The organism is Sphingomonas plantiphila, assembly GCF_046000505.1.
Taxonomy (GTDB): Bacteria; Pseudomonadota; Alphaproteobacteria; order Sphingomonadales; family Sphingomonadaceae; genus Sphingomonas; species Sphingomonas plantiphila.
Genome location: NZ_JBELQC010000001.1, coordinates 1,541,696 through 1,596,384 on the forward strand (window position 1 = coordinate 1,541,696; position 54,689 = coordinate 1,596,384).

Here is a 54,689-nt window from a genome sequence, read left to right on the forward strand (position 1 = left end):
GCGAACAGGACGGGGGCGCAGTCGGCGGTGAGGATGCCGAGCAGGATGCCGGGGCGGTCGGTGACGAGCGCGTCGGCGTGGGGGCGGTCATCCTCGTCCCAGTCGTTGCCGACGATGACCGCGTCGGGGGAGTGGACCTGGTGCAGCGTGGCAAAGCGGCTGCCCGGGGCGATCGCGGCGATCACGCGGCGCTGATTTTCCTGCAGCTCCGGCGTGGGGGGCAGGCCGCGGCGGCCCATGTCGAGGCTGGCGGTGGGGCCCGTGACGACGCCGCCGGTGCGGCCGAGAAAGCCGTGCGCGACGCCGTCGAGCGCGGTGGCGCGGAGGATCGTCAGGTCGCTCACAGCGCGAGCCGCATCACGAGGTCGCGGTCGATCTGGCGGCCGACGGGGAAGGCATAGTCGCCGACATGGACGAAGCCGTATTTGCCGTAAAAGGCGATCGCGCGGTGGTTCTCCTCGAACACCGTGAGCAGCAGCGCGGGGGCGCCGCGGCTGCGGGCGTGGGCGATGCTCCAGTCCATCAGCGCCTGCGCCGCGCCGCGTCCGTGCCAGTCGCTGGCGATATAGAGTTGCGACAGCTGTGCGTCGGTCGGGTGCGCCTGTTCGAGCGTCGGGGTCACCATCTTGGCATAGCCCACGATCGCGTCCCCGGCGCGTGCGACCTGCCACACGATCGCGGGGTTGGCGAGATCGCGGGTGAGGCGACCATCCGCGCCGAAATTCTCGTCGATGAAGGCGTCGAGGTCTTCGGGCTTGTAGAAGCGCGCGAAGGTGTCGCGCCAGCTCGCCTCCGCCATCGCGTCGAGCGCGGCGGCATCGGCGGGGGTGGGGGTGTCGAGGCGGATGTCGGTGGTGACCGCCATCACGCGAAGCCCGCCGGGATCGGCCAGCCGGGCGCGGTGAGCGCTACGACCTTGAACAGCTCGCCCATCGCCTCTTGGCCGACCAGCCGGTCGCGGGCGGTGGCGATCTCGCCGGCGCGATCGGGGGCGGTGCGCGACAGCGCTTCGGCGCGCGGGTCGATGCCGAGTTCGCGCAGCCATGCGCCCTGCGGGACCGGGCCATAGGCCTGCAGCCCCTCGACCCGGGCCGCCTCGATCAGCGTGCCGAAATCGACATGCGCGGTGAGGTCGGCCTCGCCCGGATCTTCGAACGGATTGACATAGGCATGGCCGCGCACCGCCTGGAGCGTGTCGCCGATCGCGGGGCCGGCATAGCCGTAATCGATGACGATCGCGGCGCCGCCCTGTTCGAGCAGGCGCGCGGCGAGCCCGCGCAGGATCGCGACGCTGGGCGGCGAGGTTTCGAGGATCGAACCGTCGGGCGCGTCGCGGAAATCGGGCGGGATGATCGGGTCGAAGATGGTGTTGCCGATCACCGGGATGAACAACGTGTCCTGACAGGCGACCAGCCGCTCGCGCCACCCCTGCGGCGTCTTGACCAGCTGGCGGATCGGGAGCGCGTCGAAGAATTCGTTGGCGACGACCAGCAGCGGCTTGTCGTCGGGCAGGCCGACTAGATCGAGCGAATATTCGGCATGCGGCACCGCCTTGGCCTGCTCGGCGCGCAGCGCGGGGCTGTTCTCGACGAAATGGACCGGCGGGGTGAGGCCCGCGCCGCGCATCGCACGCAGCGCATCGGCGGCGAGCGTGCCGCGGCCCGGGCCAAGCTCGACATAATGGACGTCGGGGCGCCCGGCGCGGTCCCACAGGTCGGCGAGCGCGAGGCCGACCAGCTCGCCGAACATCTGGCTGATTTCCGGCGCGGTGGTAAAGTCGCCGCGCGCGCCGAGCGGATCGCGGGTCGCGTAGTAATGCGTGTTGGCCGCGCCCATGAACTGGGAGAGCGGGATCGGGCCGGCGAGCGTGATCGCGCGAGCGATCCGTTCGGGCAGCGGGCCTTCGGAGTTCGGCACGTCGGTCATCGCGGTCCCCCTAACCGTTCGCGCCGCGCTTGTCGAAGCCCTGCACCCCCGGCGAGCGCGCGCATATCGACCGGCTCAGGGCAGGCGGCCGTCAGGCGATGCTGGGGCCGCCCGCTATCGGCTCGACCCGCTCGCGGCGCTTCTTGGCGGTGGCGATGAGGTAGAGGCCGCCGAGGATCATCGGGATTGTCAGCAACTGGCCCATATGGAAGCCCGGCGTCGCGAAGAAGGTGCCGTCGAACTGCACGTCATATTCGCGGAAGAATTCGACGAAATAGCGCGACAGGCCGTAGCCGAGGATGAAGGTGCCGACGAGCTTGCCCGGCTGGTAGCGGGCGTCGGTCTTCCAGAACATGAACCACAGCACCGCGAACAGCAGCAGCCCTTCGAGCCCCGCTTCGTACAGCTGGCTGGGGTGACGCGGCACGGCCATGCCGGTGCGTTCGAACACGATGCCCCAGGGAACGTCGGTGGGGCGGCCCCACAATTCGCCGTTCACGAAATTGGCGAGGCGCCCGAAGAACAGCCCGAACGGGACGGCGCAGGCGACATAATCGTGGACGCGCAGCCAGGACAGACCGTTGCGGCGGCATAGCCACAGGATCGCGAGCGTGACGCCGATCACCCCGCCATGGAAGGACATGCCGCCTTCCCACAATTGCAGCAGCTTGATCGGTTCGAGGAACAGCTGCGGCTGGTAGAAGATCGCATAGCCGAGCCGCCCGCCGAGGATGATGCCGAGCGTCGCGTAGAACACCATATCGTCGGCATGGCGGCGGGCCATCGGCGCGCCGGGCTGGTCGAGCAGCTTGAGCAGGTACCACCAGCCGATGAGGATGCCGCCGATATAGGCGAGCGAATACCATTTGAGCTGGAAGAAGCCGAGGTCGAGCGCGACCGGATCGAGGCCGAGGTCCTTGAAGTGGATATAGGATGCGGCTTGCGCGGCGGCGGTCAGGATCACGGTTGGGCCTCCCCGGGGGTTCGGCGCTGTCCTATCCGCATATGACGCCGGGGCCAAGGGGTGGGATGGGGGCGGGGGTGCGCGGCCCAATGGATGCCTGGCGATGTGTGGTGGACGGATGGCTGTCAAGCGCGCCAATCCCGACCACTTCGGGTCGGCTCAACCACCCTAAAAGCTGCCGTTCGTGCTCAACGGCGGTTCTCGTCATTAGCTGTCATCAGGTCCCGAAAACGATCGATGTGCGAGATTGCGGTCAACCGCTTGCGCTGGGCAGGGCCGGGTTTATGGTGTATTGCATGAACAGCACACATCCCCCGCACGGATTGGCACTCGATCTTTCCGCCACTGGATTGCTGGCCGGTGCCGTGGTGCATCTTGCCGCGTGGTTGGGCGGTCCGCGATGGATGGCGGCATTAGGGGCTCCACCGTCGATCGTTGCTTCCGCTGCCGTTGGAAGCTGGCCCGCGCTGCTCGGCACGCTCGCGATCGCGGCATTGCTCGTCGGCATGGCACTGTCGTGCTTCCTGGTGGCTCGGCGGAGGACCAGATTGAGTTTCGTCCGGGGTGCACTGGGAATTTTTGCAGTCATCCTCCTGGGGCGGGGATTGTTGGTCGTGCCGTTCATCTTTGCCGGTCAGCGAGAATGGCGCACGCCGGCCGGTAAGATCATCGTCACCGGCGATTGGTTCGCAACAGGATCGCTCGTCGTTCTCGTGATCGGGGCGCTGATCTGTCTCGGGCTTTGTCAGACTCGATCGGAACGGTGATCGGTAGCGCAGCCTCGGCGAGATCCTCCGCGTGCGCCGGCGGGATCAGCAGCGCCGCCGCCGTATAGAATCCGGCAATGCATCTGAACGTCGACATCGCCGTTTGGACAGGGGGACGGTCGGGTCGTTCGACCGCCATGGGCGCCTCTGCGGGGCGTGCCCCGTCAAGCCGGGGAGAAGGAAATGCGGATGCGTTGGGCAGTGTTGATCATGTCGATTGCGGCGTCAGCAGGGTCGGACCCGGCCATCGCCGGGCCCGCGCGCGGTGGCGCAACGGCGGTAGTGGTCCAGGCCTCTTCAGACTGCACGCGCGACACCAATGTCGACAGCTGCTGGCGGGCCGGGGTCCAGGCCGAGAAGCGCGGCGATGCCGTGGCGGCGCTTGCCGCATATGAAGCGTCCTGCGCGGCAGGCTTCCAGATGGGCGGCTGCTACGAAGCGGGCAAACTTTATTTCCTGAACGCGACGCTGCGCGACTATGGCAGGTCGAAGGAGCGGATGGTGCGGGTGTGCCAGTCCGATGATGTCGGCATTGCCCCCTATGCCTGCAAATATCTGGGCATCATCTATCAGAAGGGGCTGTCGGTGAAACCGCAGCCCGCACAGGCGTTCAGCTATCTTGCGCGGTCGTGCTTTCCGTACGGCGAGCCGTTTATCGATGGCGGCGGCTGCGAACTGCTCGGCAATCATGTTCCCGATGCGGCTGCGATGGAAGTTGACGATGATGTCTGGCACCCGGACTATATCGCCTATCTCGCGTTCGCGATGGGATGCAGCGACGACATGGCAGCGCAGTGCAACCAGGCAACGGCGCTATATCGACGCGCGGTAGCGGAGTCGGCTGGCTGGCTGGCGCGCTGCGCAGAAGATGCGGGGGCGGTGGCTCTGGGGGGATGCGAAGACATGGTCCGTTCGGCATCCGTCGACGATCATGAAGCGCGCCAGGCGTTTCGCCGGGCCATGGTACGGGCCTTTCGGCGTGCGACCGATTACGCCGGATGAGTGGAAGGCGCCCGCGATGAATTGCGGCATTCGGCGTAAGGTCGCGGCGCTTCCCGGTTCGTCCGGCAGCGCTATGCCGATCGGCGGCGCGCATTGAGTGTGGCGTGCTCCGCGAGGCGCCGCTAGAGCCGTGGCGATGGAGCGCAAGGGTTTGAGAGGGATCGACCGGCGGACGCTGCTGATCGGCGGCGGGGCGGCGGTCGGGCTGGTCGTCGCCTGGGCGGTGTGGCCGCGCACCTATCTGCCCAACCTGCCGCTCGCCGAGGGCGAGACCGGGTTCGGCGCCTGGCTCAAGATCGCGCCCGACGGGCAGGTGACCGTCGCGGTGCCGCAATGCGAATATGGGCAGGGCGTGTTCACGACGCTGCCGCAGGTCGTGGCCGACGAATTGGGTGCGGACTGGCGCCGCGTCGGGGTCGAGGCGGCGCCGCTCAGCCCGCTTTATGCCAATCCGCTGGCGGCGGGGGAATTGTTTCCGGGCGTGCTGCCCGAACGGCTGCGTGCGACGCATGCGGTGCGCAATGCGCTGGTGTTGACCGGTGCCTCCACATCGATGCGCAATTTCGAGGCGCCGTTGCGCGAAGCGGGCGCGGCGGCGCGGGCGATGCTATGCCAGGCGGCGGCGGCACGCTGGGGCGTCGACTGGCGCGCGTGCGGCACCGCCGACGGGTTCGTCGTCAACGGCAAGCAGCGGCTGGGGTTCGGCGAACTGGCGGCGGAGGCGGCGGACTATGATGTCCCGGCCGATCTGCCGCTGCGCGAGGGCGATGGCGAGCGGCTGCTGGGCGAACCGGCGCCGCGGCTCGATGCGCCGGGCAAGGTCAATGGCAGCGCCAGCTTCGCCGCCGACATCCGCCTGCCCGACATGGTGTTCGCGGCGATCCGGCAGGGGCCGGTGGGAACGGTGAAGCTCGCCGCGCTCGACGAGGCGGCGGCGCAGAGCGTTCCGGGCATGCTGCACATCGTGAAGAACGAGCGCTGGGTCGCGGCGGTGGCCAACAACAGCTGGGCGGCGCAGCGCGCGCTCGACGCGATGAAGCCGAAGTTCGAGGTCGCGACCAAGGTCGACAGCGCGTCGATCCAGGCCGCGCTCGACGCGGCGCTCGACGGCGAAGGCGCGCGGATCGACGCGGAGGGCGCGCTGTCGCCGGTGTTCAAGGGCGCGCGCGTGGTCACCGCCGAGTATCGCGTCGGCGTGGCGCTGCACGCGGCGATCGAACCGATGACCGCGACCGCCGCGTGGGAGGACGGGCGCATCCGCATCTGGATGCCGACCCAGGCGCCGGGGCTGGCGCGCAGCGCGGTGGCGCAGGCGCTGGGCATGGATGCGGGCAGCATCCTGATCCACCCGGTATTCGCAGGCGGATCGTTCGGGCAGAATCTGGAGCATCAGGTCGCCGAGCAGGCGGCGCTGATCGCGCGCGAATTGCGCAAGCCGGTGCAGCTGACCTGGTCGCGCGGCGAGACGTGCCTGCACGACCGCTATCGCCCACCCGCTGCGGCGCGGATGACCGCGCGGCTGGGCGCGAACGGCGCGGTCGCGGGCTGGCTGGCGAAGATCGCGGCGCCGTCGAGCGGGCATGATCTGGCGCGACGGCTGATGGGCGGGGACAGCGCGGTCGACGCCGGGCTTGCGGTCGGCGGTGCGGGCGATCCGGCGGCGGTGGACGGGGCGCGACCGCCCTATCGCATTCCCAATTTCGCGGTGGACCATCATCCTGCCGATATCGGCCTGCCGACGGGCTATTGGCGGTCGGGCGCGCACAGCTACACCAGCTTCTTCACCGAGAGCTTCATCGACGAGCTGGCGCATGTCGCGGAGATCGAGGCGCACAGCTTTCGCATCGCAATGCTGGGCGGGGTGCCGCGGCTGGCACGGTGCCTGTCGACGGTCGCGTCGCTGGGCGGCTGGCAGGGCGGGCTGGCGGGGAGCGGGCAGGGGCTGGCCTGCCATGCGTTTCGCGGATCGTATATCGCGGTGATGGCCGAGGCGTCGGTGGGTGGTGACCAGAAGATCAAGGTCGAGCGGCTGGTCGCGGCGGTGGATTGCGGGCGGGTGGTCAACCCCGACGTGGTGCAGCAGCAGATCGAGGGCGGACTGATCTTCGGGATGGCGGGGGCGCTGGGCGTGACGACCGGCTTCACCGGCAATATGGCCGAGGCGCGCAGCTTTGCCGATCTCGATCTGCCGCGGCTGTCCGATACGCCCGAGATCATGATCGAGCTGATCGCGAGCGAGGCCGATGCGGGCGGGGTGAGCGAACTGGCGGTGCCGCCGGTCGCGCCCGCCATCGCCAATGCCATCCATGCGGCAACTGGCGTGCGGTTGCGGCAGCTCCCGTTGATTCCCGGAGGCGAATGATGCTGCCGCAAGCTCATCCTGCGATCCCGCCGCGCCGGGTGGGCGTGCTGCTGGTCAATCTCGGTACGCCCGATGCGCCCGATGCGGGGGCGGTCCGGCGCTATCTGGGCGAGTTCCTGTCCGACCGGCGCGTGGTCGAGATTCCCGCATTGTTGTGGCAGCCGATCTTGCGCGGCATCATTCTGCGGACGCGCCCGGCCAAGTCGGCGCATGCCTATCAACAGGTCTGGACCGATGACGGGTCGCCGCTCGCCGCGATCACCAAGCGGCAGGCGGTGGCGGTGCAGGCGGCGTGGCCCGGTGTCACGGTCGACTGGGCGATGCGCTACGGCAATCCGTCGATCCCGACGAAGCTCAAGGCGATGAAGGATGCGGGGTGCGAGCGCATCCTGATTGCGCCGCTCTACCCGCAATATTGCGCGGCGACGACCGCGACGGTGGTCGACAAGGCGTTCGAGGCGCTGGCGGCAATGCGCTGGCAGCCGGCGATCCGCACGCTGCCGCCCTATCATGACGACCCGCGCTATATCGCCGCGCTGGCGGAGTCGGTGCGCGCACAGCTGGCCGCGCTGGATTTCGCGCCGGACGCGGTGCTGGCGAGCTTTCACGGCATGCCGCAGCGGACGCTGGAATTGGGCGATCCCTATCATTGCCATTGCCGCAAGACCGCGCGACTGTTGGGCGAGGCACTGGGGATGGAGCTGATCGTGACGTTCCAGTCGCGCTTCGGGCGGGCGAAGTGGCTGGAGCCGGCGACCGACGCGGTGCTGGAAGGGCTGCCGGGCAAGGGCGTGAAGAAGATCGCCATCGTCGCGCCGGGCTTTTCGGCCGACTGCCTCGAGACGCTGGAGGAGCTGGCGATCCGCGGGCGGGAGAGTTTCGAGGCGGCGGGGGGCGAGCACTTCGCCTATCTGCCGTGCCTCAACGACAGCGCGCCGGGCATCGCGATGTTGCGCAGCATTGTCGCATCGGAACTTGCGGGCTGGGCGGACGTCTCCTAGCGTCGGGCAAACGTTCATCAGGAGAGGTTCATGGCACGGGTAGCGATCGTAACCGGCGGCACGCGCGGAATCGGCGAGGCGATCAGCGTGGCTCTGCGGGACTTGGGGATGACCGTTGCGGCCAATTATGCGGGCAACGATCAGCGCGCCGCCGAATTCACCGAGCGCACCGGGATCAAGGCGTTCAAATGGGACGTCGCCGATTATGACGCATGCCAGGCGGGTATCGCGCAGGTCGAGGCGGAACTGGGCCCGGTCGATGTGCTGGTCAACAATGCCGGCATCACGCGCGACGGCACGATCCTGAAGATGACCTATCAGATGTGGAAGGAGGTCATGGACACCAACCTTGGCGGGTGTTTCAATATGGCCAAGGGCGTGTTCCCCGGCATGCGCGAGCGCAAATGGGGGCGCATCGTCAATATCGGATCGATCAACGGGCAGGCCGGGCAGTACGGCCAGGTCAACTATGCCGCGGCGAAGAGCGGCATCCACGGCTTCACCAAGGCGCTGGCCCAGGAAGGCGCGCGCGCCGGCGTGACGGTTAACGCGATCGCACCGGGCTATATCGACACCGACATGGTGGCGGCGGTTCCGGCCGAAGTGCTGGAGAAGATCGTCGCCAAGATCCCGGTCGGCCGGCTGGGCCAAGCCAACGAGATCGCACGCGGCGTGGCGTTCCTGTGCTCCGAAGAGGGTGGATTCGTCACCGGGTCGACGCTGTCGATCAATGGCGGGCAGCATATGTACTGACGGGTCGAGGCGCGTCGCCCCGGCGCAAGCCGGGGGACGGCGCCGGTGCGCATCGCGCACGACCCGACACGGACGGCGGGGCCGCGCAGCGGAACCCGTCCGACGTCAAGCACGGGTTTTGCCCGTGCCGACCCAGTCAGAACCCCGACTTTGGCGAACGAAGGGTGCTCTGCACCGGAGTCGGTTGCCTCGCTCCCCCTCCCCGTGCCGGGGAGGAATTTGCGGGCCGGCCCCTTAGCGAGCCGGCCCTGGTAATTCAGAACCGCAGACCGATGCCCGCCACGACCTGCTGGCGTTCCACATCGGCTTCATAGTTCGAATAGCGATACTCGACCTTGGCGAAGACCGTGTCGGTCAGCTTCTGCTCGACGCCTGCGCCGACGCGGATGCCGTCGCCGTTGCTGTTGCCCGCGACCGACTTGATGCGCGCGTTGGTGTAGCCGACCTTTCCGTAGATCAGCGTCTTGCCGGTGACGACGCCGACGCGGCCGCCGATATAGAGGTCGCGGCCGGTTTCGGCGAGCGTGGCGCCGCCTGCCTTGAGCTTTGCGGTCGAATCGGCGACCTCGCCCTCGATCCCGAAGACGACGCTGCCCTTCTGGAGGTCGTAGCCGAGGCCGATGCCGTAGATCACGCCATCGGGATTGCGCACGCCCGGGGTGTTGAGGTCGACCACGTCATAGCCGGTGATGACGCTGGCCTTCGCGCCGCTGAAATCGGCGGGTTCCTGTGCGAGCGCTGGCGTGGCGGCGGCGGTTAGGGCGGCGGCGAGCGCCAGAGCGATCTTCTTCATGTCGTACACGTCCTTGATACCGTTGCTGTCGCGGCACGATGCCGCGGTTAGGCGGTATTGCGGCGCGGACGGGCGCTGCGCCACTGACGGAACCTGATGCGCGCGACGCGGCGCGACGACATGCGAAAAGGGCCGGTCCCCCCTTCGCGGGAACCGGCCCTTCATCGTCATCCGATCAACGGATCAGCGGCGGCGGTCGCAGTAGCGCGGCTGGCCCGAACGGTCGATCTCGCGACCGGCGAAGGCGCCCACTGCGCCACCGAGGATCGTGCCGATCGCGCGGTCGCCACGTCCGGCGACGCTGTTGCCGAGCAGGCCGCCGGCGATCGCGCCGACGATGGTACCCGCACTCGAATCGCAGCGCTGATCGGTCCGGCCGCGGTAGCGGCGATCCTGGCCGCGATAGCGGCGGGCGTCACGGTAGCGGCGGTCGTCGCGATACCCGCGATCATAGCCACGGTCGTAGCCGCGACCGTCGCGATATTCGTAGCGGCTCTGCGCCGCAGCTTCGGTGGCGGGGATCAGTGCGGTGCCGGTCATCGCGAGTGCGGCGCCGATCAGGGAAAGCTTCTTGAACATGTCGTGTCTCCTTGTTCCTCGGTCGATGCCGGTCCTGCCGACTTCGTTGAACAAGGGTTTCGCATGTCTGGCTTGAGTGGTTGCTGAATGCGCTCGTTATCAGCGGTTCAGCGATGCCTGGACGGAAGAAGGGGGTGCCGACGCGGTCGCAACGTTCGAGGGGGAAGCGCCCGGTCCCGATACGCAACGCGGGATGCTGGGCGGAACGCGCGACGCGCGTCGGCATGTCGGGCGAGCCGACGGCATGCGCCGCGCGACCCGTTGCCTGTCATCTAGATGAACGGGGGCGAACGCTGGCTGAACGCGGCTGTTATCGCAGGTTCAGCTATGCGGCGCGAATGCGGCGGCTATGAAGGGGTCAATGCGTATTTTGCTGTCGGTCCTGTTGCTGTTGCTGTTCCTGCCCGACTGGTCCGGCGACACTCGGCTGCCCCTGCTGTCGCGCATGGCGGAAATCCGGGCCGAGCGCGTCGCGCTCGACTGGCGCGATCCGGCGCGGGTGAAGCTGGGCGGACTGATCTATCTGGGCGGGGTGGCGCTGACGGGGCCGGACACGACGTTCGGCGGCTTTTCCGCGATGCTGATCGAGGGCGAGCGGTTCACGCTGTTGAGCGATGGCGGCAACATCGTCCGCTTTCGCATGGGCGCGGACTGGACGCCGCGCGCGGTGCAGTTCGCCGAACTCCCCGACGGTCCGGGACGCGGGTGGCACAAGCGCGAGCGCGACAGCGAATCGCTGACGCGCGATCCCGCGACCGGCCAGCTGTGGGTGGGGTTCGAATGGGCGAACGCGATCTGGCGCTTCTCCCCCGGGTTCGAGCGGGGCGAGGCCCATTCGTCGCCGCCGGCAATGGCCGGGTGGCCCGAAAATGGTGGACCCGAGGCGATGGTACGGCTGCGCGACGGGAGCTTTCTGGTGCTGGCAGAGGATGCGCAGGCACGCGCGAAGCGCACGATGCAGGGCTTGCGCTTCGCTGGCGATCCGACCCGTGCGCCGCGCCCGAGCTTTGCATTCAGCTATCGCCCGCCGATCGGGTTCAAGCCGACCGATATGGCCGAACTGCCCGATGGCCGCATCGCCATCCTCAACCGGCGCTTCGCGTTAAAGACGGTGTTCACCGCGAGCCTGACCCTCGTCGATCCCGACGCGATTCGCCGGGGTGCGATCGTCCAGGGGCGCGAGATCGCCCGATTCGCCGCGCCGGTGGTCCACGACAATTTCGAGGCGCTGGCGGTGACGCGCGAAGGGGACGAGACGATCCTGTGGATCGCGTCCGACGACAATCAATGGATGGTGCAGCGTTCGCTGCTGCTCAAGTTCCGCCTCGACCTGTGACGGTGACGGTGGCGGTGGCGAACGTCATCAAACGACGAACGGCCCGCGTCCCATAAGGGAGCGGGCCGGTCGAATCGGCAACCCGCAAGGGGTTCAGGCCGCGGCGGTCGCTTTCTTGGCGATCTCGCGCTTCAGGCGGCGGGCGCGCAGCGACAGCTTGTCGTCGCCGGTCTTGAGCAGCCAGTTGTCGAGGCCGCCATTATGCTCGACCGAGCGCAGGCCGTGCGTCGACACGCGCAGGCGGATCGAGCGCTCGAGCGCTTCCGACATCAGCGTCACATTCTGCAGGTTGGGCAGAAAGGTCCGCTTGGTCTTGTTATTGGCGTGGGAAACATTGTGTCCCACCTGCCGGCCCTTGCCGGTCAGCTCGCAAATGCGCGACATGGTTCGATCCTAGGTTTCTGGCCTGTCCGGCAACGCCGGGAAAGAGCGGCCCGATAACGGGACAGGTGGCTGCAGTCAACCTGCAAGCGCGTGATTGCCCCGGTTGGTGCAACCCCTATGGTGAATCGCGCGTTATTTCGCAAACGATTCGAAATAGGGAGATCGGGCCGATGCGTGGATTGTTAGCGATTCTGGGCCTTGCGGCCGTCGTGATCGTCATCTTGATGTCGCTGGGAATGCTCAGCATCAACATGAATTCGGGTTCGCTCCCGACCGTCAAGTTCGAGGGCGGCAAGGCGCCGACGGTCGCCGCCGATGTCGGCGAAGTGGGCATGGGTACCACCAACAAGACGATCCAGGTGCCGACCATCACCATGGAAAACAAGACGATTCAGGTGCCGACGGTCGAAGTGCAGAAGGCGCAGCCGACGCCGGCACCGGTCGCCCAATAAGCAAAGAACGACCTCCTCGCCCCGCCGCAACTGGCGGGGCGAAAGGCGTTCGGGCATAGCGGGGCGATGTTTCCGCTCCCCGAACCCATGCGCGCCGCGCTCGACGCCGCGCGTGCCGCCGCCGAGACCGCCGAGGTGCCGGTCGGCGCGGTCGTCATGCAGGGCGAGCGCGTGGTGGCGGTGGCCGCCAATGCGCCGCGTAAGCTCAACGATCCCACCGCGCATGCCGAGATGCTGGCGATTCGCGCCGCAGCACACGCGCTGGGCCGCGACCGGCTGGAGGATTGCGATCTGTGGGTGACGCTGGAGCCGTGCGCGATGTGCGCCGGCGCAATCGCCCATGCCCGAATCGCGCGGCTTTATTATGGGGCAGCGGACCCGAAGGGCGGTGCGGTCGAGCATGGGTCGCGATTTTTCACCCAGCCGACGTGTCATCATCGACCGGAGGTCTATTCGGGAATCGGCGAAGGCGAGGCGGGGGCGTTGCTGCGGGAGTTCTTCGCCGCGCGGCGGTGAGCGCTGGCGAGCGCCGGGTGACCCGGTTCTCTCGCCAGCGGCAACCGCCCGAATTCGCGAGCCTTCGAAGTGTGTCTGCGCGCTTGCCGCGCGCAGCCCCGATGCTCGCAAACTCGGCCCGTTCGATCAGCGCATGTCGCTGTCGCGGATGGGTACGATCTTGATTTCGACGCGACGGTTCTGGGCGCGGCCCTCGACCGTGTCGTTCGATGCGATCGGCTGGGTCTCGCCATAGCCGAGCGTTTCGAGGCGGGCCGACTCGACGCCGCGCGAGACGAGATAGTCGGCGACCGCACGCGCACGGCGTTCCGACAGTGCCTGGTTGTAGGCGTCGCTGCCGGTCGAATCGGTGTGACCATACACGTCGACATAGGTCTGGTTGTAGCGATCGAGCACGTCGGCGACCTTGTTCAGCGTCGGCTGGAACTGCGGCTGCACGGTCGAGCTGTCGGTCGCGAAGGTGATCCCCGACGGCATCGACAGGATCAGGTCGTCGCCGCGGCGAATCACTTCGACATCGGTGCCGGCGGTGCGCTCGCGAATCTCACGCTCCTGCCGGTCCATGTACGCGCCGATGCCCGCGCCTGCGAGCGCGCCGATCCCGGCGCCGACGATCTTTTCGGTGCGATCGCGACGGCCGCCGACGATGTCGCCGAGCAGATATCCGCCGAGCGCGCCGCCGACCGCACCGATGCCGGCCTTCGAAATCCGCTGTTCGCCGGTCACCGGATCGGTGACGCAGGCGCTGGTCAGCGCGAGTGCGGCGATGGCGGGGACGAGGGGCCAGTTGGCTGGAATACGCATCAATTACCTCCTTGAATTCGTGCACCCCCAAACGGACGTTGGTCCGTTCTTGTTCCGGTTGCGCATCAAAGCTGTTTGAATCTTGCGTTGTGAAACTGGGATGAATGCGATTATGGGAGGCGCAGGCCAATGGACCCGCTTCCCCCTTTTCCCTGGATCGACGTCGCGATCATCCTTGCGCTGGTTGCGCTCAATGGCGTGTTCGCCATGTCCGAGCTCGCGATCGTGTCCGCGCGCAAGGCGCGGCTGGAGGCGATGGTGCGCGCGGGCAAGCGCGGCGCGCAGACCGCGATCGACCTGGCCGCCGATCCGGGCAAGTTCCTGTCGACCGTGCAGATCGGGATCACGCTGATCGGCATCATCAACGGTGCCTATTCGGGGGCGAGCCTCGGCACACCGATGGGCGCACGGATCGCGGCGCTGGGTGTCGAGGGCGAGCTGGCGCAGACGATCGGGTTCGCGATCGTGATTGCGCTGACCACCTATGCCTCGCTGATCCTGGGCGAACTGGTGCCCAAGCAGTTTGCGCTCCGCTCGCCCGAACCGTTCGCGGTGATCATCGCGCCGATGATGAAGTGGCTGGCCTGGATCACGGCGCCGATCGTCTGGGTACTCGACAAGAGCAGCGCGCTCGTCTTCCGCCTGCTCGGCCTCAAGCGCGAATCCGAGAATCGCGTCACCGCCGAGGAACTGCACATGATCGTCGCCGAAGCGACGCATTCGGGTGTGATCGAGGAGCATGAACGCTCGATCATCTCGGGCGTGGTGCGGCTTGCCGACCGGCCGGTGCGCGAGGTGATGACGCCGCGCACCGATGTCGACTGGATCGACGTCAATCTGGACGAAGCGGCGATTCGCGCGGCGCTTGCCGCGACCCCGCACACGCGCCTGCCGGTGGCGGACGGATCGGTCGATGCGGTGATCGGCGTGGTGCAGGCGCGCGACGTGGTGACCGCCCTGATCGAAGGGCGGCCGATCGATCTGCGTGCGCTGATGCAGACTGCGCCGGTGCTACCCGATCAGGTCGATGCGATGGACGCGCTGGGCGCGCTGCGCCGCGCCGCGGTGCCGATGGGCTTCGTCCATGACGAATATGGGCATTTCGAGGGGATTGTGACCCCCGCCAATTTGCTCGCGGCGATCGCGGGCGAGTTCCTGTCCGACACCGATCCCGGGGACAATCCCGCGATCACGGTGCGCGAGGACGGGTCGCTGCTGGTATCGGGCCAGCTCGCCGCGGATTCGCTGGCGGAGCGGATCGGGATCGATCTGCCCGAGGATCGCGATTATGCGACCGTCGCCGGGCTGGCGCTCGCGGTGCTCAAGCGGCTGCCGCAAGAAGGCGAGAGCTTCGTCGAACAGGGCTGGACGTTCGAAGTGGTGGATATGGACGGCCACAAGATCGACAAGCTGCTGGTGACCGAGACCGCCGAGCCGGCGTGACCTAACGGTCGATGTCCTCTTCCCGCGCCGTGGTGGCGTCGGCCTCATGCTCTTCCTGCGCTTCCTTCCAGCGGCGATGCAGGTGGCGCCCCCACCACAGGATCGCGACGGCGCCCGCTGCGCACAGAATAATCACGAGGAAATGGGTAACGGTCACCCATTCAAACATCGCGGCCATTCCGGCCGGGGGTACATAGGGCTTGTCGCTGTCCATATCGGCCTCCCCCGCTCACACGCGCACTGTCTCAAATGCGCGGGAGCGGGGAAAGGTTCGCCGAAGCTCAATTCCCGTCGGCAGCGCGCACCTGCTGGACCGCCGCAAGCTGGGCGAGCTTGAGGAATTCGTTGCGCCAATAGCCCTGCGGGTTGCCAGCCAAGCCGCGGATATCGGCGAAGCCGTAGCTGCCGAGATATTTGTCGCCGCGCAGTTTCTGTCCGAACGCGGCGACCGCGACCGCGAAGGCCATGTCGCCCGAGGGTGCGGGCGCAGTGCGCAGCAGCGTTGCGGGAACGGGCTTTTCGATCAGGCGTGAGGTGGTTTCGCCCGGCAGCTTGTAGCGCAGCTTGACGAAGGCGAGCTCGCTGCCCCTTGCCGCATGCGCCGGGGGCTGATTGCCGGCATAGCGGCGGTCGGGCAGCCAGCCCTTGCCGCCCGCGGGGACGACTTCGTAGATCGCGGTGACCTGATGCCCGGCGCCGATATCGCCGGCATCGACCGCGTCGTTGTCGAAATCCTCCTCTGCCAGTGCGCGGTTCTCGTAGCCGATCAGGCGATACTGGCTGATCTGAGACGGGTTGAACTCGACCTGCACCTTCACGTCCCTGGCGATGGTGAAGAGCGACGCCGACAGCTCGTCGTCGAGCACCTTCTGCGCCTCCATCGCGCTGTCGATATAGGCATAGTTGCCGTTGCCGAGATCGGCGATGCGCTCCATCAGCGCCTCGTTGTAATTGCCCTGGCCGAAGCCGAGCGTGGTGAGGGTGACGCCGCTGTCGCGATATTTCTTGACCATCGCCTCGAGCGCCTTGTTGTCGCTGACGCCGACGTTGAAGTCGCCGTCGGTGGCGACGAAGATGCGGTTGATCCCGCCCTTGATGAAGTTCGCGCTGGCGATGTCATAGGCGAGCTGGATGCCCTGCGCGCCCGCGGTCGAGCCGCCAGCTTCGAGACAGTCGAGCGCGGCGCGGATATAGTTGGGGCTGGAGGTGGGGTCGAGGACGACGCCCGCAGCGCCCGCATAGGCGACGATCGAGACGCGGTCCTTCGCCGTCAGCTTGTCGGCAAGCAGGGTCAGCGCCTGTTTGACCAGCGGCAGCTTGTCCGCGCTGCTCATCGATCCCGAGACATCGACGAGGAAGACGAGGTTGGCGGCCGGGCGTCCCTGCGCGGTCACGTCATAGCCGCGCAGCCCGATGCGGACGAGGCGGGTGTCGGGGTTCCACGGGGTCTTCGCGACGTCGGTCGTGACGCTGAACGGGGCCGCGCGGCTGGCGGGCAGGGGGTAGTCGTAACGGAAATAGTTGATCATCTCCTCGGTCCGCACCGCTTCGGCCGGAGGGGTCTGGCCCTTCTGGAGGAAACGGCGGACGTTGGAATAGGCGCCGGTGTCGACATCGACCGAGAAGGTCGAGACGGGTGCCTGCGCGACCGACTTGATCGCGGCGACCTCCTTGCCTTCATAGCGTTCGCGGTTGCCCGGCGTGCCATAGGGAGCTGCCTGTCCGACGATGCCGGGCGCCATGCGCTTGGCGGCGAAATCGGCGGGCGACCCCGGTGCGGGTGGCGCGGACATGACCGGCGGCGGCGGAGCCATCGGGAGGGGCGGTGGCGGTGGGGGCGGCGGCGCATAGGCGCGGCCGCGCGCCCCGCCGCTCGGGCGGATGCTGGTCAACGCGCGCGGGCGATAGCTGCTGCCGATCTTGCACCGCACGGGTGAATCATTGTCGGCGATTACCGGCGCGGGGCGCGGCTTTTGCGGCGCGATGACCGGCGGCGGTGCGGCGGCGCCGAGCAGCAGCGAGAGCGAGACGAGAGCGGCGGTGCGCTTCATGGGACTTCCCCTTTGGTCGCGAATGACGCGACCGGGGGTGCTCCGCGCGGGATGAGCAGTGGATGAACAGGATATGGTGTTACATCGGATTGACTGAAGCTGTCAGAATTGCGGGCGCGGGTGCGAGGTCACGGATGGTCTACGACCGCTATCGCCGGCCGACCGGAACGTCCAATTATGGGTGGAAAGCGGACGTCAGCGCCAAACGGCGCGACCTTTGCCGTATCCGGGATGACGATGCTCAAACTCGTCCATGAACATCAACCGGGCTTCGGCTAATCGCTGGCAAGCTTCTGCCGAATAGCCATCGTCCCCTGCCTCTGCGAGCAGATCGTGCAGTCCCAACATGAACTGCTGATAGCGTTCGGCTGGGTCTTTGATGCGGCCATAGTCATCGACCTCGCGACCCCAATCGTCCAACTTGGCCAATGTGTTCACCCTTGCGCTATCCCGGCTTCAAGATGCCGGTCATGCGGCGCGTCCGCAATGGGGTCGGAAGACGACAGACCGCTTTTATGGGTCTGCTGCCTACTCTCCTCCAGCACGGGGTAGGTCTACTTTCACTGCGTGCGTCGGCATCGGGACGAGGAGCAGCAGCAGGCCGCTCATCAGTCCGAGCGTTCCCCAGACAAAGTTGCGTTGGCGGAAGTCGACCACGCTTCGGGCGATGCAGTAGATGCACGCGCCGATCGCTGCGAGGCTCCACCATAGCGCCGCGGTCATTCGCCGCGCTCGCGTGCCACTTCGCGCCAGCCGATGTCGCGGCGGGAAAAGCCGGTGGGAAAGTCGATCGCGTCGACCGCGCGATAGGCAGCCGCCTGGGCCTGCGTCACGCTGGCGCCGGTGGCGGTGACGGCGAGGACGCGGCCGCCGGCGGCGACGAGGCGGTCGCCATCGCGCTTCGTGCCCGCCTGGAAGATCTTGGCGCCGGTTGCCTCAGCGGCAGCGATCCCGGCGATCGCGCCGCCGGTTTCGGGGGTGCCGGGATAGCCCGCCGCCGCCATCACCACGGTGAGTGCGGTGCCGTCGGCGAAGCGTGGCTCGGGTCGGTCGGCGAGCTGCCCTGCCTCGGTCGCCAGCATCAGGTCGAGCAAATCGTCCTCGAGCCGCATCATCAGCACCTGGCACTCCGGATCGCCGAAGCGGGCGTTGTACTCGATCAGCTTGGGGCCGGTGCGGGTGAGCATCAGCCCTGCGTAGAGCACGCCCGAATAGGGGGTTCCGGCTTTGGCCATGCCGAGAATCGTCGGCTTGATGATCGTCTCGATCGCTTCGGCTTCCAGCGCGGGGGTGAGCACCGGGGCGGGGCTGTAGGCGCCCATGCCGCCGGTATTGGGGCCGACATCGCCGTCGCCGACGCGCTTGTGATCCTGCGCCGAGCCGATCGGGAGATAGTGGGTGCCGTCGGTGAGGACGAACAGGCTTGCCTCCTCGCCCTCCAGAAACTCCTCGATTACCGCTTCGCCGCCGGGCTTTTCGAAGATCGCGGCGATTGCGGACTGAGCCTCGTCTTCGGTCATTGCGACGGTGACGCCCTTGCCCGCGGCGAGACCATCGGCCTTGATCACCACCGGGCGCCCGAAGTCGCGGGCGAGCGCGGCTTGCGCGGTTTCGAGGTCGGCGACGCGGACATAGCCGGCGGTGGGGATATTCTCGCGCGCGCACAGGTCCTTGGTGAAGCCTTTCGACCCTTCGAGCTGGGCGGCGGCTCGGCTGGGACCGAACACGGGAAGGCCGGCGGCGCGCAGGCTGTCGCTGAGCCCGTCGACCAGCGGCGCTTCGGGACCGATGACGACGAAGCCGATCGCGTGGGCGCGGCAGAAGTCGATCACTGCGGCGTGATCGGTGAGCGGTACGTCGTGGCACTGCGCATGATCGGCGATTCCGGGGTTGCCGGGGATCGCATGCAGGCTATCCAGCCGGGGCGATTGCGCGAGCTTCCAGGCGAGCGCATGTTCGCGGCCCCCCGACCCAAGCAACAGGACATTCATGGCGGATCCCTTCGACGATATCGACACGCCGCGGCTCGTAGCCGAGGGGCGGGAAGGGGACAATGACGCGCCGCTGTCGGTCGGCGAATTGTCGCTCAAGCTGAAGCGGATGGTCGAGGGCGAGTTCGGCCATGTGCGGCTGCGCGGCGAGATTTCGGGGTACAAGCGCGCGGCGTCGGGGCATGTCTATCTCGCGCTCAAGGATGCCGATGCGGTGATCGATGGGGTGATGTGGCGCGGCGCGGCCGACCGGTTGCCGTTCCGCCCGCAGGACGGGGTCGAGGTCGTCGCGACCGGCAAGCTGACCACCTATCCCGGCCGGTCGAAATACCAGATCGTGATCGACCGGATGGAGCTGGCCGGCGAAGGCGCGCTGATGGCGCTGTTCGAGAAACTGAAGGCGCAGCTGGCGGGCGAGGGGCTGTTCGACGTGGCGCGGAAGAAGCCGCTGCCGTTCGCGCCGAAGGTAATCGGTGTCGTTACTTCGCCGACCGGCGCGGTGATCCGCGACATCCTGCACCGGCTGGAGGATCGCTTTCCGACGCATGTGGTGGTGTGGCCGGTCAAGGTGCAGGGCGCGGGCGCGGCCGAGGAGGTCGCGGCGGCGGTGCGCGGGTTCGACGCAATGCCTGCCCATGGCCCGGTGCCACGCCCCGACTTGGTGATCGTCGCGCGCGGCGGCGGCTCGATCGAGGATCTGTGGGCGTTCAACGAAGAGGTCGCGGTGCGCGCGGTCGCCGCCTGTTCGATCCCGATCATCTCGGCGGTGGGGCACGAGACCGATACCAGCCTGTGCGATTTCGCCGCGGACATGCGCGCGCCGACGCCGACTGCGGCGGCGGAGATCGCCGTGCCGGTGCGCGCCGAACTGGCCAACGGCATCGCCAGCATGGGGCTGCGCGCCGAGCGGTGCGCGCGACGCTATCACGAGCGTGCGGGCGAGCGGTTGCAGGCGCTGGTGCGCGTGCTGCCAAGGCGCGATGCGCTGCTCGGGCCGCAGCGGCAAAAGGCCGACGATCTGGGCGCGCGGCTCGATCGCGGGCTGGAGCTGCGGGTGACACTGGCGCGTGGCGTGCTCGACCGCGCGGGCGGGGCGCTGCGCCCGGCGGTGCTGGAGCGTAAGCTCGACGCGTTGCGCCATCGGCTCGACGGCGCGGGCAAGCTGCTCGATGCGGTCAATCCCGACAATCTGCTGCAGCGCGGCTATGTCCGCGTCGGTGCCAAGGCAAGCGGCAAGGTGATCGCGAGCGCGGCCGATGCGCGCGCGGCGGGCGCGCTGACGCTCCATTTCCGCGACGGTTCGGTCGACGCACGGGTTGAGCGCGGCGGTGCCAAACCCTATGCTGGCGACACGCCCGAACAGCCCGATCTGTTCTGACCCAAGCGAAGAGTGAGCCTTGCCATGCTGATGTCCTCCAACACCGCCCGTCCGGCGCGGCTCCATTTCATGGCCAATGGCTTTCGCGTGCTGACCCCCGGCGATCACGTCGTATGCGGGGTGAGCGGCGCGCAGATCCCGCTCGATGCGCTGCGCTACTGGAGCGTCGCCAAGCAGGAGGCCTATGCCTCCGCGGAGATCGCGACACAGGCGATGGCGACGACGTGAGGAAGATCGGGGGGGCGATCGCCGCGGGGGTTGCGCTGGTCCTGACGGGGGCGTTTGCGATAACGCCCGCACCGCTGAGCCAGGCGCGGGCGGCGTCGAATCGCAACGATTTCAGTTTTTCCGGACCGATGATCCAAGGCGGAACGGTGCTGGGTACCGTCCCCGCACTGACCAGCGGACTGACGCTCGACGGACGCGCGGTTCCGGTCGCGCCGGACGGGCGGTTCCTGATCGCGTTCGACCGCGACGCGGGCGCGCAGGCCGAGCTGGTCGCGACGCGTGTCGACGGCAGCGCGGTGCGCAGGACGCTGTCGATCCAGCCGCGTGCGTGGCGGATCGAGCGGCTCGACCGCCTGCCGCGCATCTCGCAGCCGAGCGCGGAGTATCAGCGCCGACGCCCGGGCGAGGTCGCGCAGATCAATGCGGCGCGGGCGAAGTCGCACGATATTCATGGCTGGCGGCAGGAGTTCATGTGGCCAGTCACCGGGCGCATCTCCGGCCTGTTCGGATCGCAGCGCATCTACAAGGGCGAGCCGGGGTCGTACCATTCGGGCGTCGATGTGGCGCGGCCATCGGGAACGCCGGTGATCGCGCCGGCGGACGGGGTGGTGATCCTGGCCGCGCAATCGCCCTTCACGCTGGAGGGCAAGCTGTTGATGCTGGATCACGGGATGCAGCTGAACAGCGCGTTCCTGCATTTGTCACGGATCGATGTGCAGGTCGGTGACGTCGTGCGGCGGGGGCAGACGATCGGCGCGGTCGGTGCGACCGGGCGCGCGACCGGGCCGCACCTGCACTGGGGCATGAAATGGGGCAGCGCACGGATCGACCCGCTGCTGATCGCCGGGACGATGCCGGTGACGGCGGACTGAGGCGGTACCGCTGAACGCAATCCTCCCCCGCCAGGGGGAGGTGTCAGCGGAGCTGACGGAGGGGGCGGAAGCACGCCGGCGGGAAGCTCGACGGCACAGCCGTCCGCCCCCTCCGTCGCCTTCGGCGCCACCTCCCCCTGGCGGGGGAGGATTAGCGTCCACCACCCATCAAGCCGGTGTCAGCACCAGCCCGCCATCGCCTTCGCTGACCTTCACCGTCGCGCCGTCACGGACGTCGCCGCGCAGGATGGCGTCGGCGAGCGGGTCCTGCAGGTAGCGCTGCACCGCGCGCTTGAGCGGGCGGGCGCCATAGACCGGGTCGTAGCCGACGCGGCCCAGCCAGTCGCGCGCCCCGGGCGTGAGGTCGAGCGTGATCTTGCGATCCTTGAGCAGCTTGCCCAGCCGAGCGACCTGGATGTCGACGATCGGCGCCATCTCGCTCTGGCCGAGGCGGTGGAACAGCACGATCTCGTCGAGCCGGTTTAGGAATTCGGGGCGGAAATGACCGCGCACGATCTCCATCACCTGCGGCTCGACGCTCGCGACATCCTGGCCCTCGTCGAGCTGGGTCAGGAATTGGCTGCCGAGGTTCGATGTCAGCACGATGATCGTGTTGGTGAAGTCGACGGTGCGACCCTGCCCATCGGTCAGGCGCCCGTCGTCGAGCACCTGGAGCAGGATGTTGAAGACGTCGCCATGCGCCTTCTCGACCTCGTCGAACAGCACGACCTGATAGGGGCGACGCCGGACGGCTTCGGTGAGCACGCCGCCTTCCTCATAGCCGACATAGCCGGGAGGGGCGCCGATCAGGCGGGCGACGCTGTGCTTCTCCATGAACTCGCTCATGTCGATGCGCACCATCGCCGTGCTGTCGTCGAACAGGAATTCGGCGAGCGCCTTGGTCAACTCGGTCTTGCCGACGCCGGTCGGGCCGAGGAACAGGAACGAGCCGAGCGGACGGTTCGGATCCTGTAGGCCCGCACGACTGCGGCGGACAGCGGTCGAGACCGCCTTCACCGCGGTGGCCTGACCGATCACGCGCTTGCCGAGCTGCTCCTCCATCGCGAGCAGCTTCTCGCGCTCGCCTTCGAGCATGCGATCGACGGGGATGCCGGTCCAGCGGCTGACGACGCCGGCAATGTCGTCGGCGGTCACTTCCTCGCGCAGCATCGCGCTGCCGGTGGTGGCCTGCGCCTCCTCCAGCTGCTTGGTCAGCGACGGGATCGTGCCGTAGTTGAGCTCGGCCATCTTGGCGAGGTCGCCGGCGCGCTGCGCCTGTTCGAGTTCGAGGCGCGCGGCGTCGAGCGCTTCCTTGATCTTGGCTTCGCCCGCGATCTTGTCCTTTTCCGCCTGCCAGCGGCCGGTCAGTTCGCTCGACTGCTGTTCGAGATTGGCGAGCTCGGCCTCGAGCGTGGCGAGCCGGTCCTTCGACGCCTGGTCGCTTTCCTTGCGCAGCGCCTCACGCTCGATCTGGAGTTGCATGATGCGGCGGTCGAGATTTTCGATCTCCTCGGGCTTGCTCTCCACTTCCATGCGGATGCGGGAGGCAGCCTCGTCCATCAGGTCGATCGCCTTGTCCGGCAGGAAACGGTCGGAGATGTAGCGGTTGCTGAGCGTCGCCGCCGACACGATCGCGCCGTCGGTGATGCGCACGCCATGGTGAAGCTCGTACTTCTCCTTGAGCCCGCGCAGGATCGAGATCGTATCCTCGACCGTCGGCTCGCCGATGAAGACCGGCTGGAAGCGCCGCTGGAGCGCGGGGTCCTTCTCGACATATTTGCGATATTCGTCGAGCGTGGTCGCGCCGATGCAGTGCAGTTCGCCGCGCGCCAGTGCGGGCTTGAGCAGGTTGCCGGCGTCCATTGCGCCTTCGGATTTGCCCGCGCCGATCAGCGTGTGCATCTCGTCGATGAACAGGATGATGTCGCCCTCGGCGCCCTTCACCTCGTCGAGCACGCCCTTGAGCCGCTCCTCGAACTCGCCGCGATACTTCGCGCCCGCGATCAGGCTGCCCATGTCGAGCGCCATCAGCTTGCGGTCCTTGAGCGTGTCGGGGACGTCGCCATTGGCGATGCGCAGCGCGAGGCCCTCGGCGATCGCGGTCTTGCCGACGCCCGGATCGCCGATCAGCACGGGATTGTTCTTGGTGCGGCGGGCGAGGATCTGGATGGTGCGACGGATTTCCTCGTCGCGGCCGATCACGGGGTCGAGCTTTCCGTCCTCGGCCGCCTGGGTCAGGTCACGGGCGAATTTCTTGAGCGCGTCGTAGCGGTCCTCGGCGCCCGCCGTGTCGGCGGTGCGGCCGCCGCGCAGCTGATCGATCGCGGCGTTGAGCGCTTCGGGCTTGAGCCCGGCGGCGGCGAGTGCGCGACCGGCATGGGTCGTCGAGGCGAGCGTCAGCGCGAGCAACAGGCGTTCGACGGTGACATAGCTGTCGCCCGCCTTGGCGGCGATCTGCTCGGCCTGGTCGAGCACGCGGACGGAGTCGTTGTCGAGGCCCGGCGCCTGCTGCGCGCCGCTGCCGGTCACCGCCGGGACGCGCGACAGCGCGGCATCGATCTCGGCGGTCGCGCGGCGCGCGTCACCGCCCGCAGCCTGGATCAGGCCCGCAGCCATGCCTTGCTCATCCTCGAGCAGCGCCTTGAGCAGGTGTTCGGGGCTGATCCGTTGATGGTTCATGCGGATCGCGACGGTCTGTGCCGACTGCAGGAAACCCTTGGCGCGATCGGTGAATTTTTCGAGGTTCATAAGCGTCCCTGTTGCCTTTCATCCGCAAAGTAGTGTTGCAGTTTTGCAACACAAGGGCCGAGCGCTCCAAAACTCGCCTGGCGCGATGCTGAGCCCTGGGCGACGGCTGGGCAAGCCATGCGCGCGGCGCGGGGTTGCGCCCCCTCGACGGACCGGTATGTTGTTGCGATCGATACAGATCACTCCGGGAATTTCCGTACCATGAAAGCAGCATTTGCCAGCCTGACCGCGCTCGCGGTCGTGCTCAGCGCGCCAGCCTATGCCCAGCAGGCCGAGGCTCCGAACGTCGCGGCGGTCCCCGTCGCCGATCTCGTGAAGCGCGTGGACATTCCCTATGAGGAGTTCCGGCTGGAAAACGGACTGCGCGTCGTCGTCCATACCGACCGCAAGGCGCCGATCGTCGGTGTGGCAGTGTGGTACAATGTCGGATCGAAGCACGAGCCCAAGGGCAAGACCGGCTTTGCGCATCTGTTCGAGCATCTGATGTTCAACGGATCGGAGAATTCGCCGGGCGAGTTCTTCGAGCCGCTCAAGGAAGTCGGTGCGACGGACTATAACGGCACGACCAATTCGGACCGCACCAACTATTTCCAGACGGTGCCGCGCGCTGCGCTTGACCGCGCGCTGTTCCTCGAGAGCGATCGCATGGGCTATCTGCTCGGCGCGGTGACGCAGGCGAAGCTCGACGAGCAGCGCGGCGTTGTGCAGAACGAGAAGCGCCAGGGCGACAACCAGCCCTATGGCCTGCTGCGTTACAAGATCACCGAAGGCCTGTTCCCCGAAGGTCACCCGTATCGCCACTCGACCATCGGATCGATGGCCGATCTCGACGCCGCCAGCCTGGACGACGTGAAGGACTGGTTCCGTCAATATTACGGGCCGAACAATGCGGTGCTGGTGCTGGCGGGCGATATCGACGCCAAGACTGCGCGCCCGCTGGTCGAGAAATATTTCGGGGGGATCAAGCGCGGCGCGACGATCACCGACCCGGCGCTGACCGTCCCGACGCTCGCCGCGGCGAAGAGCGAAGTGATGAAAGATCGCGTGGCGGTCACGCGGCTCTATCGCATGTGGGCGGTGCCGGGGATGCGCGATGCGGACTCGACCGTGCTTGACGCGTCGATCGGCGTGCTCGGCGGACTCGCCAGCTCGCGGCTCGACAACATGCTGGTCAAGGACGAGAAGCTGGCGGTGAGCGTCGGCGCGTACAACCAGAGCCTGGCGCAGGCGGGCATGGTGCTGATCACCGCCGATGTGCGTCCCGGCGTGGATGCGGCGAAGGTGGGCGCGCGGCTCGACGCGATCATTGCCGATTATCTCAAGAACGGCCCAACCGCCGAGGAGCTGGAGCGCTACAAGACGCGCACCGCATCGTCGCGCATCCGCGGCCTTGAGTCGGTCGGCGGGTTCGGGGGCAAGGCGGTGACCCTCGCGTCCGGCGCGATCTACATGGATGATCCAGGCTATTACAAGAAGGAGCTGGCGACGCTCGCCGCGGTGACGCCGGAACAGGCGCGTGCGGTGACCGCCAAGTGGCTGTCGCGCCCCGCCTATTCGCTGACGATCGAGCCGGGTGCGCGCGAAGCCTATGCCGAAGCGGCGACCACGCCGAAGGAAAAGGTCAAGGAAGCGCCCGAGGTGGTGAAGGGGACGCGCGGTGCGCTGCCGGGCGTCGCCGAGGTCAAGGATATCGACTTCCCGACTGTGAACCGCGCCAAGCTGTCGAACGGGATCGAGCTGGTCTATGCGCAGCGCGACGCCGTGCCGGTGACCCAGGCGGTGATCACGTTCGATGCGGGTACCGCGTCGGATGTGCCTGACGCGCTTGGCACCGAGGGCATGACGCTGTCGCTGCTCGAAGAGGGCACGAAGAGCCGCAATTCGATCCAGATCGCCGAGGCGCAGGAGCGGCTGGGCGCGGGGATCAATGTCGGGAGCAGCGCGGATCGCGCTTATATCTCGATGTACACGCCGAGCCCCAATCTGGCCGGATCGCTCGAGCTTGCAGCAGACATTGCGCGCAACCCGAGCTTCCCTGCGGCCGAGCTCGAGCGGGTGCGCGGGCAGATGCTGGCGACGATCGCGCAGGTGAAGTCGAACCCGGCGGGCCTTGCCCAGATGGCGATGCCGCCGCTGCTGTACGGGAAGGATTCGCCGTACGCGAAGACTGCCGCGATCGGCGGCGATCCCGAGGCGGTCAAGACGATGACCCGCGACGATCTGGTCGGCTATTACAATGCGTGGATCCGTCCGGAGAAGGCGAAGATCTTCGTCGTGTCCGACCGACCGCTGGCCGAGGTCAAGGCGGCGTTCGAGGCGAAGTTCGGCGACTGGAAGGGCGTCGGCACGCCGGGAAGCAAGGTGTTCGCCGCCAAGCCGCAACAGGCCGCGCCGAAGATCCTGCTGATCGACCGGCCGGATTCGCCGCAGTCGCTGATCTACGCGGCGCAGATGACGCCGGTCGATCCGTTCGCCGATCCGGTCCCGCTCGGCACCGCGACCGAGGTGCTGGGTGGCGACTTCCTGTCGCGCATCAACATGAACCTGCGCGAGGACAAGAGCTGGTCCTATGGCGTGCGTGGCGGGGTCAACCGCTATGAACACGCCGTCCCGTTCCTGATCCAGGCGCCGGTCCAGGCGGACAAGACCGGCCCGGCAATCGCCGAGATCCAGCGCGAGCTGAACGAGTATCTGGGCGACAAGGGCATCACCAAGGCCGAGTTCGACCGATCGGTCATCAGCGCGATTCGCAAGATGGCGGGCCAGTATGAGACGGCGGGCGCGGTGCTGGGCGCGATGCAGTCGAACGACTTCATGCGCCGTCCCGACGACTATCAGGACGGGCTGGCGAAAAAATATCGCGCGCTGACCCAGGCGCAGGTTGACGCTGCGGCACGCGCGGCTCTCGACCCCAAGCGGCTGGTCTGGGTGGTCGTCGGCGACGCGGCGAAGGTGCGCGGCCAGCTTGACAGCCTCGGCCTGCCTGTCGAGGTGGTGAAGCCCGAAGCCGTCGGCACCGCCGCCGGCGGCAACTGAACCGACACCCGTTTACAGGAGAGACGATCATGGCAAATGTCGATGGCACCTGGGATACCGTCACCCACTCGCCGATGGGCGACCAGAAGGCGACGCTAACCGTCGCCAGCTCGGGCGACAGCTTCACCGGCACCTATGCCGGCGCGATGGGGTCGACCGAGATCAAGGACGGCAAGGTCGATGGCGACACGCTGAAATGGTCGCTCGACATCACCGTGCCGATGCCGATGACGCTGACCTGCGAAGCCACGGTCGATGGCGACGCGATCAAGGGCACCGTGACCGCGGGCGCATTCGGCAGCTTCCCGATGGAAGGCTCGCGCGCCTGATCGCTGCGATCGTGCATTGAAAGGCCCGCTTCCCGCGAGGGAGGCGGGCTTTTTCGTGTCCGCCCGGGACCTCAGACCGTTCCGCGCGTTGAGGGGGAAATCCAATCAACAGGTGAACCCATGCTCAAAGCCGCTTTTTTCTTCGCAATCCTGGCCCTGGTGCTGGGCGTACTCGGCTTTGGCGGCGCGGCGGGCGCGGCCTGGGGGATCGCCAAGATCCTGTTCTTCATCGTGCTCGCGATTGCGGTGATCCTGTTCGTGCTGGGCTTCACCGTCTACAAGAAGGTGACCTGAACGTTCAGCGCCGCAAGCGCGTGACATGCCCCATCTTGCGGCCCGGGCGCGCGTCGTTCTTGCCGTAGAGGTGGAGATGCGCGCCGGGTTGAGCGAGCAGATCGTGCCAAGCGTCGACTTCATCGCCGATCAGATTTTGCATTTCCACCGACGCGCCGGTCAGTTCGACCGGGCCTAGGGGGAGGCCGAGCACAGCGCGAACATGGTTTTCGAACTGCGAGGTCTCGGCACCCTCGATCGTCCAATGGCCGCTATTGTGGACGCGCGGCGCCATCTCGTTGAAGACCGGCCCGTCGGCTGTGGCGAAGAACTCGCAGGTCAGCACGCCGACATGGCCCAACTTGTCTGCCATCGCGATGGCATAGGCGGTGGCCTTCTCCGCTTGAGCAAGGATTGCCTCTCGGGCAGGCACTGTCGACGTAGCAAGGATGCCATTACGATGGAGGTTCTCGGGCACATCCCAGGCGACGCTGGATCCATCGACGCCACGACAAACGATAACTGAAAATTCGGCAAAGAACCGAACATGCCCTTCGAGAATCGCCGGAAACCCGCTCTCAAGAGTGGGACTGCCGATTTCCTCCCAAGCCTTGGCGGAGTCTGCTGGGTCGGAGATGCGGGCTTGCCCCTTCCCGTCATAACCGAACAGCGTAGTTTTCAAGATCGCGGGAGTTCCGATTTCGTCTAACGCCGTTTTCAATGAGGATAAGTTTGACACAGCCCGCCATGGCGCGGTTTGCGCGCCAATCCGGGCGGCCCATTCCTTCTCGTTCACTCGATATCGCGCGATGTCGAGCGACAGGCTGTGGGGGCGTGTAGGGCGGCGCGCTCCCAACTGCGCGATGGCAACAGGTTCTACATTTTCGAACTCGAACGTGATCGCATCGACTTGATCCGCGAATGCGAAAAGCGCGGCCGGGTCGTCGTAATCACCTTGAGTGAAGGCGGCGGAGACGTCGCAGGCCGGGCCGCTTTCAGGGGCGTAGATGTGAACGCGATAGCCGAGCTGTGCCGCAGCCATGGCGAGCATCCGGCCGAGCTGGCCGCTGCCGAGAATGCCGAGGGTGCTGCCGGGCGGGATCGCGGTCATTCGGCTGAGGTCACTCAGGATCGGTGGCGACGCTGTCGGTCTGGCGCGCGCGCCATGCCTTGAGCCGCTCGGTGAGGTTTGCATCGCCGGTCGCGAGGATCGCGGCGGCAAGCAGGCCGGCATTGGTCGCCCCCGCCTTGCCGATCGCCAGCGTGCCGACGGGAATGCCGCCCGGCATCTGCGCGATGGAGAGCAGGCTGTCCATGCCCTTGAGCGCCTTTGATTCGACCGGCACGCCGAGCACCGGAAGGTGCGTCATCGACGCCGCCATGCCGGGGAGATGCGCCGCGCCCCCCGCGCCCGCGACGATCACCTTGAGCCCGCGATCGGCGGCGCCGGTGGCATAATCGTAGAGCCGCTGCGGCGTGCGGTGCGCCGAAACCACCTTGGTCTCGTGCGGGACGCCGAGTGCGTCCAAAATGTCGGCGGCGTGGCGCATCGTCTCCCAATCGGAGGTGCTGCCCATGATGATGCCGACCAGAGGTGCGTCCGCCATTCGCCTGCCCTGAAAGATGCGGGGAAGCGTTCCCCTAAAGAGGTCGCGCTTTGGACGCAACGTGCGGGAAGCGGTCGGCGCGCGATGCGCTATATCGGGGGGCATGAGCAGCATCATTCCCGACGACGAAGCCTGGGCTGCATTCGAGCGCCGCGACCGCGCCTATGACGGGCGGGTGATCGCGGGGGTGCTGACCACCGGCATCTATTGCAAGCCGAGCTGTCCGGCACGGCATCCGCTGCGCGCCAATGTCCGCTTCTTTCCCGATGCGGCGAGCGCGCGGGCGACGGGGCTTCGCGCGTGCCTGCGCTGCAAGCCCGACGAAATCGGGCGCGAGCGGATCGCGGTGGCGAGGGCGGTGGCGTTGCTGGAGGGCGCGGAGGAGGCGCCGGGGCTGGAAGCGCTGGCGGCGCAGGTCGGCTATGCGCCGCACCATTTCCAGCGATTGTTCAAGCGCGCGACGGGGGTGACCCCGGCGGCCTATGCGCGCGGCCTGCGCGCCCGCCGTGCGGCGGCTGCACTCGAGGAGGAGGGAAGCGTTACCGAAGCGATCTATGAGGCCGGCTATTCGGCGCCCAGCCGCTTTTACGAGACCGCCGGCGACCGGCTGGGAATGACGCCCAGCGCGTGGCGAAACGGCGGCGCGGGGGTGACGATCCGCTGGACGGTGGCCGATACGAGCCTGGGACCGTTGCTGATCGCGGCGACCGACAAGGGGCTGTGCCGGGTCGCGTTCGACGAGGACGGGCTGGCGCTCGCCACCCGCTTTCCCCGCGCGGAGATCGCGCCGGGTGGCGCGGCGCTGGCCGATCTGGCTGCGCGGGTGGTGGCGGAGGTCGAGCAACCGGGGCGGCACACCGACCTGCCGCTGGATGTGCGCGGCACGGCGTTTCAGGAGGCGGTGTGGCAGGCGTTGCGCGCGATCCCGCCCGGCGAAACGCTGAGCTATACCCAGCTTGCGATCGCCGCCGGTCGACCGGGCGCGGTGCGTGCGGCGGGGACCGCGTGCGGGGCCAACAGCGTGGCGATCGTCATTCCTTGTCACCGGGCGCAGCGCAGCGACGGCAGCATGGGCGGCTATGCCTATGGCATCGATCGCAAGAAGGTGCTGCGCGCTCGCGAGGGGGTGGAGGAATGAGCTACGTCATCACCGGGCTTGACCCTGCGCGGTTCCGCCATCTCTACGGACGGTCCGATGCCGAGCTTGCCGAGGCGGGCGCGGTGCGGATCGTCGCGGATGGGGACGCGCGGTTGCCCTGCCGCGTGACGCTGAACGACGTGACGCAGGGCGACGCGGTGCTGGCGCTGAATTTCGAGCATCTGCCGGTCGAGACCATCTACCGCTCGCGCCACGCGATCTTCGTGCGCGACGGGGCGCAGGAGCGGGCGCGGTTCGAGGGCCGCGTGCCGGCGCAGCTGGCGTCGCGGCTGCTGTCGGTGCGGTCATTCGATGCCGATGACATGATGATCGATGCGGAGGTGACCGAAGGCATCGGGCTGGAGGCGGAGATCGCGCGCATGTTCGGCGATCCGCGTGCCGCATGGCTGCACGTGCATTTCGCGCGCCGCGGCTGTTTCGCGGCGCGGGTGGACCGGGCCTAGGAAGCCGGCTTGCAGCTGTAGACCAGCCGTTCGTTGAATATCTGTGGTAGGGCGGTGCGGATCGCCTGCTGGCGCGACGTGAGATCGGCGCGGGCGGCGGGGTCGGTGCTGCACGCCTTCACCTTCACCTCGGCGCGGCGTTTGCGCGCTTCCTCCATCTGGCGCGCCGGGAGCAGATAGCGCGTGGTGGAATAGGTGCGCGTCGTCGGCGCATATTCGAGGACCGAGACCGCCTGTTCCTCGTCCGGCACCAGGATGCGCTGCCAGTTCTGCCCGGCTTCGGCATATTGGGTGCGGCCGTTGACGCAGCCGTCGGGGTTGATGTCGATCGCCACGTCCTGCGTGTCCGACACGGTGATGCGCGAGCGGGCGGGATCGATCGTGCAGACCATCTTGCCGAGACCGCCGGGTTGCGCGGCGGGGGGCGGGATCGACACCCGCGCGCCGCCGTCGATCGCGGCGGGGTCGAAGGCCGGGCGCAGGATGAAAGTGACGAACGACGCGGCGATCAAGGCGCCACCGCCCACCGCGGTGTAGATTGCTTCGCGCTTCTGCTCGCGCGTCAGCAGCAATCCGGCGATGCCCAGCGTGAACGCTCCGAAGACGAGCAGCAGCGCGGCCCCGGCCATGTAGTTTTCGCGGGTGACGATATTTTCCGAGCGCGCACGCTGGATCGCATTGTCGCGGTCCGCAGCCGCGATCGCCGCCGCCTCGCGCCTGCGCAGTTCCTCCGCGTCGCGCGCCTGTTCGGCGGCGCTGCGGTCCTGCGCCAGCCGTTCGGCGATGCTGGTGCAGGCGACGCCGTTGGCGGGCATCGGCTGCTTCGCCTCGCGCAGGAAGGCGGCAACTTCCTCGTTCGCGATGGCGAAGCCGAAGCTGGCATCGCCATCGTCGGCGCGGGTCAGCGCGGCGTTGACGCCGAGCACGCGGCCGCACTGGTCGAGCAGCGGCCCGCCCGAATTGCCGCGCGCGATGCCTGCGGTGTGCAGAAGCACCTTGACCCCCTGAAGGTCGCGGCGTCCCGAGAATACCCCCTGCGACCGGATCGGGGTGAGCGGGGTGATGAAATCGGCGGCCGAGCGCGCGGTGGCGAGATCGACATTGCCCGGATAGCCGAGCGCGATCATCGAATCGCCTTCGTTGACCGGGCCCGAATAGAAGGTGAGCGCTGGCAGGCGGATACCGGTGAACTCGATCAGCGCGAGGTCACGATCGCTGTCGATCGCGATCAGCCGTCCCTGAAAGGTCTTGTCGCCTTCCGACGGGACGACGCCGATCACCACGTTGCCGGGATAGCGCTCCGCCGCCTCGACGACATGGGCGTTGGTGAGGACGCGATTCGGCGCGACGGCAAAGCCGCTGCCATGGCCGAAGCCGACGACCTCACCCTCGACCGTCGCGATGGTGACGATGCGCACCACCCCCCGCCCGGCCGCCGAGATATCGTCGGCGCGGGCGGCGAGCGGCCAGACGCACAGCATGGCAAGCAGGGTCAGCCAGCGAACCATGCCGTGCATCGTGTCCCTCAGTTTCCGGCGGTCTTGCCGCCCTTGGCCTCTTCCTGCTTCTTCAGCAGGCGATCGTACATTTCGCGGGGAGTCTCGTTATCGACCTGTCCCAGCATCGCGTAGGTTTCCTTGGCCTTGTCGCGGCGGCGCTTTTCGCCTGGCGAGAGCTCGCTGTCGGGCTTGATCGTATAGGCGAGCGGGCGGATCACGGCGATCGCCTCGGGGATCATGTCGCGATCCTCATAATCCTTCGCGACCTGATAGCGCAGATCGTCGTCGTTCGGCACGAGCTTGAGCGCATAGGCGAGGCCGTTGAGCGCGCCTGCCGGCGGCGGATAGCGGCCTTCGGCAACGAAGCTGTCGTAATAGACCTTGTAGAAGCGCGGCGTATCGGGCGATGCCTTGATCGCGGCGGCGATATCGGCACGCGCGGCTTCCCAGGCATCGGCATCGGTCGACTTGGCGGCGGTCAGCCGCTGGGTCGCGAGCTTGCCCTTGAACATCAGGGCCGTCGGGTCATTGGGCGTGACCGCAATCCAGCGCTCGAGTGCTGCTTGCGCCTCTGCCGCATTGCCGGCGAGATCTTCGGTTTCGGTCAGCACGGCCAGCGCGAACGGATCGTTGGGAAATTTCGCCGCGCCTTCACGTACGCGGCGCACGAAGCTGTCGCTGTCGCTCTTTGCGATGCCGCCGCTCAACCGCTGATCCTCGTCGAGCAGTTCGTTTTCCGCCGGGGTGGTGGCGCGAATCTTGATCTCGCCGGTGGGGATCGGTTTGAACGAAATCTGCTGCGTGCCGATCTTGCCCTGGCGCGAATAATCCTGAAGCTCGCTGTTGAGCGCGTCGAGCGTCGTACCGAATCCGGCCTTGGCCGCGTCGGCATAGGTCTCGCCACGGTTGATCGCCGCGAGATAGGTCTGAAGCTGCTTGTTCCGCTCGCTGTTCACGAAGGAATAATGGGTCAGCAGCCAGCCCTGCGCGTAGAGCGACCCGATCTGGTCGCCGGCATCGGCATAGCTGCGCGCCGTGAGCAGCTTTTCCATCGGCATCCATGGCGAACGCGCGATCTGGGTCAGGCGCGAGGTCTGCGGCAGGCCGAAGCGAACGAGATCGCCCTTGTCACTGGTCTCGATATGGAACCCGCCCCAGAATTCCGCGAACCCCTCCGAATACCATGACGGGTATGCGGCGGGCGAATACTGGAACATGAAATGGTGGGTCAGCTCGTGATAGAAGACGCCATCGGCCTCGAACGCGTCGTCAGCCGCGCTCAGGCGGCGTGCAGAGCGCATCTTCGTGCTGCGGATGCCGCGGCGGGGCGTAACCAGAAACGGGCCGCGCAGCACCGGATTGTAATAGCCGCCGACGCCATAGGCAGGGAACGGCATCGTCGCGACTACCGCCGGAATGTTCGCGACCATGTATACCTTGAGCTTCACCGGCGAAGGCGGCACGTCCTGCTTGCCCTGCACGACCGCCTGGACGAAGGCGAACTTCTCCATATTCTCGGTCGCGGTACGCAGCTCGTCCTCGGACCCTTCGCTGTACACGATGAAGTTCTTCGACTCGGCGCGCTTCCAGTCGGCATGCGCGATTCCCGGCGCGACGAGCATGGTGCATGCCGCCAAGAGCTTGATATTCATTACTAAACCCATCCCCACTAACTGATCGGGCAAGGGTATTGGCTGGGGTCCGGTGAGGCAAGGCCCGGCGCGGGAATTTCCCGATCTAAAGGAAATTATACGGATCGACGTCCACGACCACGCGCACCTTTGCCGGCCAGTCGAGCCCGCCGAGCCAGTCGCGGATCACATCCTGTACGTCGAGCGCGCGGCGCGCATGGACGAGCAGGCGGAAGCGGTGGCGGCCGCGCAGCATGGCGAGCGGCGCGGGGGCGGGGCCGAACACCTGCATCGCCTCGACCTGCGGCGCGCTGCGGCCGATCGTGCGGGCAGTCTCCAGCGCGGCATCCTTGTCCTCGCTCGATACGATGATCGCGGCATAGCGGCCGAAGGGCGGGGCGCCGGCCTCGCGTCGTGCCTCGGTCTCGGCAGCGTAGAAGCCTTCGGCGTCGCCGCTGACGAGCGCGCGCATGACCGGGGCCTTGGGGCTGTGCGTCTGGATCAGCACATGGCCGGGCTTTTCGCCGCGTCCGGCGCGTCCGGCGACCTGGCAGATCTGCTGGAAGCTGCGCTCCGCCGCGCGCAGGTCGCCGCCCTCCAGCCCGAGATCGGCGTCGACCACCCCGACCAGCGTCAAATTGGGAAAATGATAGCCCTTGGTCACCAATTGCGTGCCGACGACGATGTCGATGTCGCCCGCCTCCATCCGGTTGACGAACTCGGCCGCCTTGGCCGGAGACCAGATCGTGTCGCTGGTGACGATCGCGGTCTTCGCATCGGGATACAGCGCGGCCACCTCGTCCGCGATCCGTTCGACACCGGGGCCGCATGCGACGAGACTGTCCTCGCTGTCGCATTCGGGGCAGGCGCGCGGGGTGGGGATGACATGCCCGCAATGGTGGCAGGCGAGGCGGCTGATCAGCCGGTGCTCGACCATCCAGGCGGTGCAATTGGGGCATTGGAAGCGATGCCCGCAGGTGCGGCACAGCGTCAGCGGCGCATAGCCACGCCGGTTGAGGAACAGCAGCACCTGTTCGCCGCGCTCCAGCGTCGCGTCGATCGCATTGACCAGTTTCGGCGCCAGCCAGCGCCCGCGCATCGGCGGCTCGGCGATCAGGTCGATCGCCTCGATCGCGGGCATCTCCGCTGCACCGTAGCGGCCGGGCAGCTTGAGTTCGGTATAGCGGCCGAGCGTCACCTGCTGTCGCGTCTCGATCGCCGGGGTGGCCGATGCCAGCACCACCGGGCATTGCTCGAAATGCCCGCGCATCACCGCCACGTCGCGGGCGTGATAATGGACGCCTTCTTCCTGCTTGAAGCTGGTCTCGTGCGCCTCGTCGACCACGATCAGTCCGAGATTGGGATAGGGCAGGAACAGCGCGGAGCGCGCGCCCACCGTCACCAGCGCCTCGCCGCTGGAGATGGCGCGCCATGCCCGCCGCCGCTGCGACTGGCGCAGGCCGGAATGCCACGCCACCGGCTCGACCCCGAAGCGGGCGTGGAAGCGCTTGAGGAACGGTTCGGTCAGCGCGATTTCGGGGAGCAGGACCAGGCTCTGCCGCCCGGCCCGGATCGCGCTCGCCACTGCCTCGAAATAGACTTCGGTCTTGCCCGAGCCGGTAACCCCGTCGAGCAGGAAGGGCTGGAACGTCCGGCCGTCGACCGCTTCGCACAGCGTCGTCGCGGCGGCGCGCTGATCCTCCGACAGGTCGGGCGGGGCGAAGCCGGGGTCGGGCGCGGGATAGGGGCTGTCGAGGTCGACGGTGACCCCTTCGATCGCGCCGACCTTGACCAGTCCGCGGATCACCCCGTCCGACACGTCCGCGATGGCGGCGAGCTCGCGGATCAGCCCCTGTCGCTCGCCGATCCGCTCGAGCGCCTGTTCGCGCTGCGCGGTCATCCGGTCGGGCACTTCGCCCGTCGCGCGATATTCCACGATGGTCTTGCCCCCTTCGAGCGCCGACGTCGAGCTGAGCGCCATGCGGAGCACCGAGGCGAGGGGGGCGAGATAATAGTCCGCGGTCCATTCGATCAGGCGCCGCAGCGGTGCCGGGATCGGCGGCGCATCCGCAACGCCAAGCAGATTGCGCAAGCGGTTGTCGCCGATCTCCTCGGTCGGCAGTCGCTCCGCCTCCCACACCACGCCGATCAGCTGGCGCGGGCCGAGCGGCGCGACGACGATGCTGCCCGGCTCGACCGTCATGCCGCGCGGCACGCGATAGTCGAGCGGGCCGAGCGCGGAATTGAGGACGATGACGCGGGCGCGGGACATGAGCGCCCCATATCGGCATTCGCGCAGGCGCTGCAAACCCGGTCGCGCGTGCATCCGCGCCCGGCGGGGCGGGGAACAAGCACGGCTGTCGGGCGATTAGGCGAGCATGCTCCTGACGCTGATCGTCGTTGTGGTTGTTTCCGGCGCTCTGCTGGCGGGCGCGGCGTGGGGCATCTTCGGCACCCTCCCCAAATGGGTCGACGGGTTTCTGGTCGCGCTTGCGGGCGGCGCGCTGCTCCTGTCGGTCACATCGGAGCTGATCCAGCCTTCGATCGACAAGGGATCGCTCTTGATCGCCGCAGGCGGCGTGGCTGGGGGAGCGATCCTGTTCGCGGTGGCCGATTATGCGATCGACCAGATGTGGGGTTCCGATTCGGGCGGGGGCCTGCTCGCCGCGATTACGCTCGATGGCGTTCCGGAAAACTTGGCGCTCGGCGTGGCGCTGATCGGAGCCGGACCGATGGAAGTCGCCGCGCTGGCCGGATCGATCCTGCTTTCCAACCTGCCCGAAGCGGCAGGCGGCGCGCGCGACATGATGGGGCAGGGGCATTCGAACGCGAAGGTCTTTGCGCTGTGGGCGGCGACTGCCGCATTGCTGTCGGCCGCGGCGATCCTGGGCAATCTTCTGCTGGAAGGCGCGAGCGAGAAGCATCTTGCCGCGATTCGCTGCGTCGCGGCCGGGGCGGTGATTGCCAGCTTGGCGACCGAGGTGTTCCCGAAGGCGTTCAAGGAAGATCACCACTGGGCGGGAATCGCCACCGCGCTGGGCGCCATTCTAGCCTTCTCGCTGGGCAGTCTGGGCGGGGGGTAGCGTCAAGTGCCGTGCGCGGCTCCGACATGCGGTCGGCTCAAATAGGCTTGGGGAAAGAACTATGCAGACACGTTCTGGTGGATGCCTATGCGGAGATGTTCGGCTGACTGCCGTTGGCGAACCGTATCGCGTCGGTATCTGCCACTGTCTGGACTGCCGCAAGCATCACGGGGCGATCTTCTACGCGGCGGCCATTTTCCGGCAGGATGCCGTGACGATCGCGGGTGAGACGCGCGCATATGCGGGTCGACACTTCTGCCCGAGATGTGGCTCGTCGGTCTACGCGCGGTTCGAGGACGAGATCGAGGTGCATCTTGGTGCCTTCGATGATCCCGATCAGTTCGTCCCCACCTACGAAAACTGGACCATTCGGCGCGAGGCCTGGCTGCCGGCATTTCCCGCGGCGAAGCGCTATGACAGGGATCGGGAAGGCGGTGGCCGCACCGAGCCGTGAACCAGGCTGTTCCGGGGGCGGCACCCCATGCTGACGCGCCACCCCGATCGCAGGTCAGCGCCTCAGAGCGATACGCCCAGGCTGAGCGTCAGGACATGGTCCATCGTGCCCTGCGGAGCGCCTCGTGCGAAGCGATACTGGTTGAGATAGCCCGCCTCGACCCCGATCGCCTTGCTCGCCTTCCAGCTGATCCCGGCGGCATTGCGCATGCGGTCGTGCCCGGAGCGCTCACCCCAATCGGTGTCGTTGAGCGGAATGAAACTCTCATGGCTGGCGAACAGCCGAAAGGCGCTGTCGCCGAGCGGGAGCGCGAGCTTGACGCTGGGCCGCAGGCGATAGCCGATATCGTCGCCGTTCGAGCGGGTGCGGCGTTCGAGGCGCAGTCGTGCCGAAAGCTTGAACGGTCCGGCATCGGTGGACGCTCCACCCTGGACGCGAAACCGATCTTCGGTGCGGGTGACGGTGCCGCGCGAATAGTTGACGACACGGACATAGCCGCCGCCGACCCACCAGCCATTGCCGACCTGCTGCTCGACCCCGGCGGCGAGCTCGATCTCGTACAGTCCGCCGGCATCGTCGCTGAAGCGGTTGATCGATTCGACCTCGACGCTGGTGCGTTCCCCGACGGACACTTCGCCGGAGCCGGAAAGCCAGAGTTCGCTGTCCTCATCCTGCGCGATGGCGGGGGTGGCGATCACCAGCGGGAGGGCGATGAGGATGGAGCGCATCGGAATCCGGTGTTAGAGGGCATCGCGAATGAGTCGCGCCGCCTTAGCGCGCCGTAACGCAACTGTCACATTTCACCCGGAGCGCGCCATGAAGTTCTTTGCCGACACCGCCGATACCAACGACATCCGCGAGCTGGCGGATGCCGGACTGCTCGATGGCGTCACCACCAACCCGTCGCTGATCCACAAGGCCGGGCGCAACTTCCTGGAGGTCGTTGCCGAGATTTGCGAGATCGTCGAAGGGCCGGTGTCTGCCGAAGTCGTTGCGCTCGACTATGACGGCATGATGCGCGAGGCCGAGGTGGTGCGGAAGATCGCCGACAATGTCGCGGTCAAGCTGCCGCTGACGATCGAGGGGCTGAAGGCGTGCAAGGCGCTGACCAGCGACGGCACGATGGTCAATGTGACGCTGTGCTTCTCGGCCAACCAGGCGCTGCTCGCGGCGAAGGCGGGGGCGACCTTCATTTCGCCCTTCGTCGGCCGTCACGACGATATCGGCTTCGACGGCATGGACCTGATCGGCGACATCCGCCTGATCTATGACAATTACGCGTTCGATACCGAAATTCTGGTCGCCAGCGTCCGCCACCCGATCCACATTCTCGAGGCTGCTAAGCTCGGCGCCGATGTGATGACCGCGCCGCCCGCGGTGATCCGCCAGCTGGTCAAGCATCCGTTGACCGACAAGGGGATCGAGGGCTTCATGGCCGACTGGGCGAAGACCGGGCAGACGATCGGCTGAAGCAGGTTCGGCGAACAGGAAAAGGGCCATCCCGGCACAGGTCGGGATGGCCCTTTTTCGATTGCGGAGGGTTACTCTGCGAGGAACGCCTTCACCTCGGAGGCAAAACGCTCGGGCTGGTCGAGCATGATGAAGTGATAGCTGTCGGGGACGGCGACCAGCTTTGCCGGGGTTCCGGCATAGGCCGGTTCCCAGACTTGGGCCGCGCCGTCCGCGCCTGCGGCATAGAGGACGGTGAACGGGCGCGCGGTGACCTTGCCGAGCTCGGGCCCGATATCGGTCACCATGTCTTCGTACATCGCCTGGGCGACAACGCGCAGGTCGGCCTTCATCGACCAGTTGGACACCTGGATTCGTCCGTCAGGCAGGATCGACAGGTTGCCGCCCGGATCGCGCGTGACCGGCGTGGCCGACGCCGCCTTGGCGCGTTCGTAATTGCCGGCGAGCATGGTGCGCATCTGCTCGGCGCGGGGGCGGATGCTGTCGGGCGTGGCGGCGGGATCGAAAATCTTGCTGAAGAACGGCAGGGCGTCCACCACCATGAGGCTCCCGATGCGATCGGGATGCCGCGCCGCCATCATCATCGCGATCAGGCCGCCATAGCTGTGGCCGATCAGTGCGGGGCGCTTCACGCCACGGGCAGCGGCATCGGCGAGGATGTCGGCGATGATGCCGTCGGTTACGCCGGGCTTGAGATTGTCGCCCGGTTCGTCGCCGGCAAATCCGTTGACCTGAACCAGCAGCACTTGTCGGTCCTTGGCTATCTGCGGCGCGATGCCGTCCCATACGGCACGCGGACTCGACATGCCGGGGATCAGATAGACCGGCTCGCGGCCCTTGCGCGGTTCGCCGAGTGCGACGATCGAGATGTGCGGCATGCGCTTTTCGGCGGAGGCGGTGGCGGTCGTCGTCGCTTCTGCCTTGGGTGCGGCGACTGCGACGGGCGTGGTGAAGCAGGCCGCGGCGAGCGCGGCGAAGAGAGTCAGCTTGTTCATGGAATCAGTCCTCTTTGGATGGGTTGATGAAGATGTCTTCGATGGTCAGCGCGAACAGGTCGGCGATCTTGAAGGCGAGGGGGAGCGACGGGTCGTAGCGGCCGGTTTCGATCGCATTGACGCTCTGGCGGGAGACCTCGAGCCGCTCGGCCAGGTCCTGCTGGCTCCAGGCGCGCTCGGCCCGGAGGACACGGAGGCGGTTTTTCATGCCGCGTCCTCGGCCCGCTTGTCGCGCCAGCTGAGGAACGATTGGGCCATGCCCCATATGCCGCACCAGATCGGGAAGGCGAGGAACACCGGGACCTCGCCGACGAGTTTTTCGAACTGGAGCATCCCGATGATGCTGCTTGCCGAGAACAGGATGCCGATGGCCAGCAGCATCGAGAAGATGATCCGGTCGCGGACGAACTCGTCGGTTTCTTCGCGCAGATAAGCGCCGAGCACGACGAGCATTCCGACCACGGGCAGGGCGGTGATCACGGCCATCGTTCCCAGCACGGGCGCTGGCGGGTGGAAGAGATGAGTCACCGAGACGTTGGCGGCGACCAGCGCCACATAGGTTGCCGATATGGCGGCAAGGCGGCGCTGGTAACGTTTTGCGGCGGGCGTACGCATTGGAAAGCTCCCTTGTTCAAATGACAAGCCAGCTTTACGACAATGGTGCTTTACATGTCAAGCGAGCTTTGCATTTTTTATGCGCATGGTTTGACAGCGTTGCTCGCGATGCCCACTTGCGCGGCATGTGAAACAATCAGGAGCATGACGCCTGCCGCCAATGCGGTGGGCAGCGATCAAGCGCGTAATGAACGAAATTCTGTCCCCCCTGTCCGCCCTTCCCTTCCTTTCCGACCTGCCGCCATGGGCCGAGGCGCTGGTTGGGCTGTCGTTGCTCGTCGCCGTCGCGGCGGCAGGAAACTTCATTGTCCGTCGGGTGATCCTGCGGATCGCTTTGCGGGTCATCGCTTGGGAAACGCCGATGCTGAGGCGGATCGCGTCGCGGTTGGCCAATATTGTCCCGGCAATCATCGTTTCGCGGGGTATTTACCTCGTCCCGCATCTGCCGCCCGAGGTCGCGGTGGTGACGGGTAATGTGGTCAGCGCGCTGGTGATCCTGAGCATCGTGCTGGCGCTGAGCGCCGCGCTGAACCTGGCGAACGAGCTGTACCAGCGGCGCCCCGACGCGGCCAGCCGGCCGATCAAGGGCTATCTTCAGGTCGCGAAGATCCTGTTGTTCGGCGGCGCGGCGATCCTGATGATCGCGGTGCTGATGGAGCAGTCGCCGCTGCTGTTGCTGTCCGGGCTGGGGGCGATGGCGGCGGTGCTGATGCTGGTGTTCAAGGACACGATCTTGTCGCTGGTCGCATCGGTCCAGCTGACCTCCAACGACATGCTGCGGGTCGGCGACTGGATCGAGATGCCCCAGCTCAACGCTGATGGCGATGTCATCGATATCGCGCTGCACACGGTGAAGGTGCAGAACTGGGACAAGACGATCACTACCATCCCCACCCATCGGCTGATTGCCGAAAGCTTCAAGAACTGGCGGGGGATGGCCGAATCGGGCGGGCGGCGGATCAAGCGGTCGCTGCTGATCGACCAGAACAGCATCCGTTTCCTCACCGACGAGGAGAAGGCGGGGATGCGGCGGTTCGCGCTGATCGACGACTATCTCGACAGCAAGTCGGGCGAGCTGGCGGACTGGAATTCCCGGCTGGCCGAGGCGGGGCGCGATCCGGTGAATGCGCGGCGGGTCACCAATATCGGGACGTTCCGTGCCTATGTCTTTGCCTATCTGCGCGCCAATGCCCGGATTGCGCAGGACATGACGCTGCTGGTCCGGCAGCTCGATCCGACGGCGCGGGGGCTGCCGATCGAACTCTATTGCTTCACCGCCACCACCGGCTGGGACGATTACGAGGCGATCCAGGCCGACCTGTTCGATCACCTGCTGGCGATCCTGCCCGAATTCGGCCTGCGCCTGTTCCAGGAACCGAGCGGGCTGGACCTTGGCCAGCTACGCGCCGCCTGACGCCTGTCCGTCCAGGCGTTCGACCATCTCCTTGGCGAGCAGGCTCAACGTGTCGTCCCTTGCCCCCATGATGACGATGCGATCGCCGGGCCGTGCGATCGCGGCGAGATGCGCGGCGGCGGCGGCGCGGTCGGGGATGTGGCGCGCGTCGCGGCCGGTGGCGGCGACATCGGCGGCGATGTCGGCGCTGGTCACCTCACGCGCGACGGTGCCGCCCTGATAGACCGGGTCGGGGAGGACGAGCAGGTCGTCGGAGTCCAGTTTCGCCGCGAACATCGCGACCAGTTCGGCGCGCATCACCTTGAGCGGGCCATAGCCGTGCGGCTGGAACAGCGCGAGGACGCGGCCGGGAAAGGCGTGGAGCGCGTCGAGCGTGGCGCCGATCTTGTCCGGGTTGTGCCCGAAATCGTCGATCACCGCGACGCCGGCGCCATGGCCGACCAGTTCGAAGCGGCGGCGCAGACCCGAATAGCCATGCAGCGCGGCGCAGACCGCATTGGGTTCGAGCCCGAGCGCGACACAGGCGCCGATTGCGGCAAGCGCATTGGCGACATTGTGTCGCCCCGGCGCCATGATGCGCACCGGCCGCGTCCGGCCGTCCATCACCAGGTCGAAGCGGATCGCATAGGGTTCCGGTTCGAGGTTGCGCGCACTGAGATCGGCGGGGGCATCGACCGCGAAGGTGCGGGTGCGGGCCGGATCGAGCGTCGCGGCGAGCGCGGCGCTTTCCGGGTCGCCGATATTGACGATCGTGGTGGCTGCGCGTGCCGCGAAATCGCCGAACAGCTGGCGCAGCTCCTCCAGGCTCTTGTGATCGAGGCTGACATTGTTGAGCACCGCGATCTGCGGCTGGTAGAGCGCGATCGACCCGTCGCTCTCGTCGACCTCGCTGACATAGATGCCGCCATCGCCGACCAGCGCGCTGGCAAAGGGGGCATCGGGGCCGACGAAATTCTTCATCACCGCGCCGTTCATCACCGTCGGGCGACAATCGAGCGCGTGGAGAATCCAGGCGATCATGCCGGTGACGGTCGATTTGCCGCTGGTCCCGGCGATGCCGACCGATTGCGGGGCCGCGTTGAACAAGGCGGCGTTGAGCTCGGCGCGGCTCATTCGGGGACAGCCCAGCTCGGCTGCGCGGACCATGTCTGGTACGCTGTCCTCCACCGCGGCGGAGGCGATCACGACCTGATCGGGGGAGGTGATGCCGCTGCCGTCCTGCGGGAACAGGTCGATGCCGAGTGCGCGGAGCGCGTCGAACTTGGGCGTCAGGCGCCCGGAATCGAGGCTGCGATCCGAACCGGCGATCTGTGCGCCTTGCCCGGCAAGGATCATCGCCAGCGGCATCATGCCGCTGCCGCCGATCCCGACGAAGAAATGGGGTTTGCCGTAGTGCATTGTCACAGGCTATCGCGAGTTATCGTGAGTGGGGCAAGGCGTTGCCGGTCCCCGCTTTCGTCCCGCTGAGCCGGGTTCGGGGTGCGTCGTTCGAACAGAGGCTGCGCGGCCTGTGGCACGGTGGACCCCGGAACAGGTCCGGGGTGACGGTAGTGGTTGTTGGGGGTTGCTCGAAAATGCGCATCGGCGTTGTCGCACCGGCACGGACCGTCAGCCAGGAATCGGCGGCGCGGATGCAGGCGTTCATGGCGCTGACCTATCCGGCGCACGAGATCGTGTTTCACCCGCAATGCTTCGTGACCGAGGGGCATTTTGCCGGGCCCGACGATCTGCGCGCCAAGGCGTTCGTGGAGTTCGCCAACGATCCTGCGTTCGACGCGATCTGGTTCGCGCGCGGCGGCTATGGATCGAACCGCATTCTCGAGACGGCGATGCCGCAGCTGGGGCCGGCGGCGAAGCGCAAGACCTATATCGGCTATTCCGACATGGGGTTCATGCTGGGTGCGCTCTATGCCCGCCGTATCGGGCGGCAGGCGCATGGATCGATGGCGAGCGCGATGGGCGTCAACGACAAGGGCATCGATGCCGGATGGGTGCTGAGCTGGCTGATCGACGGCAAGCGCGACGGGCTGGAGCCGACGCTGGACGGGCGCCCGGCGGCGGCGTTCAACCTGTCGATCCTGACCGCGATGATCGGCACGCCATGGCTGCCCGACCTGACCGACCATGTCCTGCATATCGAGGAGGTCGGCGAGCCGATGTACCGGATCGACCGGATGCTGTTCCAGATGGCGCACGCCACGCAGCTGCAGGGCATCGCCGGGGTGCGGCTGGGCGCGGTGACCGACACCGTCGACAACGACGTGCCGTTCGGCGAATCGCTGGAGCAGATGATCATCCGCTGGTGCCGCGAGATGGGGGTGCCGTATCTCGGCCGCTCGGGGATCGGGCATATCGCGCTCAACCGGGTGGTGCCGTTCGGGGTGATTTGAGGTCGGGGTTGACAGGCGTCCTACGAAGCTGACGAAAATGGGCGTGTATTGGGGGGACGCGACCGGGAGGCGACGGGTTTGCGGCTGGAAGGCGACTGCGACGCGACAGGCTGACAACACCGGCGCGACTTCGACGCGACGGGTAAGCGACAGCAGCGCGACAGAGGCACGACCACGACGCGACAGCGGGCCGACGCGGATGCGACACCCACGCGACACTTGCGCGACAGGACTCCGACACCGACGCGACCGGGGCGCGACGCGTGTCGGGCGGGTTGATTCGGGTGGACTGCGCATCGACCAGTTTATGCGCTTTTCGAGCGGTTGTAGGAAAGGGGATTCGCCCCTTCCGTCACCCCGGCCTTGAGCCGGGTGCCCGCCGCCTCCGACGCTCGAAGAAGCGGGACCCCGGCTCAAGGCCGGGGTGACGATGGGGGCGGGGCCGGCCTGTAGGGCTTCGCCGCCGCGCGTGGGGCGACGTGGACCCCGGCACGGGGGCCGGGGTGACGGATAGTAGGAAAGCGCTCAGTCGCGCGGTCCTTCGAATGCTCGCCTCAACGCCGGGGAGCTGATGCAGCGTCGGCGGGGGCCGGAGTGATCGAGATCACGCGGTCCACTACGATCTCATGGTCGGAGCTGCCAAGGTGACCGTAAAAGCCTGGCATCTTTGTGCGTCGACCGATGAACTCGATTACGTAGCGGCGATTGGTCGGCAGGTCGGACGTCGGACGAACGCCGTCGGCGAATGTGATCCACGGCTGGGTACGGTCATAGCCACCAGAGCAGCGCCTCCCGGCCGCGCAGAATTGTTGACCCTCGAAATAATCGTTCCAGATGCCGCGCCAGCGTTGTGCGGGCATCATGGCAAAACACTGATCGACGCGCCTCGGGAGTGCATCCTCCCCGTCCCGGTGTAGCCGCCGCCAGCACGCAGCCGTCATTCCTGGATACACCTGCCGCAAGGCGATGATCATCGCGGGCGAAAGGCGCGAGGGAATTTGGTCATGCGAAAGCGCAAGGCAAAGCAAGGGTGCTGCTAGCGTGATTGCGAGGCCGCAGTTTGCCATTTAGGCCTCCCGCCCCACCCGGACCAGCACGCCGTCGGGGTCGCTGACCGCGAATTCGTACATGCCCCAGGGTTTGAGATGCGGCGCGCCGGGTTCGATCACGAGGTCGCGGACGCGTTCGGCGATGGCGTCCACATCTTCGGCGTAGAGGTAGAGGCCGAAGGGATTGTCGGGCGGTCCCGGGGTGTTGGGTTCGTGGCGCAAATGGAGGTGCCAGCCCTTGCCGTCGCTGAGGATGCGGTAATGGCCCCAGTCGCTGTCCAGCAAGAGGCCGAGGCGTTGGTAGAAGGCCGTGCTCGCGGCGAGGTCGCGGCAGGGGAGGATGGCCGTGATGCGGTGGTCAGCCATTGTCAGATGTCCCCTCTGGCGTTTCCGGCGCGCGATGCCTATTCTGTCCTCATGGCACAGCGTTTCGCCACGACCACTAGCACCGCTCCCGCTCCGGCGGGAGGGCTGGTCGTGCGCGGCTGACGCGCGGCCGGTTCCTCCTCCGGGGACGGGGGAGGCCGGCGCCCCGCTTCCCCTGTTCCGACGTGAGATTGCGGGCGCGGGGAAGCGATCGTGCGTTACTATATCGACACCGAATTCAACGGGAGCGGCGGGCAGCTGCTGAGCATCGCGCTGGTGCGTGAGGATGGCGCGGCATTCTATGAGGCGCTGCATGCGCATGAGCTGATCATGCCCTGGGTACGCGACCATGTGATGCCGCAGCTGGACCGCGAGCCGGTCGACCGCGCGAGCGTGGTGAAGCGGCTGCAGAACTTCCTGCGCAAGGATGAGGGACCGTTCCTGTTCGTCGCCGACTGGCCTGAGGATCTGGCGCATTTTTGCACGCTGCTGATCCGCGACCATGGCAAGCGCAACGATCCGCTGAGCTTTTCGTGTATGCTGGTGCATCTGCCGGGGTTCGATACCGCCGCGCACAGCGCGCGGCCGCACAATGCGCTGGCCGATGCGATCGCGCTGAAGGATCGGGTCGAGGCGAGCCTGAGCGGCGAGCGGGCCGATCTGTCGGAGCACGACCTTGCGCGATTGCGGGCGGGCTGACATGCCGCAAGCCTTGCCTAGTTCCCCACCGCGCGGGCATAAGCCGCGCGACTTGAACGACCCCTCCAACAGAAAGTCCGATCCCGTGTCCGAGATGTTCCGCATTACGCTGCCCGACGGTTCCGTCCGCGAGGTTGCGCCGGGGACTACCCCCGCGGATATCGCCGCCGCGATCGGACCGGGGCTGGCCAAGGCCGCGATCGCGGCGCGGGTCGATGGTGAGCTGCGCGATATCGGGCGGGCGTTCGAGGGCGATGCGAGCCTCGCGCTGGTGACGGCGCGCGACGAGGCGGATGCGCTCGAGCTGGCGCGGCACGATTTCGCGCATATCCTGGCCGAGGCGGTGCAGGAGCTGTTCCCGGGGACGCAGATCACCTTCGGTCCGGCGACCGAGGACGGATTCTATTACGACGTGCTGGCCCCGGCGTCGCGTGCGCCCTTCTCGATGGAGGATCTGCCCGCGATCGAGGAGAAGATGCGCGAGATCATCCGCGCGGACAAGCCGCTGCGCCGCGAGGTGTGGAGCCGGCAGGCGCTGATCGACAAATGGTCGGCCGAGGGCGAGACGTTCAAGGCCGAATGGGCGAAGGAATTGCCCGAGGGCGAGGAACTGACCGTCTACTGGTCGGGCGACGACTGGCTCGACATGTGCCGCGGGCCGCACCTGGCCTCGACCGGGAAGCTCGACCAGCAGGCGTTCAAGCTGATGCGCGTCGCGGGCGCCTATTGGCGCGGCGATCAGAAGAATGCGCAGCTGACGCGCATCTATGGCACCGGCTGGCTCAACAAGAAGCAGCTCGATGCGCATCTTCACCGGCTGGAGGAAGCGGCGAAGCGCGACCATCGCAAGCTGGGCGCGGAGATGGACCTGTTCCACCTGCAGGCCGAGGCGCATGGCAGCGTGTTCTGGCACCCCAAGGGTTACATGATCTGGCGCGAGCTGGAGGCGTATATGCGCCGCGCGATCGATGCGGCGGGCTATCGCGAGGTCAAGACGCCGCAGGTGATGGACGCGCGCCAGTGGGAGCAGTCCGGCCATTGGGGCAAGTATCGCGAGAATATGTTCGTAATCCCCGACGAGGTGCCGAACACCGAGGACGAAGGGCCGATCGTCAGCGACGATGCCGACTGGATGGCGCTGAAGCCGATGAACTGCCCGGCGCATGTGCTGATCTTCCGTCAGGGGCTGAAGAGCTATCGCGAGCTGCCGCTGCGGCTGTACGAGAATGGCTGCTGCCACCGCAACGAGCCGCACGGCGCGCTGCACGGGCTGATGCGCGTGCGCCAGTTCACGCAGGACGATGCGCATATCTTCTGCCGCGAGGACCAGATCGTCGAGGAGGTGCAGGCCTTCTGCGCGCTGGCCGACCGGATCTACAAGGATTTCGGCTTCACCTATTCGATCAAGCTGGCGCTGCGCCCAGACAAGCGCTTCGGCACCGAGGAGATGTGGGACAAGGCCGAGGCCGAGCTGCGCGACGCGGTGGTGCGCGCGGGTCTGGCGACCGAGCAATATGGCTGGGAAGAGCTGCCGGGCGAGGGGGCGTTCTATGCGCCGAAGCTGGAGTGGCACCTGACCGACGCGATCGGGCGGACCTGGCAGGTCGGTACGATCCAGTCGGACCGCGTGCTGCCCGAGCGGCTCGACGCGTCGTACGTCGGCGAGGATGGCGAGCGGCACCGTCCGGTGATGCTGCACCGTGCGATCTTCGGATCGTACGAGCGGTTCATCGGCATCCTGATCGAGCATTTCGCCGGACGCTTGCCGACCTGGCTGGCGCCAGTGCAGGCGGTGGTCGCGACGATCGTGTCGGATGCCGACGACTATGCGAAGGATGCGGTAGCGAAGCTGAAGGCCGCGGGGATCCGCGTCGAGAGCGACCTGCGCAACGAGAAGATCAACTACAAGGTGCGCGAGCACAGTCTCGCCAAGGTCCCGCATCTGCTGGTCGTCGGCAAGCGCGAGGCGGAGGAGGGCACGGTCGCGGTGCGTACGCTGGGCAGCGAGGGGCAGAAGGTGATGGCGCTGGACGAGGCGCTGGCCTGGCTTTCGCAAGAATCGCTGGCCCCGGATCGTTCGGTCGCTGTGCTGGGAGGCGACATGGTGTGATCCGTTCTCCTGCGAAAGCAGGAGTGCAGGGTCATGCAGCGTAGCCTTTGCCGCCCTGGACCCCTGCTTTCGCAGGGGAACAGGATTGAACCGGCGATACGCGCTCCCGATATAAGGGCGTAACCCGCGCGCCACAGCGTGTGGCTTTTTCGTCAGGATCGTGCGGCGGGGCTACCGGTTCGTGCGTTCCTGCGTTAAGTTGGAGTACGGTACCGGCCCGCTCCCCCACCCGGCCACCCATATAATGCTACCGCTGGGTGGCCGGGTGGGGGAGCGGGCCGGCACCGAACCAGATTGAAACAACAACAGGAGCTGTTCCTATACGTCCCCCCATGTCCCGGCGCGGTTTCGCGCCCCCGGTGCCGACCGGCCCGCGCCACAATGAATTCATCCAGTCGCCCAAGGTCCGCGTGATCGACCATGAGGGCGAGAATCTCGGCGTGATGTACACGCGCGAAGCGATGGAGCAGGCGCAGGCGCTGGGTCTCGACCTGGTCGAGGTGTCGCCGAACGCCGATCCGCCCGTCGCCAAGTTCCTCGACGTCGGCAAGTACAAGTACGAGGCGCAGAAGAAGGCGAACCTCGCCCGCAAGACCCAGAAGACGCAGGAGATCAAGGAGATCAAGATGCGTCCGAACATCGACGATCATGATTATGAGACGAAGATGAAGGCGGTCCACAAGTTCATCGGCGAGGGCGACAAGGTCAAGATCACGCTGCGCTTCCGCGGTCGCGAACTCTCGCACGGCCAGCTCGGCATGCAGCTGCTGCAGCGCGTGCAGGCCGATTGCGCCGAGGATGCGAAGGTCGAGAGCTATCCGCGCATGGAAGGCCGCCAGATGCTGATGGTGCTGTCGCCCAAGTGAGGGCGGCGGCGCTTCTGTCCGCCACACTGCTGGCGTGCGGGGCGATCCCCGCGGCCGCGCAGGTGGTGCACAGCCCGCCGATCACCGCCGGGACGGACGAGCCGCTCGTCCGGCCGGCGGACGCGAAGCTGGTCTGGTCGGACGAGTTCGACACCGACGGCCTGCCCGATCCCAAGCGCTGGGCGTACGATACCAGCCGCAACAAGGAGGGCTGGTACAATGAGGAAAAGCAATATTACGCCGCCGCGCGGCTCGAGAATGTGCGGGTCGAGAATGGCCGCCTGATCATCACCGCGACGCAGGAGCGGTTGCAGGACAAGGCGGATTATGGCGGGCAGGACTATGCCTCGGGCAAGATCTTCACCAAGGGCATCGCCGACTGGCGCTACGGATTCTTCGAGATCCGCGCCAAGCTGCCGTGCGGGCGCGGCATCTGGCCCGCGATCTGGATGCTGGCGTCGGACGCCAGCAAGGGCTGGCCGGCGATGGGCGAGATCGACATCATGGAGCATGTCGGCTGGGACAATGGCCGCGTCCATGGCACGGTGCACACCGGCGCCTACAACCATGTCGCGCAGACCCAGAAGGGGTCGAACGTCGTGGTCCCCGATGTGTGCGAGGCGTTTCACACCTATCAGCTCGACTGGAACGCGGACCGCATCCTGATCGGGATCGACGGCCGCGCGCATATGCGGTTCGAAAACGACAAGAAGGGCGATGCGGCGACCTGGCCGTTCGGAACGCCCGAGTATCTGATCCTGAACGTCGCGGTCGGCGGCTGGGGCGGGCAGAAGGGGATCGACCCCAAGGCGTTCCCTGCCGCGATGGAGGTGGACTGGGTGCGGGTGTACCAGCGGAACTGAACCGGGATGGCCAAGCGCACGCGGACACCACAGTAAAAGAAGGCGCTAAGTCTCTCGCGCGATCGCCGGAATAGCTTTGGCAATAATTAGAAGGCAGTCCGCAAAGCGGTTCCATTGCGGAGGGCGCTGGAGAATCGACGCGTTCTTCGGAAGGATGACCGGACGCTTGTTCGCGGCCTTGCCGAAGATGACGCCGCGCTCGATCTGGCTGAACGCTCTGTGCGAACCCGCGTGCATCGGATTGGCGGCTGGCAAAAAGGTGCCGACGCACCACTCGGCACCGTAATCGAGCGGAGTTTGAAGCGCGCGTGAAACGGGTGGGCGTAAGGTTCGCGCGCGTTTCGATTACCGGAGTAGGGACTAGCCGGACCGGCGAATACGAACGCAGCGAAGACGTTTGTGGCGCGGTAGATGCTGAAACAAGTTCAGCATGACGGTGGTTTAGGGGCTGTCTGAGGCCTCCCCTGTCGCCCCAGGATTGATCTGCGGCTGGGCTATTCCTGCGGCGTTGAAGTGTAGAAGCCTTGGCCCGGCTCAAGGCCGGGCTGGCGATGGGGGTGTGTGCAATCCTCCCCCGCCAGGGGGAGGCGTCAGCGTAGCTGAAGGAGGGGGCGGAAGCGCGATGGTCGAGAGGACGCTTCCGTCCTCCCCCTCCGTCGCCTGCGGCGCCACCTCCCCCTGGCGGGGGAGGATATTAGTCTCCGCCGCCGCCGCCGTCTTCGCCCGAATCGCTATCGGTGCGATCGCGGTCGCTGGCGTCGCTGGCGCCGCCGTCACCGCCATCCTTCTTCGCTTTCGCCTGCTTCGCAGCGTTCAGCGAGATCCCCACGGCACCCAGCGAGGTTGCCGCTGCGCCCAGTGCGATCCACACGGCGCTCATGCGGGGGGCTCCCACAGTTCGATCGCATTGCCCTCGGGATCGTGGATGCGGGCGAATTTGCCGGTTTCGGGGGAGTCCCATTCGGGGTTGGTCAGCACCTCGATCCCCGCGGCATTGAGCTGCTCGAGCATGCCTTCGAGATCGCGGACGCGCAGGTTGATCATGAACTGCTTGTCGGCGGGGAAATAGTCGGTGGTCGCCTTGAACGGCGCGAAGACCATCGGACCGCCCGACGTCTGCCACATCCAGTCATTGGGCTCGCCGCCGCTATCCTCGGCGACGCATCCGCCGCCAATGCCGAGATGCTCGCGATACCATGCCGACAGCGCTTCTGGGTCCTGCGCCCGGAAGAACAGCCCGCCCATGCCGAGTACGCCCATCGTCGTCTCCCCCGTGTTGATCGGGGAGTGTAGGGCGCGGTTGCGGATGGCGAAAGGGGGGACAGCTATGCCTTCACCCCCGCCAGGTCACGCCGCGCTGGCGAATTCTCCCAGCCCGATCGCCGCGTCGAGCAGGCGGCGTTCGAGCGACTTCAACCGAAGCACGGCGCTGATCTTGTCGCCGGTCAGGTCGGTGACGTAGAAGGTGTCGACCGCGCGCTCGCCATAGGTGGCGACATGCGCGCTGTGGATCGTCACCTTCGACTGGAACAGCGCATAGGCGAGGTGGTGGAGCAGCGCCGGGCGGTCGCGCGCGTTCACCTCGATCACCGTGAAGCGGTTCGACGCCTTGTTGTCGATCAGCACATTGGGTTCGATCGTGAAGGCATCGGCGCGCAGGCGCGGAAGCGGCTTGGCGGCGAGCTTTTCGGTGAGCTTGGCGCGGTTCGCCAGCGCTTCGGCGATCGCGGTCTCGATGCGGCCGAGCTGGCCCGGATCGTCGAACGGGCGACCGATCGGGTCCTGGACCAAGAAGTTGTCGAGCGCCATTCCGTCGCGCGTGGTGTGGATGCGCGCGTCGATGATGTTGCCGCCGGCTGCATGGATCGCGCCGGCGATGCGGTAGAACAGCCCGGCATGGTCGGCGGCATAGACGGTGACGAGCGTCGCGCCGCGATCGGGATAGACGGTCGCCTCGACCGAAAGCTGGGCAGGGCCGACGCGCTCGACGAAGCGGGCGTTGCGTTCGATCACGTCCTCCGGCTCGGCCACCCAATAGGCGTCGGGAAGACGGCGGACGAAGTCGTCGGTTTCGCCATTGAGATTGCGCGACAGCGCGGCCTGTTTCGCGGCGATGCGCTCGCTGCGCCCCTTTTGCTTGTGGCCGAGGCGAAGCACTTCCTCGGCGCTGTCGAACAGGTTGGTGAGCAGCTGGCGCTTCCACCCGTTCCACACGCCCGGGCCGACCGCGCGGATATCGACCACGGTGAGCACGAGCAGCATCATCAGCCGCTGCGGCGATTGCACCACCGCGGTGAAATCGAGGATCGTCTTGAAGTCGCTGAGGTCGCGCTTGAACGCGGTCGCGGACATCAGCAGGTGATAGCGGACGAGCCACGACACCGTCTCGGTCTCTGCCGCGGTCAGGCCGAAGCGCGGGCCGAGCTTCATCGCGATCTCCGCGCCGATCACGCTGTGGTCGCCGCCGCGGCCCTTGGCGATATCGTGCAGCAGCACCGCGACATAGAGCGCGCGGCGCGAGGCGACCTGGTCGAAGATACCGGTGGAGAGCGGGTGATCCTCCTTGAGTTCGCCGCGTTCGATCCGGCTGAGGAGGCCGACCGCGCGGATCGTGTGCTCGTCCACCGTGAAGTGATGGTACATGTCGAACTGCATCTGCGCGACGACGCGGCCGAAATCGGGCACGAACTGGCCGAACACCCCGGCCTCGTTCATCCAGCGCAGCACGGTTTCGGGATCGCGCGGGGACGTCAGCACGTCCATGAACAGCGCGTTGGCGCGGCGGTCGTCGCGCCAGTCGGCGATCAGCTTGGCATCGCGATTGGCGGCACGCATCGCGAGCGGGTGGACCTCGAGCTTATGCAGGTCGGCGAGCTGGAACAACTCGATCAGCCGGACCGGGTCTTCGCGGAAGAAATCGTCGTTCGGGAGGGCGAGGCGGCCGCGATCGAGCACGAAGCCCTTGAGCTTGCGCGGGGAGCGGCGGATGCGGGGCAGGCCGAAGCGGCTGCCGCGCGCGGCGAACTTCTCGTCCAGATGCGCGAGGAAGACGCCGGTCAAGTCGCCGACCATCTTCGCCTGCAGGAAGTAGAAGTGCATGAAGCGCTCGACCTTCGACTTGCCCGGTCGGTCGGCGTAGCGCATGCGCTCGGCGATCTCGCGCTGATAGTCGAAGGTCAGGCGGTCCTCGCCGCGCCCGGCGAGATTGTGGAGGTGACAGCGCACCGCCCAGAGGAAATTCTCGGCGCGGCGGAACTGGCGATATTCGAGCTTGGTGAGCAGGCCCGCTTCGACCAGGTCGCCGGGTTCGCGCACGCCATGGGCGTATTTGCCGATCCAGAACAGCGTGTGCAGGTCGCGCAGCCCGCCCTTGCCTTCCTTGACATTGGGTTCGACGACATAGCGGCTGTCGCCCATCTTGCGGTGGCGCTCGTCGCGCTCGGCGAGCTTTTGCGCGATGAAGTCGCGCGCCGTGCCGCTCTGGATCTCCGCCTTGAAGCGGGCTGCGGCCTCGTCGTACAGGCTGGTGTCGCCCCAGATGTAGCGCGCCTCGAGCAGCGCGGTGCGGACGGTCACGTCGTTCCGCGCCTCTCGCACCATCTCGTCGAGCGAGCGCGAGCTGTGGCCGACCTTCAGCCCCATGTCCCACAGCGTGTAGAGCATCGATTCGATGACCTGCTCGCTCCACCCGGTCTGCTTCCACGGGGTGAGGAAGCCGATATCGACATCGCTGAACGGCGCCATCTCGCCCCGGCCATAGCCGCCGACGGCGATCAGCGTCATCCGCTCGGCGGCGGTCGGGTTGCTGTTGGGATAGAGGCGCGAGAGGGTGAAGTCCCACAGCGTGCGCAGCAGCTGGTCCATGAGGAACGCGCCGCTGGCCGCGCTTTCATGCCCCTTGGCGGGGTGTTCGATCAGGCGGCGGGCGATTTCGCCGCGGCCATCCTCCAGCGCCTGTTTGAGCCGCAGCGCGGCGGCCTGGCGCAGT

55 protein-coding genes (2 of these 55 running past the window's edge) are annotated in these 54,689 nt (G+C 67.0%); 26 read left to right on the top strand and 29 right to left on the bottom strand.

What is annotated here, in order from left to right; genetic code table 11:
- The 4 genes from pgeF to lgt form a co-directional block, all read right to left on the bottom strand.
- On the bottom strand, window positions 1-344 hold the 5' portion of the coding sequence (pgeF, locus tag ABS767_RS07250) for a peptidoglycan editing factor PgeF (protein WP_408077679.1). It extends 424 nt beyond the left edge of the window; only the first 344 of its 768 coding nucleotides appear in the window; its start codon is at window positions 342-344; its stop codon lies beyond the left edge, outside the window.
- Window positions 341-865: a GNAT family N-acetyltransferase gene (locus tag ABS767_RS07255; RefSeq protein ID WP_408077680.1), complete on the bottom strand. Its 525-nt coding sequence runs from the start codon at window positions 863-865 to the stop codon at window positions 341-343. Before ABS767_RS07255 ends, pgeF begins: the two co-directional genes overlap by 4 nt.
- Window positions 865-1,926: a class I SAM-dependent methyltransferase gene (locus tag ABS767_RS07260; RefSeq protein ID WP_408077681.1), complete on the bottom strand. Its 1,062-nt coding sequence runs from the start codon at window positions 1,924-1,926 to the stop codon at window positions 865-867. The genes ABS767_RS07255 and ABS767_RS07260 overlap by 1 nt, the downstream gene beginning before the upstream one ends.
- Window positions 1,927-2,017: 91 nt before the next feature.
- Window positions 2,018-2,890 carry a prolipoprotein diacylglyceryl transferase gene (gene lgt, locus ABS767_RS07265; protein WP_408077682.1) on the bottom strand — a complete coding sequence of 291 codons (873 nt, stop codon included), beginning with the start codon at window positions 2,888-2,890 and terminating at the stop codon, window positions 2,018-2,020.
- Between the two features lie 296 nt (window positions 2,891-3,186).
- On the opposite strand from lgt, the gene ABS767_RS07270 reads away from it, so the two are divergent.
- The 5 genes from ABS767_RS07270 to phbB all read left to right on the top strand — a co-directional run bounded on the left by ABS767_RS07270 (window position 3,187) and on the right by phbB (window position 8,775).
- On the top strand, window positions 3,187-3,657 hold the full coding sequence (locus ABS767_RS07270; protein ID WP_408077683.1) for a hypothetical protein: 471 nt from the start codon (window positions 3,187-3,189) through the stop codon (window positions 3,655-3,657).
- Window positions 3,658-3,846: 189 nt separating this feature from the next.
- Complete coding sequence (locus ABS767_RS07275; protein WP_408077684.1) at window positions 3,847-4,659, top strand: SEL1-like repeat protein; 813 nt, start codon at window positions 3,847-3,849, stop codon at window positions 4,657-4,659.
- 136 nt (window positions 4,660-4,795) lie between these two features.
- Window positions 4,796-7,021 carry a xanthine dehydrogenase family protein molybdopterin-binding subunit gene (locus ABS767_RS07280; protein WP_408077685.1) on the top strand — a complete coding sequence of 742 codons (2,226 nt, stop codon included), beginning with the start codon at window positions 4,796-4,798 and terminating at the stop codon, window positions 7,019-7,021.
- Entirely contained in the window at window positions 7,018-8,022 is a 1,005-nt protein-coding gene (gene hemH, locus ABS767_RS07285; protein ID WP_408077686.1) for a ferrochelatase, read from the top strand. The genes ABS767_RS07280 and hemH overlap by 4 nt, the downstream gene beginning before the upstream one ends.
- A 30-nt stretch (window positions 8,023-8,052) precedes the next feature.
- Window positions 8,053-8,775 (top strand): acetoacetyl-CoA reductase, encoded by a 723-nt coding sequence (gene phbB / locus ABS767_RS07290; protein ID WP_408077687.1) that lies wholly within the window; start codon window positions 8,053-8,055, stop codon window positions 8,773-8,775.
- 256 nt (window positions 8,776-9,031) lie between these two features.
- Here phbB and ABS767_RS07295 read toward each other — a convergent pair whose 3' ends face one another.
- Window positions 9,032-9,568, bottom strand: coding sequence for an outer membrane protein (locus tag ABS767_RS07295; RefSeq protein ID WP_408077688.1), 537 nt, complete (start codon window positions 9,566-9,568; stop codon window positions 9,032-9,034).
- Between the two features lie 183 nt (window positions 9,569-9,751).
- The gene (locus tag ABS767_RS07300; RefSeq protein WP_408077689.1) at window positions 9,752-10,147 is read right to left on the bottom strand and encodes a glycine zipper 2TM domain-containing protein; all 396 of its coding nucleotides are present in this window, start codon (window positions 10,145-10,147) and stop codon (window positions 9,752-9,754) included.
- Window positions 10,148-10,508: 361 nt separating this feature from the next.
- On the opposite strand from ABS767_RS07300, the gene ABS767_RS07305 reads away from it, so the two are divergent.
- Window positions 10,509-11,483 (top strand): esterase-like activity of phytase family protein, encoded by a 975-nt coding sequence (locus tag ABS767_RS07305; protein ID WP_408077690.1) that lies wholly within the window; start codon window positions 10,509-10,511, stop codon window positions 11,481-11,483.
- 93 nt (window positions 11,484-11,576) lie between these two features.
- Here ABS767_RS07305 and rpmB read toward each other — a convergent pair whose 3' ends face one another.
- The gene (gene rpmB / locus ABS767_RS07310; RefSeq protein WP_408077691.1) at window positions 11,577-11,867 is read right to left on the bottom strand and encodes a 50S ribosomal protein L28; all 291 of its coding nucleotides are present in this window, start codon (window positions 11,865-11,867) and stop codon (window positions 11,577-11,579) included.
- 170 nt (window positions 11,868-12,037) lie between these two features.
- Between rpmB and ABS767_RS07315 the strand changes: the two genes are divergently transcribed.
- The gene (locus tag ABS767_RS07315) at window positions 12,038-12,319 is read left to right on the top strand and encodes a hypothetical protein (protein ID WP_408077692.1); all 282 of its coding nucleotides are present in this window, start codon (window positions 12,038-12,040) and stop codon (window positions 12,317-12,319) included.
- Window positions 12,320-12,385: 66 nt separating this feature from the next.
- The gene (locus ABS767_RS07320; protein ID WP_408077693.1) at window positions 12,386-12,835 is read left to right on the top strand and encodes a nucleoside deaminase; all 450 of its coding nucleotides are present in this window, start codon (window positions 12,386-12,388) and stop codon (window positions 12,833-12,835) included.
- 126 nt (window positions 12,836-12,961) lie between these two features.
- Here ABS767_RS07320 and ABS767_RS07325 read toward each other — a convergent pair whose 3' ends face one another.
- The gene (locus tag ABS767_RS07325; RefSeq protein ID WP_408077694.1) at window positions 12,962-13,639 is read right to left on the bottom strand and encodes an OmpA family protein; all 678 of its coding nucleotides are present in this window, start codon (window positions 13,637-13,639) and stop codon (window positions 12,962-12,964) included.
- A 129-nt stretch (window positions 13,640-13,768) separates the two neighbouring features.
- On the opposite strand from ABS767_RS07325, the gene ABS767_RS07330 reads away from it, so the two are divergent.
- Complete coding sequence (locus ABS767_RS07330; protein ID WP_408077695.1) at window positions 13,769-15,082, top strand: hemolysin family protein; 1,314 nt, start codon at window positions 13,769-13,771, stop codon at window positions 15,080-15,082.
- Window position 15,083: 1 nt separating this feature from the next.
- Here the strand turns inward: ABS767_RS07330 and ABS767_RS07335 are convergent, their stop codons facing one another.
- The 4 genes from ABS767_RS07335 to purD form a co-directional block, all read right to left on the bottom strand.
- Window positions 15,084-15,296, bottom strand: a complete 213-nt coding sequence (locus tag ABS767_RS07335) for a hypothetical protein (protein WP_408077696.1) — start codon at window positions 15,294-15,296, stop codon at window positions 15,084-15,086.
- 67 nt (window positions 15,297-15,363) lie between these two features.
- Window positions 15,364-17,133 carry a vWA domain-containing protein gene (locus ABS767_RS07340; RefSeq protein ID WP_408077697.1) on the bottom strand — a complete coding sequence of 590 codons (1,770 nt, stop codon included), beginning with the start codon at window positions 17,131-17,133 and terminating at the stop codon, window positions 15,364-15,366.
- 195 nt (window positions 17,134-17,328) lie between these two features.
- Complete coding sequence (locus tag ABS767_RS07345) at window positions 17,329-17,562, bottom strand: hypothetical protein (protein ID WP_408077698.1); 234 nt, start codon at window positions 17,560-17,562, stop codon at window positions 17,329-17,331.
- 290 nt (window positions 17,563-17,852) lie between these two features.
- Window positions 17,853-19,124 carry a phosphoribosylamine--glycine ligase gene (gene purD, locus ABS767_RS07350; protein ID WP_408077699.1) on the bottom strand — a complete coding sequence of 424 codons (1,272 nt, stop codon included), beginning with the start codon at window positions 19,122-19,124 and terminating at the stop codon, window positions 17,853-17,855.
- Here purD and xseA point away from each other — a divergent pair.
- From xseA to ABS767_RS07365, 3 genes are read left to right on the top strand one after another with little or no spacing between them, the layout of a single operon-like run.
- On the top strand, window positions 19,123-20,502 hold the full coding sequence (xseA, locus tag ABS767_RS07355; protein WP_408077700.1) for an exodeoxyribonuclease VII large subunit: 1,380 nt from the start codon (window positions 19,123-19,125) through the stop codon (window positions 20,500-20,502). The two genes, purD and xseA, sit on opposite strands and share 2 nt — an antisense overlap.
- A 24-nt stretch (window positions 20,503-20,526) precedes the next feature.
- Window positions 20,527-20,730 (top strand): DUF2093 domain-containing protein, encoded by a 204-nt coding sequence (locus ABS767_RS07360; protein WP_408078666.1) that lies wholly within the window; start codon window positions 20,527-20,529, stop codon window positions 20,728-20,730.
- Complete coding sequence (locus ABS767_RS07365; RefSeq protein ID WP_408077701.1) at window positions 20,727-21,602, top strand: peptidoglycan DD-metalloendopeptidase family protein; 876 nt, start codon at window positions 20,727-20,729, stop codon at window positions 21,600-21,602. The genes ABS767_RS07360 and ABS767_RS07365 overlap by 4 nt, the downstream gene beginning before the upstream one ends.
- A gap of 168 nt (window positions 21,603-21,770) precedes the next feature.
- Here the strand turns inward: ABS767_RS07365 and clpB are convergent, their stop codons facing one another.
- Window positions 21,771-24,350: an ATP-dependent chaperone ClpB gene (gene clpB / locus ABS767_RS07370; protein ID WP_408077702.1), complete on the bottom strand. Its 2,580-nt coding sequence runs from the start codon at window positions 24,348-24,350 to the stop codon at window positions 21,771-21,773.
- Window positions 24,351-24,551: 201 nt separating this feature from the next.
- Between clpB and ABS767_RS07375 the strand changes: the two genes are divergently transcribed.
- The 3 genes from ABS767_RS07375 to ABS767_RS07385 all read left to right on the top strand — a co-directional run bounded on the left by ABS767_RS07375 (window position 24,552) and on the right by ABS767_RS07385 (window position 28,009).
- A complete protein-coding gene (locus ABS767_RS07375) occupies window positions 24,552-27,386 on the top strand; it encodes a M16 family metallopeptidase (protein WP_408077703.1) in 2,835 nt (944 codons plus the stop codon).
- A 29-nt stretch (window positions 27,387-27,415) separates the two neighbouring features.
- Window positions 27,416-27,715 (top strand): hypothetical protein, encoded by a 300-nt coding sequence (locus ABS767_RS07380; RefSeq protein WP_408077704.1) that lies wholly within the window; start codon window positions 27,416-27,418, stop codon window positions 27,713-27,715.
- 120 nt (window positions 27,716-27,835) lie between these two features.
- Window positions 27,836-28,009: a DUF1328 family protein gene (locus tag ABS767_RS07385; protein ID WP_408077705.1), complete on the top strand. Its 174-nt coding sequence runs from the start codon at window positions 27,836-27,838 to the stop codon at window positions 28,007-28,009.
- Between the two features lie 4 nt (window positions 28,010-28,013).
- Here the strand turns inward: ABS767_RS07385 and ABS767_RS07390 are convergent, their stop codons facing one another.
- Entirely contained in the window at window positions 28,014-29,099 is a 1,086-nt protein-coding gene (locus ABS767_RS07390; protein WP_408077706.1) for a 5-(carboxyamino)imidazole ribonucleotide synthase, read from the bottom strand.
- Window positions 29,100-29,109: 10 nt separating this feature from the next.
- Window positions 29,110-29,595: a 5-(carboxyamino)imidazole ribonucleotide mutase gene (purE, locus tag ABS767_RS07395; RefSeq protein WP_408077707.1), complete on the bottom strand. Its 486-nt coding sequence runs from the start codon at window positions 29,593-29,595 to the stop codon at window positions 29,110-29,112.
- A 103-nt stretch (window positions 29,596-29,698) separates the two neighbouring features.
- On the opposite strand from purE, the gene ada reads away from it, so the two are divergent.
- Window positions 29,699-30,733 carry a bifunctional DNA-binding transcriptional regulator/O6-methylguanine-DNA methyltransferase Ada gene (ada, locus tag ABS767_RS07400; protein WP_408077708.1) on the top strand — a complete coding sequence of 345 codons (1,035 nt, stop codon included), beginning with the start codon at window positions 29,699-29,701 and terminating at the stop codon, window positions 30,731-30,733.
- Window positions 30,730-31,197, top strand: coding sequence for a DUF1203 domain-containing protein (locus ABS767_RS07405; protein WP_408077709.1), 468 nt, complete (start codon window positions 30,730-30,732; stop codon window positions 31,195-31,197). Before ada ends, ABS767_RS07405 begins: the two co-directional genes overlap by 4 nt.
- Here ABS767_RS07405 and ABS767_RS07410 read toward each other — a convergent pair.
- The 3 genes from ABS767_RS07410 to ABS767_RS07420 all read right to left on the bottom strand — a co-directional run bounded on the left by ABS767_RS07410 (window position 31,194) and on the right by ABS767_RS07420 (window position 36,599).
- A complete protein-coding gene (locus ABS767_RS07410) occupies window positions 31,194-32,714 on the bottom strand; it encodes a trypsin-like peptidase domain-containing protein (protein WP_408077710.1) in 1,521 nt (506 codons plus the stop codon). The genes ABS767_RS07405 and ABS767_RS07410 overlap by 4 nt on opposite strands.
- Window positions 32,715-32,722: 8 nt before the next feature.
- Window positions 32,723-34,348, bottom strand: a complete 1,626-nt coding sequence (locus ABS767_RS07415) for a hypothetical protein (protein WP_408077711.1) — start codon at window positions 34,346-34,348, stop codon at window positions 32,723-32,725.
- Between the two features lie 85 nt (window positions 34,349-34,433).
- Complete coding sequence (locus ABS767_RS07420; protein ID WP_408077712.1) at window positions 34,434-36,599, bottom strand: primosomal protein N'; 2,166 nt, start codon at window positions 36,597-36,599, stop codon at window positions 34,434-34,436.
- Window positions 36,600-36,705: 106 nt separating this feature from the next.
- Here ABS767_RS07420 and ABS767_RS07425 point away from each other — a divergent pair, with 106 nt between their 5' ends.
- Both ABS767_RS07425 and ABS767_RS07430 read left to right on the top strand, forming a co-directional pair.
- Window positions 36,706-37,410, top strand: a complete 705-nt coding sequence (locus ABS767_RS07425) for a ZIP family metal transporter (RefSeq protein ID WP_408077713.1) — start codon at window positions 36,706-36,708, stop codon at window positions 37,408-37,410.
- 61 nt (window positions 37,411-37,471) lie between these two features.
- Complete coding sequence (locus ABS767_RS07430) at window positions 37,472-37,864, top strand: GFA family protein (RefSeq protein ID WP_408077714.1); 393 nt, start codon at window positions 37,472-37,474, stop codon at window positions 37,862-37,864.
- Between the two features lie 62 nt (window positions 37,865-37,926).
- Here ABS767_RS07430 and ABS767_RS07435 read toward each other — a convergent pair whose 3' ends face one another.
- On the bottom strand, window positions 37,927-38,592 hold the full coding sequence (locus ABS767_RS07435) for a DUF2490 domain-containing protein (protein WP_408077715.1): 666 nt from the start codon (window positions 38,590-38,592) through the stop codon (window positions 37,927-37,929).
- Between the two features lie 88 nt (window positions 38,593-38,680).
- On the opposite strand from ABS767_RS07435, the gene fsa reads away from it, so the two are divergent.
- Complete coding sequence (fsa, locus tag ABS767_RS07440; RefSeq protein ID WP_408077716.1) at window positions 38,681-39,334, top strand: fructose-6-phosphate aldolase; 654 nt, start codon at window positions 38,681-38,683, stop codon at window positions 39,332-39,334.
- Window positions 39,335-39,405: 71 nt separating this feature from the next.
- Here the strand turns inward: fsa and ABS767_RS07445 are convergent, their stop codons facing one another.
- The 3 genes from ABS767_RS07445 to ABS767_RS07455 are packed head-to-tail and all read right to left on the bottom strand — an operon-like array spanning window position 39,406 to window position 40,944.
- Window positions 39,406-40,329 (bottom strand): alpha/beta fold hydrolase, encoded by a 924-nt coding sequence (locus tag ABS767_RS07445; protein ID WP_408077717.1) that lies wholly within the window; start codon window positions 40,327-40,329, stop codon window positions 39,406-39,408.
- A 4-nt stretch (window positions 40,330-40,333) separates the two neighbouring features.
- The gene (locus ABS767_RS07450) at window positions 40,334-40,537 is read right to left on the bottom strand and encodes a helix-turn-helix transcriptional regulator (protein WP_408077718.1); all 204 of its coding nucleotides are present in this window, start codon (window positions 40,535-40,537) and stop codon (window positions 40,334-40,336) included.
- The gene (locus tag ABS767_RS07455; RefSeq protein ID WP_408077719.1) at window positions 40,534-40,944 is read right to left on the bottom strand and encodes a hypothetical protein; all 411 of its coding nucleotides are present in this window, start codon (window positions 40,942-40,944) and stop codon (window positions 40,534-40,536) included. Before ABS767_RS07455 ends, ABS767_RS07450 begins: the two co-directional genes overlap by 4 nt.
- 187 nt (window positions 40,945-41,131) lie before the next feature.
- On the opposite strand from ABS767_RS07455, the gene ABS767_RS07460 reads away from it, so the two are divergent.
- Window positions 41,132-42,358, top strand: coding sequence for a mechanosensitive ion channel family protein (locus tag ABS767_RS07460; protein WP_408077720.1), 1,227 nt, complete (start codon window positions 41,132-41,134; stop codon window positions 42,356-42,358).
- Here ABS767_RS07460 and ABS767_RS07465 read toward each other — a convergent pair.
- Window positions 42,344-43,756, bottom strand: a complete 1,413-nt coding sequence (locus ABS767_RS07465; protein WP_408077721.1) for a UDP-N-acetylmuramate--L-alanine ligase — start codon at window positions 43,754-43,756, stop codon at window positions 42,344-42,346. The two genes, ABS767_RS07460 and ABS767_RS07465, sit on opposite strands and share 15 nt — an antisense overlap.
- Before the next feature lie 176 nt (window positions 43,757-43,932).
- Between ABS767_RS07465 and ABS767_RS07470 the strand changes: the two genes are divergently transcribed.
- Complete coding sequence (locus tag ABS767_RS07470) at window positions 43,933-44,748, top strand: LD-carboxypeptidase (protein ID WP_408077722.1); 816 nt, start codon at window positions 43,933-43,935, stop codon at window positions 44,746-44,748.
- 554 nt (window positions 44,749-45,302) lie between these two features.
- Here ABS767_RS07470 and ABS767_RS07475 read toward each other — a convergent pair.
- Both ABS767_RS07475 and ABS767_RS07480 read right to left on the bottom strand, forming a co-directional pair.
- Window positions 45,303-45,722 carry a hypothetical protein gene (locus ABS767_RS07475; protein WP_408077723.1) on the bottom strand — a complete coding sequence of 140 codons (420 nt, stop codon included), beginning with the start codon at window positions 45,720-45,722 and terminating at the stop codon, window positions 45,303-45,305.
- A gap of 93 nt (window positions 45,723-45,815) precedes the next feature.
- Window positions 45,816-46,163 (bottom strand): VOC family protein, encoded by a 348-nt coding sequence (locus tag ABS767_RS07480; RefSeq protein WP_408077724.1) that lies wholly within the window; start codon window positions 46,161-46,163, stop codon window positions 45,816-45,818.
- Window positions 46,164-46,376: 213 nt separating this feature from the next.
- On the opposite strand from ABS767_RS07480, the gene ABS767_RS07485 reads away from it, so the two are divergent.
- The 4 genes from ABS767_RS07485 (at window position 46,377) to ABS767_RS07500 (ending at window position 50,701) form a co-directional block, all read left to right on the top strand.
- The gene (locus ABS767_RS07485) at window positions 46,377-46,862 is read left to right on the top strand and encodes a hypothetical protein (RefSeq protein ID WP_408077725.1); all 486 of its coding nucleotides are present in this window, start codon (window positions 46,377-46,379) and stop codon (window positions 46,860-46,862) included.
- Between the two features lie 85 nt (window positions 46,863-46,947).
- A complete protein-coding gene (gene thrS, locus ABS767_RS07490) occupies window positions 46,948-48,972 on the top strand; it encodes a threonine--tRNA ligase (protein WP_408077726.1) in 2,025 nt (674 codons plus the stop codon).
- Window positions 48,973-49,304: 332 nt separating this feature from the next.
- Window positions 49,305-49,838, top strand: coding sequence for a translation initiation factor IF-3 (infC, locus tag ABS767_RS07495; RefSeq protein WP_408077727.1), 534 nt, complete (start codon window positions 49,305-49,307; stop codon window positions 49,836-49,838).
- Window positions 49,835-50,701 (top strand): glycoside hydrolase family 16 protein, encoded by an 867-nt coding sequence (locus ABS767_RS07500; protein WP_408077728.1) that lies wholly within the window; start codon window positions 49,835-49,837, stop codon window positions 50,699-50,701. Before infC ends, ABS767_RS07500 begins: the two co-directional genes overlap by 4 nt.
- Before the next feature lie 45 nt (window positions 50,702-50,746).
- Here ABS767_RS07500 and ABS767_RS07505 read toward each other — a convergent pair whose 3' ends face one another.
- The 4 genes from ABS767_RS07505 to ABS767_RS07520 form a co-directional block, all read right to left on the bottom strand.
- Window positions 50,747-50,938 carry a hypothetical protein gene (locus ABS767_RS07505; RefSeq protein WP_408077729.1) on the bottom strand — a complete coding sequence of 64 codons (192 nt, stop codon included), beginning with the start codon at window positions 50,936-50,938 and terminating at the stop codon, window positions 50,747-50,749.
- A gap of 457 nt (window positions 50,939-51,395) precedes the next feature.
- Entirely contained in the window at window positions 51,396-51,581 is a 186-nt protein-coding gene (locus ABS767_RS07510) for a hypothetical protein (protein WP_408077730.1), read from the bottom strand.
- Complete coding sequence (locus tag ABS767_RS07515) at window positions 51,578-51,961, bottom strand: VOC family protein (RefSeq protein ID WP_408077731.1); 384 nt, start codon at window positions 51,959-51,961, stop codon at window positions 51,578-51,580. The genes ABS767_RS07510 and ABS767_RS07515 overlap by 4 nt, the downstream gene beginning before the upstream one ends.
- Before the next feature lie 87 nt (window positions 51,962-52,048).
- On the bottom strand, window positions 52,049-54,689 hold the 3' portion of the coding sequence (locus ABS767_RS07520) for a [protein-PII] uridylyltransferase (RefSeq protein WP_408078667.1). 101 nt of this gene lie beyond the right edge of the window; 2,641 of the gene's 2,742 nt are visible here — the last part of the coding sequence; the start codon falls outside the window, past its right edge; it ends in the stop codon at window positions 52,049-52,051.

Coding starts and splice junctions, on each gene's coding strand:
- ABS767_RS07360 (WP_408078666.1), top strand. CDS start 20,527: ATGCTGATGTCCTCCAACACCGCCCGTCCGGCGCGGCTCCATTTCATG.
- ABS767_RS07455 (WP_408077719.1), bottom strand. CDS start 40,944: ATGCGTACGCCCGCCGCAAAACGTTACCAGCGCCGCCTTGCCGCCATA.
- ABS767_RS07260 (WP_408077681.1), bottom strand. CDS start 1,926: ATGACCGACGTGCCGAACTCCGAAGGCCCGCTGCCCGAACGGATCGCT.
- clpB (WP_408077702.1), bottom strand. CDS start 24,350: ATGAACCTCGAAAAATTCACCGATCGCGCCAAGGGTTTCCTGCAGTCG.
- ABS767_RS07435 (WP_408077715.1), bottom strand. CDS start 38,592: ATGCGCTCCATCCTCATCGCCCTCCCGCTGGTGATCGCCACCCCCGCC.
- ABS767_RS07460 (WP_408077720.1), top strand. CDS start 41,132: ATGAACGAAATTCTGTCCCCCCTGTCCGCCCTTCCCTTCCTTTCCGAC.
- phbB (WP_408077687.1), top strand. CDS start 8,053: ATGGCACGGGTAGCGATCGTAACCGGCGGCACGCGCGGAATCGGCGAG.
- ABS767_RS07450 (WP_408077718.1), bottom strand. CDS start 40,537: ATGAAAAACCGCCTCCGTGTCCTCCGGGCCGAGCGCGCCTGGAGCCAG.
- ABS767_RS07375 (WP_408077703.1), top strand. CDS start 24,552: ATGAAAGCAGCATTTGCCAGCCTGACCGCGCTCGCGGTCGTGCTCAGC.
- ABS767_RS07295 (WP_408077688.1), bottom strand. CDS start 9,568: ATGAAGAAGATCGCTCTGGCGCTCGCCGCCGCCCTAACCGCCGCCGCC.
- ABS767_RS07325 (WP_408077694.1), bottom strand. CDS start 13,639: ATGCGTATTCCAGCCAACTGGCCCCTCGTCCCCGCCATCGCCGCACTC.
- ABS767_RS07335 (WP_408077696.1), bottom strand. CDS start 15,296: ATGGACAGCGACAAGCCCTATGTACCCCCGGCCGGAATGGCCGCGATG.
- ABS767_RS07315 (WP_408077692.1), top strand. CDS start 12,038: ATGCGTGGATTGTTAGCGATTCTGGGCCTTGCGGCCGTCGTGATCGTC.
- ABS767_RS07515 (WP_408077731.1), bottom strand. CDS start 51,961: ATGGGCGTACTCGGCATGGGCGGGCTGTTCTTCCGGGCGCAGGACCCA.
- ABS767_RS07420 (WP_408077712.1), bottom strand. CDS start 36,599: ATGTCCCGCGCCCGCGTCATCGTCCTCAATTCCGCGCTCGGCCCGCTC.
- infC (WP_408077727.1), top strand. CDS start 49,305: ATGTCCCGGCGCGGTTTCGCGCCCCCGGTGCCGACCGGCCCGCGCCAC.
- fsa (WP_408077716.1), top strand. CDS start 38,681: ATGAAGTTCTTTGCCGACACCGCCGATACCAACGACATCCGCGAGCTG.
- ABS767_RS07465 (WP_408077721.1), bottom strand. CDS start 43,756: ATGCACTACGGCAAACCCCATTTCTTCGTCGGGATCGGCGGCAGCGGC.
- ABS767_RS07415 (WP_408077711.1), bottom strand. CDS start 34,348: ATGAATATCAAGCTCTTGGCGGCATGCACCATGCTCGTCGCGCCGGGA.
- ABS767_RS07385 (WP_408077705.1), top strand. CDS start 27,836: ATGCTCAAAGCCGCTTTTTTCTTCGCAATCCTGGCCCTGGTGCTGGGC.
- ABS767_RS07270 (WP_408077683.1), top strand. CDS start 3,187: ATGAACAGCACACATCCCCCGCACGGATTGGCACTCGATCTTTCCGCC.
- ABS767_RS07470 (WP_408077722.1), top strand. CDS start 43,933: ATGCGCATCGGCGTTGTCGCACCGGCACGGACCGTCAGCCAGGAATCG.
- ABS767_RS07505 (WP_408077729.1), bottom strand. CDS start 50,938: ATGCACGCGGGTTCGCACAGAGCGTTCAGCCAGATCGAGCGCGGCGTC.
- ABS767_RS07275 (WP_408077684.1), top strand. CDS start 3,847: ATGCGTTGGGCAGTGTTGATCATGTCGATTGCGGCGTCAGCAGGGTCG.
- hemH (WP_408077686.1), top strand. CDS start 7,018: ATGATGCTGCCGCAAGCTCATCCTGCGATCCCGCCGCGCCGGGTGGGC.
- ABS767_RS07480 (WP_408077724.1), bottom strand. CDS start 46,163: ATGGCTGACCACCGCATCACGGCCATCCTCCCCTGCCGCGACCTCGCC.
- ABS767_RS07425 (WP_408077713.1), top strand. CDS start 36,706: ATGCTCCTGACGCTGATCGTCGTTGTGGTTGTTTCCGGCGCTCTGCTG.
- ABS767_RS07430 (WP_408077714.1), top strand. CDS start 37,472: ATGCAGACACGTTCTGGTGGATGCCTATGCGGAGATGTTCGGCTGACT.
- ABS767_RS07445 (WP_408077717.1), bottom strand. CDS start 40,329: ATGAACAAGCTGACTCTCTTCGCCGCGCTCGCCGCGGCCTGCTTCACC.
- ABS767_RS07300 (WP_408077689.1), bottom strand. CDS start 10,147: ATGTTCAAGAAGCTTTCCCTGATCGGCGCCGCACTCGCGATGACCGGC.
- ABS767_RS07390 (WP_408077706.1), bottom strand. CDS start 29,099: ATGACCGCGATCCCGCCCGGCAGCACCCTCGGCATTCTCGGCAGCGGC.
- ABS767_RS07305 (WP_408077690.1), top strand. CDS start 10,509: ATGCGTATTTTGCTGTCGGTCCTGTTGCTGTTGCTGTTCCTGCCCGAC.
- ABS767_RS07255 (WP_408077680.1), bottom strand. CDS start 865: ATGGCGGTCACCACCGACATCCGCCTCGACACCCCCACCCCCGCCGAT.
- ABS767_RS07380 (WP_408077704.1), top strand. CDS start 27,416: ATGGCAAATGTCGATGGCACCTGGGATACCGTCACCCACTCGCCGATG.
- ABS767_RS07330 (WP_408077695.1), top strand. CDS start 13,769: ATGGACCCGCTTCCCCCTTTTCCCTGGATCGACGTCGCGATCATCCTT.
- ABS767_RS07340 (WP_408077697.1), bottom strand. CDS start 17,133: ATGAAGCGCACCGCCGCTCTCGTCTCGCTCTCGCTGCTGCTCGGCGCC.
- ABS767_RS07510 (WP_408077730.1), bottom strand. CDS start 51,581: ATGAGCGCCGTGTGGATCGCACTGGGCGCAGCGGCAACCTCGCTGGGT.
- ada (WP_408077708.1), top strand. CDS start 29,699: ATGAGCAGCATCATTCCCGACGACGAAGCCTGGGCTGCATTCGAGCGC.
- ABS767_RS07280 (WP_408077685.1), top strand. CDS start 4,796: ATGGAGCGCAAGGGTTTGAGAGGGATCGACCGGCGGACGCTGCTGATC.
- xseA (WP_408077700.1), top strand. CDS start 19,123: ATGGCGGATCCCTTCGACGATATCGACACGCCGCGGCTCGTAGCCGAG.
- purD (WP_408077699.1), bottom strand. CDS start 19,124: ATGAATGTCCTGTTGCTTGGGTCGGGGGGCCGCGAACATGCGCTCGCC.
- ABS767_RS07405 (WP_408077709.1), top strand. CDS start 30,730: ATGAGCTACGTCATCACCGGGCTTGACCCTGCGCGGTTCCGCCATCTC.
- purE (WP_408077707.1), bottom strand. CDS start 29,595: ATGGCGGACGCACCTCTGGTCGGCATCATCATGGGCAGCACCTCCGAT.
- ABS767_RS07410 (WP_408077710.1), bottom strand. CDS start 32,714: ATGCACGGCATGGTTCGCTGGCTGACCCTGCTTGCCATGCTGTGCGTC.
- rpmB (WP_408077691.1), bottom strand. CDS start 11,867: ATGTCGCGCATTTGCGAGCTGACCGGCAAGGGCCGGCAGGTGGGACAC.
- ABS767_RS07475 (WP_408077723.1), bottom strand. CDS start 45,722: ATGATCATCGCCTTGCGGCAGGTGTATCCAGGAATGACGGCTGCGTGC.
- ABS767_RS07320 (WP_408077693.1), top strand. CDS start 12,386: ATGTTTCCGCTCCCCGAACCCATGCGCGCCGCGCTCGACGCCGCGCGT.